The organism is Streptomyces odontomachi, from assembly GCF_024435355.1.
Classification (GTDB): Bacteria; Actinomycetota; Actinomycetes; order Streptomycetales; family Streptomycetaceae; genus Streptomyces; species Streptomyces odontomachi.
Map to the genome: position 1 here is coordinate 1 of NZ_JAMJWG010000029.1, position 57671 is coordinate 57671.

Here is a 57671-nt window from a genome sequence, read left to right on the forward strand (position 1 = left end):
ACAGGAACGCCACCTTCGCCTCGCTCGCCGCCGTCCCCCGGGTCACGGCCGCCGAGGCCTGGCCCTGGGCCAGCGCGCCGAGGCCGGCGAGCAGGTCGTCGCGGCTGCCGTCGACCGTGCTGACCGCGGCGCGGTGCGGGAAGTGGGTGCGGGTGGTGGCGAGCGCCTGCCCGAGGTCGGCAGGGACGGTGTCGGGGCGCTCGGTCACGAAGTCCCGCAGCCGTGCGGCCTGGTCCCGCAGGGCCGCCTCGGTCTTGCCGGACAGCACCCAGGGCACCGTCGGCGTGCCGGCCTGCGCGTCGGCGGCCGGGGTCTCGGTGGCGGGACCGGAGGTGCCGTGCGGGGCGGCGGCGGGTGCCGCCTCCAGGATGACGTGCGCGTTGGTGCCGCTGACCGCGAACGAGGAGACGCCGGCGCGGCGCGGATGGCCGGTCTCCGGCCAGGCCCGTGCCTCGGAGAGCAGCCGGACGGCGCCCTCGTCCCAGTCGACGAACGGCGAGGGCTCCTCGCAGTGCAGCGACTTGGGCAGCCTGCCGTGCCGCATCGCCATGATCATCTTGATCATGCCGCCGGCGCCGGCCGCCGCGATGGTGTGGCCGATGTTGGACTTGATCGAGCCGAGCCACACCGGCTCGTCCATCGGCCGGTCCTGGCCGTAGGTGGCGAGCAGCGCCTGGGCCTCGATCGGGTCACCGAGCGACGTACCGGTGCCGTGTGCCTCGATCGCGTCGACGTCGGCGGTGGTGAGCCGTGCGTCGTCGAGCGCGGCCTGGATGACGCGCTGCTGGGACGGGCCGTTGGGGGCGGTGAGGCCGTTGCTGGCGCCGTCCTGGTTGACGGCGGTGCCGCGCACCAGGGCGAGGACGCGGTGGCCGTTGCGGCGGGCGTCGGAGAGGCGCTCCAGCACGAACGTGCCGGCGCCCTCACCCCAGGCCACGCCGTCGGCCTGCGCGGAGAACGACTTGCAGCGGCCGTCGGCCGCGAGCCCGCGCAGCCGGCTGAACTCCTGGAACATGCCGGGCGTCGAGTGCACCGTGGCGCCGCCGACCACCGCCAGCGGGGTCTCCCCCGAGCGCAGCGACTTCATGGCCAGGTGCAGCGCCACCAGCGACGACGAGCAGGCCGTGTCGACGCTGACCGCGGGGCCCTCGAAGCCGAGGGTGTAGGCGATCCGGCCGGAGGCGACGGAGGAGGAGGTGCCGGTGAGCAGGTAGCCCTCGATGTCCTCCGGGCCCTCGTGGCCGAGCAGCAGGTACTCGTTGGCGGAGATGCCGACGAACACGCCGGTGGTGGAGCCGCGCAGCGCCGTCGGGTCGAAGCCGGCGTTCTCCAGCGCCTCCCACGCGGTCTCCAGCAGCATCCGCTGCTGCGGGTCCATCGCCATGGCCTCGCGCGGGTTGATCCCGAAGAAGGCGGCGTCGAACGCGTCCGCGTCGTGCACGAAGCCGCCGCGGCGGCCGTAGGTCTTGCCGCGTGCGTCCGGGTCGGCGTCGTAGACGCCCTCGATGTCCCAGCCGCGGTTGACGGGGAAGTCGGAGGTGGCGTCGCGGCCCTCGTCGAGCAGCTGCCACAGCTCCTCGGGGCTGGTGACGCCGCCCGGGTAGCGGCAGGCCATGCCGACGATCGCGATCGGCTCGTCGAACGCGGTCTTCGCGCGTGCGGCCGGCCGGCCGGTGCGGGGCGCGGCCTCGGCCGGGACGTCCTCGAGGCGGGTGACCAGGAAGCCGGCGAGGGCGTTGGCCGTGGGGTAGTCGAAGAGTGCGGTGGCCGGGAGGCGCAGGCCGGTGGCGGAGTTGAGGCTGTTGCGCAGCTCGACGGCGGTGAGCGAGTCGAAGCCGAGGCTCTGGAAGGCCTGCTCGGGGTCGATGGCGCCCGGCGTGTCATGGCCGAGTGCCTGGGTGGCGTGGGTGCGCACCAGCTCCAGCAGGATCTGCCGCCGCTCGGTCTCGCTCTTGCCGGCGAGCTGCTGCCGCAGCTGTGACGTGCCCCCGCCGGAGGACCGCCGGGCGGTCCGCCGGGCCGGTGCGGCGCCCTGAGGTGCGGTGACGACCGCGGGGACCAGCGTCGGACGGTCCCGGTGGGCGGTGAGCGCGATGTCCAGCAGCTCCAGGGCCCGTTCGGGCTCCAGCGTCTTGACCCCGCTCTTGTTGATGCGGGCCTGCCGGTCGGTGTCGAGGCCGCCCGCCATGCCGCTGCCGGTGGCCCAGGGTCCCCAGGCGAGCGAGGTCGCGGGCAGCCCGAGGGCGTGCCGGTGGTGCGCGAGCGCGTCCAGGTAGGCGTTGGCCGCCGCGTAGTTGGCCTGGCCGGCGTTGCCGAGGGTGCCGGCGACGGACGAGAACAGCACGAACGCCGTCAGGTCGAGATCGCGGGTCAGCTCGTGCAGCTGCCAGGCGGCGTCGACCTTCGGGCGCAGCACGGCGTCCAGACGATCGGCGGTCAGCGACGGCAGCGTGGTGTCGTCCAGCACGCCGGCGGCGTGGATGACGGCGGTGAGCGGATGCTCGTCGGGGATCGCGGACAGCAGGGCACGCACCTGCTCCGGGTCCGTGCTGTCGCAGGTGCTGATGGTCACCTCGGCGCCGAGCGCGGTGAGGTCACCGTGCAGTTCGGCGGCGCCGGCCGCGGCCGGCCCGCGCCGGCTGACGAGGTGCATCCGGCGCACGCCGTGCCGGGTCACGAGGTGCCGGGCGACCAGCGCGGCCAGCGCACCGGTCCCACCGGTGATCAGGACGGTGCCCTCCGGGTCGAACGGCACCCCGTCCGCGTTGCCGGCGGCGTCCGTGACCGGCGTCAGCCGCGGCACCAGCACGCCGCCCGCCCGCACGGCCGTCTGCGGCTCACCGCAGCCGAGCGCCGTCACCAGCGCGGCCGCGTCCGGGCCCGCACCGGCGCCGGCACCGAGGTCGACGAGCAGCAGCCGCCCGGGCTCCTCGGCCTGGGCGGTGCGGACCAGGCCCCAGACGGGGGCGGCGGCCAGGTCGGTGACGGTGTCGCCGGTGCCGGTCGCGACGGCGCCGGCGGTGACGAACACCAGCCGGCTCGCGGCCAGCCGCTCCTCGGCCAGGAAGGCCTGGGCGCGGGCGAGGGCGTCCTGCGTGCGGGCCCGCACCACGGCGGGGTCGGCGGCGGTGCCGTCACCGGAGGTGGAGGCGGAAGCGGTGCCGTGCGCGGTGAGGACCACGTCCGGGACCGCGGCGCCGTCCGCCACCGCGGCGGTGAGCGCCGCCAGGTCCGGGTACGCCTGCCCGGTCAGGCCGCCGACGTCCAGCGCGGCGGCGAGCGGTGCCAGGTCGTCGCCCAGCAGCGCGTACGAGGTGACGGCCGCGGTCGCTGCGGCCTCGGGCAGCGGCGCCCAGGTCAGCTCGGACAGGTCCTGCCGCTTGGGCGTCGCGGCCAGCAGCGCCTCGGGGCTGACCTGGCGTGTCGTCAGGGCGTCGACGCTCAGCACGGGAGCGCCGGTGCCGTCCGCGAGGGTCACGGTGAGCGTGTCGGCGTCCACGATGCCGATGCGTACCCGCAGCCGGCCCGCGCCCGACGCGTGCAGCGCGACCCCGGCCCACGAGAACGGCACGCCCAGCTGGAACGCCGCCCGGTCGCCCCCGGCGAGGCGCAGCTTCTCCGCGAAGAACGACTGGATCGACGCGTCCAGCGCACCCGGGTGGATGCCGAACGCCCCGGCGTCCGCGTCCTCGGGGAGGGCGACCTCGGCGTAGATGGTGTCCCCGGCCAGCCAGGCCGCCTCCAGGCCCAGGAACAGCGGTCCGTAGCCGAAGCCGATGCGGGCCAGCCGCTCCTGGAGGTCGTCGACGTCGACGGGCGTGCCTTCGGCGGGCGGCCAGGCGGTGAGCGGTTCCGGCTCCGCCGGGCTGCCGGCCGCGATCAGGCCGCTGGCGTGCCGGGTCCACTCGGTGTCCTGCGGCGCGTCCTCGCGCCGGGAGTGCACGGTGAAGGTGCGACGCGCCGCGTCGTCCTGCGCGCCGACCGTGACGCGCAGCTGGAGCGCGCCCTGCTCGGGCACGGCGAGGAACACGTGGTGCGTCAACTCGTCGATGTGGCCGCCGCCGGTCTGGTCGGCGACGTGCAGCACCAGGTCCACGTAGGCGGTGCCGGGCACGATCACCGCGCCGCCGATGGCGTGCTCGGCCAGCCACGGGTGCGACGACAGCGCGATCCGGCCGGTGAAGACGTACCCCTCGCCGTCCGGGAGCTCGATCGCGGCGTCCAGCAGCGGGTGGTCGGTGGCGGACTGCCCGAGACCGCTCGGGCTGGTGATCACGCTGGACCGGATCCAGTAGCTGCGCCGCTGGAACGGGTAGGTGGGCAGGTCGACGCGCTCGGCCCCGGCGGCGCACGGCAGCAGCGCCGCCCAGTCGGGCGTGGCGCCGTGCGCGTACGCCGTGAGCACGGCCCGGGTGAGGGTGGCCGGCTCGGCGCGGTCCCGGCGCAGCAGCGGCACCAGCGCGGCCGGCTGCCCGCCGCCCTGCGCGTCCGCCTCGCGCAGCGACTCCGTGGCGAGCGCGGTGAGCACCGGGTGCGGGCCGAGTTCGAGGTAGGTGGTGGTGCGGTGGTTCCGGTGCAGGTAGGTGATGCCGTCGTGGAACCGCACCGCCTGGCGGATGTGGTCGGTCCAGTACCGCGGCGACGTCAACTGGGCCGCGGTGGCGGCGGTTCCGGTGACGTTGGAGACGACCGGAATGCGGGGCGCGTGGTAGGTGAGGCCTTCGGCGACCTTCTGGAACTCGGCCAGGACGGTGTCCATGTGGGCGGAGTGGAAGGCGTGGCTGACGGTGAGCCGGGTGGTCTTGCGGCCCTGGTCCTTCCAGTGCGCCGCCAGTTCGAGCGCCCGGTCCTCGTCGCCGGCGACGACGATGGCGTGGGGGCCGTTGATGGTGGCGATGCAGACGCGGTCGTCGTCGGTGAGGGTGGTGCGGACTTCGTCTTCGGTGGCCTGGATGGCGATCATGGCGCCGCCGGCCGGTGCGGCCTGCATCAGCCGTCCGCGGGCGGCGACGAGCGTGCAGGCGTCCTCCAGGGAGAGCACGCCCGCCAGGTGGGCGGCCGTCAACTCGCCGATGGAGTGGCCGATCAGGTGGTCCGGGCGTACGCCCCAGTGCGCCAGGAGCCGGAACAGGGCGACCTGGAGGGCGAACAGGCCCGTCTGCGTGTACTGGGTCTGGTCGAGCAGCGCGGCGTCGTCCGTGCCCTCGGCTGCGAACATGACCTGCTTCAGGGGCCGGTCGAGATGCGTGTCGAGGTGACCGCAGACCTCGTCCAGGGCCCGGGCGAAGACGGGGAAGGCCTCGTACAGCTCGCGTCCCATCCCGGGCCGCTGGCTGCCCTGCCCGGAGAACAGGAAAGCCGTCTTGCCGTCCTCCACGACCGTGCCGGGTACGACGGCCCTGCCCTGCTCGCCGCGGGCGAGCGCGTCGAGCCCGGCGAGGAACGCGTCACGGTCGCCGCCGGCCGGGGCCACGGCGGCGCGGTGCGCGAAGTGCGTGCGGGTGGTGGCCAGCGAGTGGCCGATCTCGCCGATGCCGAGATCGGGCCGCGCGGCGACGAACTCCCGCAGCCGGGCGGCCTGCGCCTTGAGTGCCTGCTCCGACTTGGCGGAGAGCACCCAGGGCACGGTGGGCAGCGCGGTCGCGGCCGTCGTCTCCGCGCCGTCCACGGCCTGCGAGGCGCCGCTCGCGTCGGTGGCGTCGGTGGCGTCGGTGGCGTCGCCATCCGAGGCCGCGGCGGCGTCCTCCTCGCCGGGGGCCGGCGGGGCTTCGAGGATGATGTGGGCGTTGGTGCCGCTGATGCCGAACGACGACACCGCAGCGCGCCGCGGGCGGTCGACCTCCGGCCACGGCCGGGCGTCGTCGAGCAGCCGGACGGCGCCCGCCTCCCAGTCGACGTGCGGCGTCGGCTCGTCGGCGTACAGGGACTTCGGCAGCAGGCCGTGCCCCATCGCCTGCACCATCTTGATCACACCGGCGACACCGGCGGCGGCCTGGGTGTGCCCGATGTTGGACTTCACCGAGCCGAGCCACAGCGGCTGCTCGGCGGGCCGGTCCTTGCCGTAGGTGGCGAGCAGCGCCTGCGCCTCGATCGGGTCGCCGAGGGTGGTGCCGGTGCCGTGCGCCTCGACCGCGTCGACGTCCGCCGTGGTGAGCTGGGCGTTGGTGAGGGCGGCCTGGATGACGCGCTGCTGGGACGGGCCGTTGGGCGCCGTCAGACCGTTGCTGGCGCCGTCCTGGTTGATCGCCGAACCGCGCACCAGCGCCAGCACCCGGTGGCCGTTGCGCCGCGCGTCCGAGAGCCGCTCCAGCACGAACATGCCGGCGCCCTCGCCCCAGCCGGTGCCGTCAGCGGTCGCCGCGAACGGCTTGCAGCGGCCGTCCCTGGCCAGCCCGCGCTGCCGGCTGAACTCCAGGAAGATGCCGGGGCTCGGCATGATGGTGGCACCGCCGGCCAGCGCCATCGTGCACTCGTCGTTGCGCAGCGCCTGGCAGGCCAGGTGCAGCGCGACCAGCGACGACGAGCACGCCGTGTCAACGGAGACGGCGGCGCCCTCCAGGCCGAGCACGTAGGCGGGGCGGCCGGAGGCGACGCTGGCGGCCATGCCGGTGAGCACGTAGCCGTCGGCGCCGGCGCTGCCCGGGTAGCGCATGGAGACGTACTCCGAACCGCCCACACCGGCGAAGACGCTGGTGGGGGTGGAACGCAGCTGTGACGGGTCGATCCCGGCCCGCTCGAACGCCTCCCACGCGGTCTCCAGCAGCAGCCGCTGCTGCGGGTCCATGGCCAGCGCCTCGCGCGGGCTGATCCCGAAGAACTCCGCGTCGAACTGGTCCACGTCGTGGACGAAGCCGCCCTCGCGCGCATACGTCTTGCCGGGCACGTCCGGGTCGGGGTCGTAGATGTCGTCGTCCCAACCGCGGTTGGTGGGGAAGCCGCTGATGGCGTCGCGGCCCTCGGCGACCAGCTCCCACAGCTCCTCGGGCGAGGTCACCCCGCCCGGGAAGCGGCAGGCCATCCCCACGATCGCGATCGGTTCCCGCTTCTTCGCCTCGATCTTCCGCAGCTGCCGGCGGGTCTGGTGCAGGTCAGCGCTGACGCGCTTGAGGTAATCGCGGAGCTTGTCCTCGTTCGCCATCCCCGGCCGGTCCCTTCCAGGAAGATCAGGTCACGAGGCATTGAGGAAGCTTCGTGACGTAGGTGAAGCAGGTGGTCAGAGTTCGTTGTCGATGAACGCGAAGAGGTCGTCGTCCGACGCGTCGTCGATCGTGGCCGAGAGGTCCGCCTCGTCGTCGTCCGCGCTGCCGGCCGGCTGGCCCGGCGCCGCGGTCAGTTCGTGGAGGAAGGACTTCAGGCGGGCGGCCAGCTCGGTGCGGGTGTCGTCGTCCGGCGGGGTGCCGAGCGCCGCGGCCTTGAGGCCGTCCAGCTGCGCCAGCAGCGCGGCACCGCCGGCGGCCGGCCCGGACTGGGCAGGATCGGGTGCCGCCGCGGCCAGCTCCGACTTCAGGAACTCGGCGACCGCGGCCGGCGTCGGCCGGTCGAAGACCAGGGTGCTGGGCAGCCGCAGCCCGACCGCGGCGCCGAGCCGGTTGCGCAGCTCCACCGACGTGAGCGAGTCGAAGCCGAGGTCCTTGAAGGCGTGCGTGCTGCCGATCGACGACGGCGAGGCATGCCCCAGCACCGTCCCCGCCTCGGTGCGCACCAGCTGCACCAGGGCGTCGGTCTGCTCGGCCGCCGGCAGCCCGGCGAGCCGCTGCGCCCACTCGGCGGACGCCGACGCCGCGTTGCCGCCGCCCCCGGCGGGCCCGACGACCCGGCGGACCCGGCCGGCCCTGACCAGCGCGCGCAGCATCGGCGGGACGTCCCCTGCGGTGCCCCGCAGCGACGCCGTGTCCAGCTTCACCGGCACCAGGCAGGCCCGGCTGCCGGCGAGCGCCGCGTCGAACAGCGCCAGCGCCTGCTCGGTGGGGAGCGCGGCCACGCTGCCGCGCGTCACCCGCGACAGGTCGGCGCCGCTCAGGTGCCCCGTCATACCGCTGGCCTCGGCCCACAGGCCCCACGCCAGCGAGGTCGCGGGCCGGCCCTCGGCGCGCCGGCGGTGCGCGAGCGCGTCCAGGAAGGTGTTGGCGGCGGCGTAGTTGGCCTGGCCCGGGTTGCCCAGGGTGCCCGCCACCGACGAGAACAGCACGAACTCGGCGAGGTCCGCGTCCCGGGTCAGCTCGTGCAGGTGCCAGGCCGCGTCGACCTTGGGCCGCAGCACCGTGTCGAACCGCTCGGGCGTCAGCGCGCCCACCGTCGCGTCGTCGATGACGCCCGCCGCGTGCACCACCGCGGTCAGCGGGTGCTTCGCCGGCACGGCGGCCAGCAGTGTGGCCAGCGCCGTACGGTCGGCGGCGTCGCAGGCCGCGACGGTGACCTCGGCGCCCAGCGCGGTCAGCTCGCCGGTGAGCGCCGTGGCCGCCGGGCTGTCCGGGCCCGAGCGGCTGGTCAGCAGCAGGTGCCGGACGCCGTGCTCGGTCACCAGACGGCGGGCGATCAGGCCGCCGAGGGTGCCGGTGCCGCCGGTGATCAGGGCGGTGCCGTCCGGGTCGAGCGGCGCCGGCACGGTGAGCACCACCTTGCCGACGTTACGGGCCTGGCTCAGGTAGCGGAACGCCTCCGGGGCGCGGCGGACGTCCCAGGTGGTGATCGGCAGCGGCCGCAGCACCCCCTGCTCGAACAGCTCCACCAGCGTGGCCAGCATCTCCTGGATCCGGTCCGGGCCGGCGTCCTGAAGGTCGAACGCCTGGTAGGCCACGCCCGGGTGCTCGGCCGCGACGGTGCCGGGCTGGCGGATGTCGGTCTTGCCCATCTCCAGGAAGTGGCCGCCGCGCGGCAGCAGCCGCAGGCCGGCGTCCACGAACTCGTTCGCCAGCGAGTCCAGCACCACGTCCATGCCGGCACCACCGGTCACCTCGGCGAACTTCGCCTCGAAGTCCAGGGTGCGGGAGTTGGCGATGTGGTCGTCGGCGTAGCCCTGGGCACGCAGCACCGGCCACTTGCCGGAGCTCGAGGTACCGAAGACCTCCACGCCCCAGTGCCGGGCGAGCTGGGTCGCCGCCATGCCGACGCCGCCCGCCGCCGCGTGCACCAGCAGCCGCTGGTCCCGCTTCAGCCCGGCCAGGTCGGTGAGGCCGTAGAACGCGGTCAGGAACACCACGGACACCGACGCGGCCGCCGCGAAGCTCCAGCCCGCCGGCATCCGGTGCAGCAGCCGGTGGTCGGTGACCGCCACCGGGCCCATCGCCCCGGCGAACAGACCCATCACCCGGTCGCCCACCGCGACGCCGGAGACCCCGGGGCCCGTCTCCAGGACCACACCGGCGCCCTCGCCGCCCAGCGCCTCCTGACCCGGATACATGTCCAGGCCGATCATCACATCGCGGAAGTTGAGGCCGGCGGCGCGCATGCCGACCCGGACCTGTCCCGGCTCCAGCGGCGCCACCGCGTCCGGACAGGCCAGCAGCGCGAGATTGTCCAGCGCACCCTTCTCGGGCATGTCCACCCGCCAGGCGGCCGGCCGCCCGGCCACCTCCGCGGCGTCCGCCGGCACCACGAGCGCCGTGTCGGCGCCCGCCCGGACCAGCCGCGGCGCCAGCAACACCCCGTCGCGCACCGCGAGCTGCGGCTCACCCGCCGCGCCCCCGGCCGCCCCGGTGGCCACCGCCACGGCCGTCGCCAGCCGCTCCACGGAGGACTCGAGACGGTCCACGTCGACCACGCAGAACCGGTCCGGGTTCTCCAACTGCGCCACCCGCAGCAGCCCCCACACCGGGGCGCCCGCCAGGTCCCGCACATCCTCGCCACCCTGCGCCACGACCGCGCCCCGGGTCACCACGACCAGACGCGACCCGGCGCACCGCTCCTCGGCCAGCCACTCCTTGACCAGCGCCAGCATCCGGTGCGCGGCGTCGTGCGCGCCCTCGGCGGCGCTCCCCGAGCCGTCCACGCCGGCCTCCGTGCCGGCCTCCGCTACCGCGTCCCAGGGCGCGAGCACCGTGTCCGGCACCGCCTGCGCCGCGTCCGCGGTCAGCGCCTGAAGGTCCGCGTACGCGCCGACCTGCGCCCCGGCCGCCGTCAACGCCGCCACGAGCGCCGGATGGTCCCCGAGCACCGCCAGCGACCCGGCCGCGACCTCCTCGGGCGCGGCCACCTCGCTCCAGTCGACGTGGTACAGGTCCTGCTGCCCGGCGTGCGCCGCGACGGCGAGCTGCTCGGCCCGGATCGGCCGCAGCTCCAGCGAGGCGACCGAGGCCACCGGCGCACCCAGGTGGTCCGCGATGTCGATGGCCACCGACCCGTGCGCGGTGGGCGCCAGGCGCACCCGCAGCCGGGTCGCGCCGGTGGCGTGCAGCGAGACACCCGCCCAGGCGAACGGGATACGCACCCCGCCCACCCCGGCGTCGTCCAGCCCCAGCGGGTGCAGCGCGGCGTCCAGCAGCGCCGGATGCAGCGCGAACCGGGCCGCGTCACCCGCGTCCGCCCCCTCCGGCAGCGCCACCTCGGCCCACAGCGCCCCGGCACCGTCCCGCCATGCCGCGCTCAAGCCCTGGAAGACCGGCCCGTAGGCGAGCCCGTTGGCGGCCAGCTGCTCGCGTACCGCGTCGACGGCGACCGGTTCGGCGCCCGCGGGCGGCCACACGGTCAGCTCGACCGGTGAGGCCGATTCGGACTCAGTCTCGCCCGGCGCGACCACACCACTGGCGTGACTCGTCCACTCGGCGTCCTGCGGCGCGTCCTCGGGCCGGGCGTGAACGGCGACGGTGCGCCGGCCCGCGTCGTCCGCCGCGCCGACCGTGACCCGCAGCCGCACCGCGCCCTCGTCCGGCACCACCAGCGGCGCCTCCAGCATGAGGTCCACGATCCGGTCACAGCCGACCCGGTCGGCGGCGTGCAGCAGCAGGTCCACGTACCCCGTGCCCGGCAGGATCACCGTGCCGTGCACCACGTGGTCGGCCAGCCACGGGTGGGTGCGCCGCGAGACGCGCCCGGTGAACAGGTGCCCCTCGTCGTCGGGCAGTTCGATGCCGGCGGCGAGCAGCGGATGGTCGTCCGGCACCTGCCCGAGCCCGCTCGCGTCCGCGGGCGCGCCCGGCGCGTCGAGCCAGTAGGCGGTGCGCTGGAAGGCGTACGTCGGCAGCTCGGCCAACTCGACCGGGTCCAGCGGAGCCCGATCGGCACCGTCCGCAGCGTCCGCCGCGCCCAGGAACGCGTCCCAGTCCGGCACCACACCGTGCGCGTACGCCGACAGCACCGCCTTCACCAGCGTCGCCGCCTCGGGCCGGTCCCGCCGCAACGCCGGAATCAACGCCGCAGCCGCGGCCCCGGACTCCTCGTCCCGCAGCGAGTCCGCGGCGACCGCCGTCAGCACCGCGTGCGGGCCGATCTCCAGGTAGGTGCCGATCTGGTGGTGCTGGTGGAGGTGGGTGATGCCGTCGTGGAAGCGGACGGCGTTGCGGATGTGGTCGGTCCAGTACTGGGGGGAGGTGAGTTGTTCGGCGGTTGCCGTGGTTCCGGTGACGTTCGAGACGACGGGGATGCGGGGGGCGTGGTAGGTGAGGCCTTCGGCGATCTGCTGGAACTCGGCCAGGACGGTGTCCATGTGGGCGGAGTGGAAGGCGTGGCTGACGGTGAGGCGGGTGGTTTTGCGGCCCTGGGCGCGCCAGTGGTCGGCGAGTTCCAGGGCCTGGTCCTCGTCGCCGGCGATGACGACGGCCTGTGGGCCGTTGATGGTGGCGATGGTGACGCGGTCGTCGTCGGTGAGGGTGGTGCGGACTTCGTCTTCGGTGGCCTGGATGGCGATCATGGCGCCGCCGGCCGGTGCGGCCTGCATGAGCCGTCCGCGGGCGGCGACGAGCGTGCAGGCGTCTTCCAGGGAGAGCACGCCGGCCAGGTGGGCGGCGGTCAGCTCGCCGATGGAGTGGCCGATGAGGTGGTCGGGTTGTACGCCCCAGTGTTCCAGGAGCCGGTGCAGGGCGATTTGGAGGGCGAAGAGGCTGGTCTGGGTGTACTGGGTCTGGTCGAGCAGTTCGGCCTCGGGGGTTCCCTTGGCGGCGAACATCAGCTCCTTCAGGGGCCGGTCGAGGTGGGCGTCGAGGAGCGCGCAGACCTCGTCCAGGGCGCGGGCGAAGACGGGGAACGTCTCGTACAGTTCCCGTCCCATCCCGGGCCGCTGGCTGCCCTGCCCGGAGAGCAGGAACGCCGTCTTGCGCTCGTCTCCGGCCGCCTCCCCCTGGACCAGGGCCCGGTGCGGAAGGCCGTCGGCGAGGGCGTCGAGGGCGGCCAGGTAGGTCTGCCGGTCGGTGTCGGCGGGGGCCACGGCGGCGCGGCGGGCGAAGTGGGTGCGGGTGGTGGCGAGGGCCCGGCCGAGGTCGGCGACGTCGAGTTCGGGGCGGGCGGTGATGAAGTCCCGCAGCCGGGCGGCCTGGGCTTGGAGGGCCTGCTCGGTCTTGGCGGACACCACCCAGGGGGTGACGGGGGCGGGGCTGGCCACGGTGGGCGCGTGCTGCGCCGTCTCGTCGCCGGCCGTCCCGTCCGGCTGCGCGGAGGCGGAGCCGTTCTGCCCGGTCGGCTCGCCCTCGGTCGCCGCCTCGGCGGTGGGAGCGGGCGCGGCCTCCAGGATGACGTGGGCGTTGGTGCCGCTGATGCCGAACGAGGAGACGGCGGCGCGGCGCGGCCGGTCGGCCGACGGCCACTCGGTCGGCTCCGTGAGCAGCCGCACGGTGCCGCTCGCCCAGTCGACGTGCGGGGAGGCCTGCTCGGCGTGGAGCGTCTTGGGTAGCACGCCGTGCCGGATCGCCTGGACCATCTTGATGATGCCGGCGACCCCGGCGGCGGCCTGGGTGTGGCCGACGTTGGACTTGATGGAGCCGAGCCACAGGGGGCGGTCGGCGGGGCGGTCCTTGCCGTAGGTGGCGAGCAGTGCCTGGGCCTCGATGGGGTCGCCGAGGGTGGTGCCGGTGCCGTGTGCCTCGACGGCGTCGACGTCGCCGGCGGTGAGGCGGGCGTTCTCCAGGGCGGCGGTGATGACGCGTTCCTGGGAGGGGCCGTTGGGCGCGGACAGCTGGCTGCTGGCGCCGTCCTGGTTGATCGCCGAGCCGCGCACCACCGCCAGGATCGGGTGGCCGTGCCGCTGCGCGTCCGACAGGCGCTCCACCAGCAGCATGCCGACGCCCTCACCGAGCGCGGTGCCGTCGGCGTCCGCGGAGAAGGGCTTGCAGCGGCCGTCCGGGGCCAGGCCGTGCTGCCGGCTGAACTCGATCAGGCTGGTGGGCGAGGACATCACGGTCACGCCGCCGGCCAGCGCCATGTCGCACTCGCCGCTGCGCAGCGCCTGGCAGGCCAGGTGCAGCGCCACCAGCGACGACGAGCAGGCGGTGTCCACGCTGATCGCCGGACCCTCCAGACCGAGGGTGTAGGCGACCCGTCCGGAGACCACGCTGTAGGAGCTGCCGGTGGCCAGGTAGGCCTCGAAGTCCTCGGGGGAGCGGCCGGTGAACCGGGCGCCGTAGTCGCCGTACATGACGCCGGTGAACACGCCCGCCTTGGTGCCGCGCAGGGTGGCCGGCGGGATGCCGGCCCGCTCCAGGGCCTCCCAGGCGGTCTCCAGCAGCAGCCGCTGCTGCGGGTCCATGGCGAGCGCCTCGCGCGGGCTGACCCCGAAGAACTCGGCGTCGAACTCGGCGGCGTCGTGCAGGAACCCGCTCTCGCGGATGTAGATCTTGCCGGGGGTGTCCGGGTCCGGGTCGTAGACCTCGTCCCAGCCACGGCCCTCCGGCAGCGGGGAGATCGCGTCGGTGCCGTCGCTGACGAGCCGCCACAGCTCCTCCGGCGTGCCGGCCCCGCCCGGGTAGCGGCAGCTCATCGCCACGATGGCGATCGGCTCGCGACCTGCGGACTGGGCTTCCAGGAGGCGCTGGCGGGTCTGGTGCAGCTCGGCGGCGACCCGCCGGAGATAGCCGCGGAGCCGGTCAGAGTTCGTCTCGGTCGTCTCGTTCGTCGTCATCTGACGCTCGTCCTTCAAGCGGTCCGGAAGCTCGCGGAACCCCGAGCCTCTTCGCGACGGCGCCATCGGTCGAGATTCACATGTCCTGGCGTCCCATCGGGTGACGTCGCATCGCTTCCGCCCCCGTCCGTGATGCCCGAGCTTTTAGGTGGTGCCGGCCAGCCAACCGGCATACGGCCTTATCCATACTGGGAAAGACCTCTTAAGTGGCTCTAGACCGCAGCTTGCGCGGTCGGCCGGGCGGTGCCGTCCGGCGTGCCCGGGCGGCCGCCCGTTTCGCCCCGCCGCCGGTCTGACGGACCGTACGCTGCACGGACGACGCCGTTCCACGGCATGGACGACGCCGTTCCGGTGGGCGGTCGCGCCGCTTTAGAACTGCCCCGCGCCTCGCTTTAGCCGCTCTTGGTGTCCTGGGCGCCGCACCGGTACCCGCGGCTGCCGGCCGTCCGTCGGCGCCGTTTTCGTACAGCGAGCGTAGGCAATCCCTGGAGCACTGATGCGCGTACTGATGATTCCGGCTGCCGCGGCCGGACACTTCTTCCCGATGGTGCCGCTGGCCTGGGCGCTGCGGACGGCCGGTCACGAGGTGTGCATCGGAGCGCAGCCGGCCATCAGCGACGTGGTCCTGCGGACCGGCCTCAACACGGTCGTGGTGGGGGAGTCGTACGACCTGATGGGGTCGATCGCCGAAGCCGACCGGGAGGTCAGGGCGAAGCTGGGGAAGTCACCGGCGACCTTCGCCGAGCTGGCCGCCATCGACCCGGCGGTACGCAAGTGGCACGGCGAGCTGCGCACCGCCCCGCATGCGCACGCCGCCGCCGCGATGTCCGACCAGCTGGTCGAGTTCGCCCGCGCCTGGCGCCCCGACGTCGTCGTCAGCGACCCGATCACGCTGGTCGCGCCCCTGGTCGCCGAGCTGGCCGGGGCGGTGCTGATCCACCACCAGTGGGGTCCTGCGGAGCCGTCGCTGGACAAGTTCGCCGGGTACGGCGCCCCCGTCGAGCGCTGGCATCCGGTGCTGCGCGCGCTGTACGACCGCTTCGGGGTCGAGGCGCGCACCGACTACAGCCCCTTCAGCCTCGCCTCCTGCCCGCCCAGCCTCCAGACGGCCCACCCCGAGAACCGTCACACCTCCCGGTACGTGCCCCACAACGGCTCCGGCGCGCTGGCCGCGTGGACCGGCGCACGGCCCGAGCGGCCCCGGGTGTGCGTGTCCTGGTCGACCTCCAAGGCGCTGAACCGGGACGGTGCAGGACACCCGGTCACGGCGATCGCGCGAGCGCTGACGCGTCTTGACGTGGAGCTGGTCGTCACCGTCACCGCCGACGACCGTGCCGCGGTCGAGGTGCCGGACGGGGTGCGCCTGGTGTCGGAGATGCCGTTGCAGGCGGTCCTGCCGAGCTGCACGGCATCCGTCAACACCGGCGGCGCCGGGAGCATCCTGACCGTGCTCGCCGCGCACGGCCTGCCCCAGGTGGTCGTGCCGCAGGGTCCCGGGCACGCGTTCAACGCCGAACGGGTCGCGGCCGTGGGCGCCGGGATCGGCCTCGGCTTCCACCCGGACGACGTGGCGGAGCCCGCCCACCTCGACGAGCTCACCGAAGCCGTGTCCGTCGTGCTCACCGAGGAGCGTTACACGAAGGCCGCCGAGGACGTGCACCAGGAGAACCTGGCACAGCCGGCGCTCGCCGAAGCGGTGCGCCGCCTGGAAGCGCTGGCCTGAAACGGGAGCCGGTATCCGCGCACCGGCGGATCGATTTCCGTACGCGGCCGGCCTGCTCCTCAGGCCGGGGGTCCGGGGGTTGTCCCCCGGAAAGATGCAGTCGGCGGACCGGTATGAAAGCCTTCACAGGAATCACGCGGAATCTTCAGCACCGGTCTCATCCGCGAACAGCCCCTCACAATTCGACTTTGGCAGCACCTTGTTCCGGCTTCAGCCGGCGGTGCTGTGCTGTATCTACAACGGATGGGAAGACCACAGTGCCCGCAGGAGCATCCGCCGATGCCTGGAGACGCGAAAGCGGCGTGAACCCGATGTCACCACTCGCCACCTCGGTGGCCGGCCAGAACGGTGCCGACGCGGCCGCTGTCGCCTTCGACGCCTGGTGGGCGCAGCGGCACAAGGCCAACAAGTTCGAAGTGACTCCCATTCCGTTCGCAACGCTCGACGACTGGAAATTCGACCCGGCCAGCGGAAATCTCGGGCATATCAGCGGACGATTCTTCACCATCGAGGGCATCCAGGTCGCAGCGGAAAGCCCGCACGGGGTATTCGACTGGCGCCAGCCGATCATCCACCAGCCCGAGATCGGCATTCTCGGCATTCTGGCCAAACGGTTCGACGGTGTCCTGCACTTCCTGATGCAGGCCAAAATGGAACCGGGCAACATCAACACCCTCCAGGTCTCGCCCACCATCCAGGCCACCCGCAGCAACTACACCCGGGTGCACCGCGGCCGTAACACCCGCTACCTGGAGTTCTTCCGCGGCCCGCAGCGCGGCAGGGTGATCGTCGACGTCCTCCAGTCCGAGCAGGGCTCCTGGTTCTGGCGCAAGCACAACCGGAACATCGTCGTCGAGGTCGACTGCGACGTGCCCGAGCACGAGGACTTCATCTGGCTGACACCCCACCAGATCGGGCAGCTGCTGCGCGTCGACAACCTGGTGAACATGGATGCGCGCACGGTGCTGTCCTGCATCCCGGCGCTGTCGTACCTGGGCGTCGACGAGGACGCGGCCGACACCGTCGACGACCCGTTCACGGCCGCGCTGCTGCGCTCCCACCGCGCCCCGGCGCAGGATGACCACGCCACCGGACCGGCGCACGCGCTGCACACCAGGACCGAGCTGCTCAGCTGGTTCACCGAGATGAAGACCCGCCACGAGTGGCGCACCCGACTCATACCGCTGAACCAGGTCGACAGCTGGTCGTGTACCGACGACGAGATCGTCAGCAAGGACGGGCGCGGCACCTTCCGGATCATCGGAGCCCGGGTCGCCGCGGCCAACCGCGAGGTCTCCAGCTGGACCCAGCCTCTGCTCGCCCCCTGCGAGCAGGGGCTCGCGGCGTTCCTGGCGCGCCCCATCAACGGCGTGCTGCACCTGCTGGTCAAGGCCCAGCCCGAGCCCGGCCTGCTGGACACCGTGGAGCTGACGCCCACCGTCCAGATGCCGGCCGCCGAGTTCGGCGGAGCCCCGGTGCCGTTCCTCGACGAGGTCACCAAGGCCGACCCGGCACGGGTCAGGTTCGACTCGGTGCTCTCGGAGGAGGGCGGGCGCTTCCACCACGCCGAGACCCGCTACCAGATCATCGAGGCCCCGCAGGACTTCCCGGTGGAGGTGCCCGAGGCCTTCTGCTGGATGACGGTCGGCCAGCTCACCGAACTGCTGCGGCACGGCCACTACCTGAACGTCGAGGCTCGCAGCCTGCTCGCCTGCCTCCACAGTCTCCGGTGAACGGAAGAGAGAACACCATGGCCCCACAAGCGACCGGCACCCCGCTGCGCATCGGCGTACTGGGCTGCGGCGACATCGCCTGGCGGCACACCCTGCCCGCCATGGTCCGGGTGCCGGACGTCGCACCGGCCGCCGTCGCCAGCCGCGACCTCGCCAAGGCCGAACGCTTCGCCGCCGAGTACGGCGGCGTACCCGTCGAGGGCTACGAGAACCTGCTCGCACGCGCGGACGTGGACGCCGTCTACATCGCCCTGCCCGCCGGGCTGCACCACGAGTGGGCGCTGCGCGCCCTCAAGGCCGGCAAGCACGTCCTGGTGGAGAAGCCCGTGACGACCACGCTCGCGGAGGCCGAGGACCTGGTGGCCACCGCCGAGAAGTGCGGCCGTTGGCTCATGGACGGCTTCATGTTCCTGCACCACTCCCAGCACGCCGCGGTGCGCGCCCTGCTCGACGAGGGCGCGATCGGCGAGCCACGGATGTTCTCGTGCGCCTTCGGCATCCCGCCCAGGCCGGCGGGCGACGTGCGCTACCAGGCCGACCTGGGCGGCGGCGCGCTGCTCGACGTCGGCGTCTACACGGTGCGCGCCGCCCAGCTGTTCCTGGGCGACGACCTGAGCGTGGTCGGCTCCATGCTGCAACGCGACGAGGAACGCGGCATCGACCTCGGCGGCAACGCGCTGCTCTGCTCCGGCGACGGCGTCCCCGCCGAGCTCTCCTTCAGCTTCCGGTCCGGGTACCGCTCGATGTACGCGATCTGGGGCAGCAAAGGCCGCCTCAGCCTGCACCGGGCGTTCACGCCGCCCGCCACGCTGCGGCCGATGGTGCGGGTCACGCGGCAGAGCGGCACCGAGGAGATCAGCCTGGCGGCGGACGACCAGTTCGGGAACATGCTGCGCGCCTTCGCCCGAGCCGCTCGCGGCGAGACGGAGTTCGGCCCGTACCGCGACACCGTGCTGCACCACATGGGGCTGATCGACGAGATCAGGAGCCGGGCGCGGTGGGTCTGAGGCCGGCACCGGTGAAGGGGAGCCCGGGGAGCGACGCAGCACTGTCCGGTGTGAAGAAGCGCAAAGGAAACCAGCTATGAAGGTTCTGTTCGTTCCGTGGGGGCTGGCCACCCACTACTTCCACATGGTGCCGCTGGCCTGGGCCATGCGGGCAGCCGGACACGACGTGCGGATCGCCAGCCAGCCGCCCTGCGCCGACGCCGTCAAGAGCACCGGCATGCTCCATGTGACCCTCGCCGAGGACCATGACTTCAACGCGGAGTTCGTGGCCCTCGCGGAGCGGCTGCGCGGCGCCCACAAGAAGCTCGACGAGAACGAGCTGAAGCTGAAGGTGACCGACGAGGACCGGGCCGCACTGCGCAAGATCCGCTTCGTGCCGTTCGTGAACTCCGCCATCCACATGGCCGACGACCTCGTGCGGTGCGCCGAGGAGTGGCGCCCCGACCTGATCGTGGCCGACCCGATCGTGCTCGCCGCCCCGCTCGCCGCCGAGACGATCGGCGTCCCCATGGTGCACTACATGTGGGGGCCCGCACTGTCCCGCCAGATCGGCCTGCCGACCAACGGCGTCCCGGTCGACGAGTGGAGCGAGGACCTGGTCGCCCTCTACGAGCGCCACGGGGTCAAGCCACGGCCCGAGTACCAGGTCGGCACCGTCGACACCTGCACGGCCGACCTCCAGATCCCGTCGGTCACGGACCGCATCCCGATGCGCTACGTGCCCTACAACGGTCCCGGTGAGGTGCCCGGCTGGCTCGCCGAGCGGCCCAAGCGGCCCCGTGTCTGCGTCACCTGGGGCACCACCACCACCGAGATGGCCGGAGACGGCAACTTCGCGATTCCGACCATCCTCAAGGGCCTGGCGGAACTCGACGTGGAGGTCGTGCTCGCGGTCGGAGCCGCCGAGCGTGAGCGGCTGACCGACCTGCCCGACTTCGCCCGCGTCGTCACGGGCATGCCGCTGAACCTGCTGCTGCCCACCTGCGACGGGCTCATCCACCAGGGCGGCTCCGGCACCCTGCTCACGGCGGCGGCGCTCGGCGTGCCGCAGACGATCGTCGTCACCATGCCCTACCAGCAGCTGAACGCCAAGCAGCTGGCCAACGTCGGCTGCGGCATCCAGCTGTTCTCCCGGGACATCGTGGAGGACCGGATCGCCTCGGCCGTCTCCAGCATCCTCTACGACGATGCCATCCGGGCCTCGTCGCAGCGGCTGCGCGAGGAGATCGGCGCCCAGCCGACGCCGGCCGAGACGGTCGGCACACTCGAGAAACTGATCTAGGGGGGATCGTGAAGGCTCTCGTGTTGTCGGGCGGGGCGGGAACGCGACTGCGTCCGCTCAGCCACAGCACACCCAAGCAACTGGTGCCGGTCGCCGGCCGGCCCGTCCTCTTCCACGCTCTGGCCGAGCTGCGCTCCCTGGGCGTGCGGGAGGTCGGCGTCATCATCAGCGAGGGGACGCACGGCCAGCAGATCCGCATGGCGGTGGGGGACGGGTCGCAGTTCGGCCTGGAGGTCACCTACCTGCCCCAGGACGCACCGCGCGGCCTGGCGCACTGCGTCATCATCGCCCGGGAGTTCCTCGCCGACGACGACTTCGTGATGTACCTCGGCGACAACATCTTCGCCGGTGGCCTCGCCGAGCCGCTCCAGGCGTTCCGGGCCGACCAGCCGGCCGCGCAGCTCGTCGTCACCAAGGTCGGCGACCCGTCCGCGTACGGCGTCGTCGAGGTGGCCTCCGACGGCCATGTGACGGGCCTCCAGGAGAAGCCGAAGGAGCCGCGCAGCGATCTCGCCGTGACCGGCGCCTACTTCTTCACGCCCGCCATCCACGAGGCGGTGCGGGCCATCGAGCCCAGCGCACGCGGCGAGCTGGAGATCACCGACGCCATCCAGTGGCTGGTGACCGGCGGGCAGGACGTGCGGGCCCGGCAGTTCGCCGGGTACTGGGCCGACACCGGCACCCTCGAATCCGTGCTCACCTGCAACCGGGTCCTGCTCGACGACCTCACCGGGGACGTGCGCGGCAGCGTCGACGAGGCGAGCGAGCTGTCCGGACCCGTCGTCGTCGAAGAGGGCGCGCGGGTGGTCCGCTCCCGGATCACCGGGCCGGTGATCATCGGGGCGGGCACCGTCGTCGAGGACAGCCGGGTGGGCCGCTTCACCTCGATCGGCAACGGCTGCCGGCTGCACGACGCCGGAGTCGAGGACTCCATCCTGCTCGACCAGGCATCCGTGCACGGTGTCGGCACCCTGCACGGCTCCATCATCGGAAAGGCCGGGGACGTCCGCCGGCGTGAAGACGGTTCGGCGACGCACCGATTGCTCGTCGGCGACGACTCCAGAATCGATGTGCCAGCATGAAGAAGATCTTCGTCACCGGCGGTGCCGGTTTCATCGGATCGCATTTCGTCCGCAGCGTCCTGGCGGACCGCTATCCCGACCTGGCCGGCGCGCACGTCACCGTCCTGGACAAGCTGACCTACGCGGGCAACCTGGCCAACCTGCCTCTGGAGAACCCGCGGCTGTCCTTCGTGCACGGCGACATCTGCGACGCCCGCCTGATGGCGTCTCTGGTGCCCGGGCACGAGATCGTGGTGCACTTCGCCGCCGAGTCGCACGTCGACCGGTCGCTGATGAACGCCCAGCAGTTCGTCATGACCAACGTGCTGGGCACCCAGACCGTGCTGGAGGCCTGCCGGCTCGCCAAGGTCGAGCGGATCGTGCACATCTCCACCGACGAGGTCTACGGCTCCATCACCGAGGGCTCCTGGACCGAGCAGTCCCCGCTGGAGCCCAACTCGCCGTACGCCTCCTCCAAGGCGTCCTCCGACCTGATCGCCCGTTCGTACTGGCGCACCCATGGCCTGAACCTGTCGATCACCCGGTGCTCCAACAACTACGGCCCGTACCAGGACCGTGAAAAGGTCATCCCGCTCTTCATCACCAACCTGCTCGACGGCAGGGACGTACCCCTGTACGGAGACGGCCACCATGTCCGGGAATGGCTGCATGTCGACGACCACTGCCGGGCCATCCAACTGGTCCTGGCTGACGGCAAGCCAGGGGGTATATATAACATCGGCGGCGGCGTCGAGCTTGCCAACCGTGACCTGACCAAGCGGTTGCTCGAACTGTGCGGTGCCGACTGGTCCCGGGTCAGTCATGTCCCGGACAGGAAGGCGCACGACGAGCGATACTCCGTGGACACGACCAAGATCCGCGAGGAGCTGGGCTTCGCCCCACAAGTCCCCTTCCAGCAAGGGCTGGCCGACGTGGTGGCGTGGTACGACGACCACCGGACGTGGTGGGAACCCCAGCGCCGTCGTGCGGAACTGACCGGGAGCCGGTGAACCGGCCCCCCTTTCGGACAACATAAGGACTAACCAGTGGCAGCAGCGCAGGCCGCACCTGCAAGTGCACCCGCACAGGGCGCCCAGGCCAACACGCGTGTAGGTCTCCCCCCAGCGGTCATGAAACTCGTGGGTGTCATTCTGCTAGGCACGGTCCTCGTGCAGCTGGATGCCACGATGACCAACATCGCGCTGAACACCTTGAAGGACACCTTCAAGATTCAGCTGTCGACCCTCCAGTGGTTCGGCACCGGCTACATGCTGGCGATGGCCTGCGTCATCCCGGCCACCGGCTGGGTGATGGTGCGATTCGGAGCCCGGAACGTCTGGATGGGCTGTACCGCCCTGTTCCTGGTGGGCTCGGCCCTCTGCGGCATGGCGTGGTCGGCGCAGAGCCTGATCGCGTTCCGCGTGATACAGGGCCTGGCCGGCGGCATGGTCCTCCCGCTGGGCACCGCGATCCTCGCCCAGGCCGCCGGTCGGGAGAACCTCGGCCGTGTCATGAGCCTGATCGGCATCCCGGCGGCCATCGGCCCGGTGCTCGGGCCGATCCTCGGTGGCCTGATCATCGACGGTCCCGGCTGGCGCTGGATCTTCTACGTCAACGTGCCGATCTGCGTGCTCGCCATCGCCTTCGCCCGCAAGATGCCCAACCAGAAGATCCCGATCCGCAAGAAGCTCGACTGGTTCGGCATGCTGCTGCTCTCGCCCGCGTGCGGCGTGATCGTCTACGGCTTCTCCGACGCGGGCAGCAAGGCCTCCTTCACCGCCGAGCGCCCGCTGCTGATGATCGGCGTCGGCCTCCTGCTGGTCGTCGCCTTCACCGTGTACGCCCTGAAGAAGCGCAAGGGCGAGCCGATCATCGACCTGCGGCTGCTGAAGGTCCGCTCCTTCGCCGCCTCGTCGCTGGTGCTGTTCCTCGCCAGCATCGCGCTGTTCGGAGCGATGGCGGTACTGCCCATGTACTTCCAGCAGGTGCGTGGCTACGACCCGCTCAAGGCGGGTCTGCTGCTCTTCCCGCTGGGCGCCGGCATGGGCCTGTCGCTGCGCTTCACGCCCAAGCTCATCCGCCGCTTCCTGCCGCGCTCGATCATGCAGGCCGGGCTGGTGCTGACCGCCATCGGCATCGTCGTCTACACCCAGCTCACCCCGGGCACCAATCAGATCCTGCTGAGCGGGGCACTGGTCGTGAACGGCCTCGGCATCGGCGCCGTCATCGTGCCGGCGATGACGGCCGCGCTACGGGACATGCCGCCCGCTTCGATCCCCGGCGCGACCGCCGAGAACCGGGTGTTCATGCAGCTCGGCAGCTCGTTCGGGTCCGCGGTGCTGCTGGTCGTGCTGCAAACCCGCTTCAAGAAGATCCCCGACATCATGAAGGCGACGAAGGGCAAGGCCGACGTCCACGACCTGATCGCCGACGCCTTCGCGAACAGTTTCTACTGGGTCATGGGCTTCGCCGTGGCCGCGATGATCGCCAGCGTGCTGATGCCGGGCCGCAAGAGCGGCAGGCACGCCCGTCCGCGCCGCTGGTCCTGATCGCCCCCGCCGCGCCCCCCGGCGGCCCTCCGGGAGTGCCCCCGACCCCGGATGCCCCTGACCCATCGACCCAAGGAAGTAGGAACCATGTCGGCCGAAGTGCCCTCCCGTCCCCTACGCACGGTCGCCGTCATCGGTGCCACCGGCTGCGTCGGCAGAGAGGTGTGTGCGGCGTTCGCGCGCCAGGGCCACGACGTCCTGGCGATCGCCCGTCGCCATGTACCGCACATGGACGCGTACAAGTTCGCCGAGCTCGACCTGGCGGCCGTCGAACCGGCCGAGCTCGCCGAGCTGCTGACGGCGCACCAGGTCGACGTGGTCGTCAACGCGGCGGGCAGCTGGGTGTCCACCGAGGCCGAGATGGACCAGGCCCACGTGCGGCTGGTGGAGAACCTGGTGGCCGCCGGAGTCCTGCTGCCGAGGCCGCCACGGATCGTCCAGATGGGCTCGATCCACGAGTACGGCATGCTGCCGAACGGCACCTCCGTCGCCGAGACGGCCCCCTGCGAACCGGACACGCCGTACGCCCGCACCAAGCTCGCCGGCGCCCGGACGCTGCTGGACGCCACCCGCGAGGGCCGCGCCGACGGGGTCGTCCTGCGCCTGGTCAACGTCTGCGGGCCGCACACGTCGACGGCGAGCTTCCTCGGCGCGGTCACCGCGAAGCTGCGCAGCACGTCCGTCGAGAAGCCCCTGGAACTCGACATCGCCGACGCGCGACGCGACTTCGTCGACGTACGGGACGTGGCGGACGCCGCCGTGCTCGCCGCCGAGCGGCCGGTCGCCGGCGAGATCATCAACATCGGCCGCGGTCAGGCCGTCGCCATCAGCGAGCTGGTGTCCCTGCTGGTGTCAGCGGCCGGGCTGCCCGCGGACGTGATCCGCGTCCGCGGTACCGAGGTGACCACCCAGAACGGGAACAAGGTCTGGATCCAGGCGGACGTCTCCCGCGCCGCCGAACTGCTGGGTTGGCGCCCGCGGGTCGATCTCGCGGCGTCGATGCGCGGGATGTGGGAGGCGGCGGCTCAGGAGTGACGGCGTCTGCTGACGGACCAGGTCACGCGGTGACCCGCCGCGCCGACGCACGCACTCCAGCCGGTCGCCGCGCACCGCCACGGTGCGGTGAACAAGCCATCAGAAGCCCGTCGGACGGGCCCGCGCGCCGGGCGTGGCCGTGCTCGTACGACGGACAGTCGAAGGAAGGCCCCAGCCGGGATGCAGGTACGTCAGCTCGCCGTGCGCGACACATATGTGATCACCCCGAAGGTGTTCCGGGACGACCGTGGCCTGGTCGTCTCGCACTACCGGGAAGAGCCGTTCGCCACGGTGACCGGGCGGCCGTTGTTCCCCGTCGCGCACGCCAGCCACAGTGAGTCGTGCCGCGGCACCGTGCGCGGCATCCACTTCACCGCGACCCCGCCGGGCACCGCGAAGTACGTCTACTGCCCGCGCGGCAGAACCCTCGACATGGTCGTCGACCTGCGCCTCGGCTCGCCCACCTTCGGCACCTGGGACAGCGTCGTGATCGACCCCGTGGACTTCGAGGCGCTGTACCTGCCGGTGGGCGTCGGGCACGCCTGCGTGGCACTCGAGGACGACACCATCGTCACCTACATGTGGTCCGGGGACTACGTCGCCGAGCAGGAGCTGGCCATCGACATCTTCGACCCCGCGATCGGACTGCCGATCCCCGACGACATCGAGCCGCTGCTCTCCGGCCGCGACCGCGGCGCGCCGACGCTCGCCGAGGCGGAGGCGCGCGGCCTGCTGCCCCGGTACGAGGAGTGCCAGAAACTCGACGAGGCCCTCGCGTCGGCCTGGGGGCGTCCGACCGGCACCTAGGGTCCGGCGGCGGGCCCCGATACCGGAACGCCGCCGCCCGACCGGTGCGGGACCGGCCGGGCGGCGACGGAGGATGGACGGGTCGGGGGCCGGTCGCCCGGCCCCCGCAAGAACGTCAGTGCACGTTCTCCTCGCGCAGGTCGAAGCGGGCCAGGTACTCCGCGCGTGCCGCACGCCGCTCGTCCACGTCGAGACCGAGGTCCGTCAGACGGTAGTCCACCCGGCCGTGCCGGCCGCGGCGGTGCGTCGCCAGGTACTCCTCGATCGCGGCCTGCGCCTCGGCCGTGTACGGCTGCCCGACCGTCTCGTAGATGCGCCGCACCGTGCCCGTCTCGTCCGCCATGAACTCGTGGAAGCGCACGTCGATCGACTGCTCCGCCGGCACCAGTTCGCGGTCGCGCATGCAGCCGTCCAGCAGGTCCTGAAGCCGCGCGGCCCAGTACTTGCCCACCGCGTGCGGGTCGGGGGTCGCCGTGGTCATGCGCAGCGCGTAGCAGACCATGGTCGCCATCGACGCGGTCACGGCGACCGGGTCACGGTGCGTGAAGACGACGCGGGCGTCCGGGAAGACGTTCATCAGCGGGCGGATCTGCTCCAGGTGCTGCGGGCACTTCAGGATCCACCGCGTGCCGGCCTTCTCACCGCGCAGCCAGGTCATGACCTGCATGGCACGCTTAAGGTAGGCGTACGCGGGCGTGTGGTCCTGGGCGAGGTACCAGTCGCGGTACGACGGCGCCAGCACCTGGGTCTCGAAGTGCATCGAGGCGAACTCCAGCGCCAGCACGTTCAGTTCCTCGTGCGCGTACGTGGGCGTGAAGTCCAGCATCCGCTTGAAGTGCGGCATCGCCTTGTGCATCAGGTCCAGCGTGCCGGCGGCGCGGGCGAGCCGCGGCGCCGGGTCGTCCAGCGCCTCACCGGGCGGCGGCACCGGCTCGTTGGCCTCCCACAGCTGCAACTCGCGCATCGCGGGGTCGGCGGACAGCACGTTGTGCAGGTGCGTCGAACCGGTGCGGAACAGGCCGGTGATCACGATCGGCTTCTCGATCGGCACCTCGAGGATCTCCGGGTGCTGGCGCACCAGGTCCTCGATGCGCAGCCGGTTCTTCAGCAGCTCGACCATGGAGAAGTACTGCGCGGTGCGGCCGGAGTCGCTCAGCCCCGCCTCGTTCTCCAGCGCCTCGCAGAGCACGCCGAGGCCTTCCTTGAAGCTCGGGTCGCCGAACTCGCTCAGGCCGGTCTGCTCGGTGGCGGCCTCCAGCAGCGCGCTGGGCTCGAAGGGGAGGTTCGGCGCCATGGTGGCCATCGCGTCGAAGATCTCCCGAACCTCGGGTGAGAACTCCGGCTGCGCCAGATCCTCAATGTGTACGGTGTCCACCCATCACTCCGTTCTTGTCCCCCTGGGGGCGACTCACGTCCTGGCCCCGCGGGGCGACTCACGATCATCCCGGGATGGCGGCGGTCCGGTGGTTGCACTCCGAGAGGCGGTCCACGCTGCGGCGGTACGGTCGGTGCACCCCCGGCGGGCGAATGCCCGTGCGGGCCGGGCGGATTCCTCCACCATCGAATCACTACCCAGGTTCTCGCCCCGTCCTTAAGGTCCGCTAACCCGCGGCAAAAATGTCGGCGGTGATTTTTCCCGGTCGGGGCGGGATGGCCGTCCCGCCGGCCTCGTCGCGTTCATCCGGCACCGTGGTGACCTTCGGTGCCGTGGTGCTCTTCGGCACCGCCGGGCCCATCGGCGCCCGCGTGTTCCTCGGCATCGACGGCGTCAGGGGTATCAGCGGTGTCACGGGCATCGGCGTCGATGGCGTCGATGAGATCGAGGAGGCTGCTGAGGTCGCCGAACCCGGTCATCGCGGCCTGCCCCGGCCGGGTCCCGGCGGCCTCCGCGCGACGCTGTTCCAGGAAGGCGCGGGTCTCCGCGAGGTAGTCGCGCGCCATCAGGTGGTCCATCACCAGCGACCACCACGCCTCCGCATCACGGAAGGCAACCGGGTCCAACTCCTCCAACACCCGGGACAGCTCCTCGGTGCGCTCGCGGAGCGCGTCGTCACCGGGCGCGGCCTGGAGCGCCGCCTGACGCAGCCTGATCCCGTGCAGGAACGCCACGAAGCTCTCCAGGGAGCTGTTGATCTGCTCGGCCTGCGGCTCCTCGTCGAGCGAGAGCAGGCCGACGGCACCGCTGCGCAGATCGAGGAAGTACCGGCCGCCCGGCACCCCGCCGAGGATCAGGATGTCGACGTCCCCGTGTCCCGTCTCGCACACCACGAGGGAGCCGACCTGGAGTTCGTCGACGATGTCGGCGGTGAACGCCTCGTCGGCGCGCACCGGCAGCCCGACTTCGGAGAGGATGCGCGCGTCCGTGTCGGAGAGCCCCTTCGCACGGGCCTGCATCACGTCCAGCAGTATCAGGCCCTCGTCGCCGAACGCTTCGGTCATTTCTCGGTGGGTTACCACGGGACTCAACACCTCTCTGACATCCTCCCGGGTCTGAAGGCCCGGGGTTCCATCCGCCCGCGTGGTGCGGGCCCTGGTGGGTTCCTGTTTCCTCACTCACCGCCCTGGCTAGGCAGGGTCTTACACGCGCTCCGCAGGCGTTTTACCTCTCGGCATGCCCTGCCGCGAGGAGGCGCCGTCCTTCGCGCCTGATGTTGAGTTCGGCGTTCTCGTCTCGGTCGTGGACGGATCCGCAGCAGCACACCCAGCGCCGGGTGGAGAGTCCGGCCAGTCCCTTGGGTCCTTGGACGCTGCCGCAGGCGGAGCACATCTGCGTGGACGGGAAGTACCGGTCGACCTTGGCGAAGCCGCGCCCGTAGCGGGCGCACTTCGCCTCCAGCGTGCGGGCGAACATGCCCAAGCTGTGGTCGTGGAGGGACTTGGCTCGTGTGCCCTTGGCCATGCCCTTCACGTTCAGGTCCTCCAGGTAGACCGCTTGGCTCTCGCGGACGATCCGGGTGGTTTCCTGCTCGATGAAGTCGCGTCGCCGATCGGCGATTCGCGCATGAACCTTGGCCACAGCCAGCTTGGCCTTGCGCCGGTTGTTCGAGCCCTTCTGCGCGCGGGAGAGCTTGCGCTGTGCGCGGCGCAGCTTCTTCTCCTGCCGGCGGAAGAACTTCGGGGAGGCGATCTTCCGGCCGCGTAGCACCGCGTAGGAGGACAGGCCGAGGTCGATCCCGGTCTCCGTCTGGTCCAAGTCGAGTTCGGGTAGTGGCCTGTCGTCGGTCTCCACTACGAACGAGGCGAAGTAGCGGCCCGCTGGGTCCTTGATGATCGTGACCGATGACGGGTCCGAGGGCAGCGGCCGTGACCAGCGCACTTCCACGTCGCCGAGCTTGGCGATGAACAGGCGGCCGTTCTCGCGCAGTGTGAACCCGTTGCGGGTGAACCGCAGCGTCTGACGGCCGGTCTTCTTCTTCATTCTCGGCGGAGCGATCTTCGGGCCGTGGCGGACACCCCGCTTGGAGGCGAGGAAGTTCCGGTAGGCCGCATGCAGATCCTGAAGCGACTGCACCAGACACACCGACGATGCTTCCTTCAGCCACTGCCGTTGTGGGGTCTTCTTCCCGGCCGTGATCACCATCTTCTGCAAGGTGACGTCCGAGATGTAGGGCTCGGAGCTGTGGAACGCGCCCCGCCGGGCCCGAAGACCGTCGTTGTAGACCACGCGGGCGCAGCCGAAGAAGCGCGCCAGGTTCCGCTGCTGCGAAGGGGTCGGGTAGATCCGCTCGTTGTAGCGCAGTTTCATGGCCCACCTCCCCAAGCCGGTCGTGATCAAGACGCGTGAGTCGTACGCCGGACAAGTGACTAATTGTCAACTCATGTACCTGCCGCATCTGCGGACCGTTCCGGCCATCTCGGCCCTGAAGGACCGGGCTTGCGCCGTCAGCTAATTGGGTCATGGGTGGGGGACGGATGACGGGTGGTGGGTGGTGGGTGGTGAGCGAAACGGTGGTGGATGTGGAGAGTGGGGCGACGTTCCAGCCAAGTGGCGGTCGTACCACCTTAAAGAGGGTTTCGTCCTGCGCGTAGTGGTCGGTTCTGGGTTATGTGTTTCTTTGGTGCGCGCGGGTGTGCCTCAGAGGGTGATGAAGGGTGAGTGCTCAAGGAGCAGGAGCCTGTGCAGGGACGAGCGGAGGCGGGAGAGCAGGCGGCGTCGTGGGGACGCCGGTGCGGACGCGGGCATGGGCACAGGTGTGGATGCAGGTGTGGACATGATTCTCCCAGCGGTAAGGTATGGCTAGTGGCGTACCTGAGGGATGAAGGTACGATAGAAGACGTACCTTGTCGAGAGGTGAATGATGGCGTCGAGCGAATTGCTGCATCCCCCGGTTGAGGAGCTGGAGGTCGGACCGCTCCTTCTGGCGCTCGCCGACGGGAACCGCCGTCGTGTCGTGGCGGAACTCGCCGAACGGCCCGACGAAGAGCGGCTGTGCGCTTCCTTCGACCTGCCGGTGAGCAAGTCCAGCCGCACCCATCACTGGCGGGTACTGCGCGAAGCGGGCCTGGTGTACCAGCGCGACGCCGGGAACAGGCTGTACATGCGGCTGCGCAAGGACGACCTGGACCGCAGGTTCCCGGGTCTGATCCGGGCCGTCATCGCTGCGGACCAGGGTCAGGACCAGGGTCAGGACCAGGGCCAAGGCCAGGGCCAAGGCCAAGGCCAAGACCAGGGCCAGGGGTAGGGCTGCCGCCAGGAGCGGGACTCGTTCGGCTCCCGGGTCGGAATGCCGCGTTCCAAGGGATTGCCCGCGGATCGGCGTGCTGTTACGTTCGCGTACCGCGCGTCGATCGAAACGTTTCAACTGGTTCAGCTCAGCTGGCTCGCAATCCTCTACAACCTGCCTTCCGGGGTCGTACGGGCGCCCGGAGGCCCGGGAGCGTGCGTATGGCAGTCGATGGTGGGAACCGTGAGCCGCAGGACCCGAAGGCCCGGCGGTCCCCGCAGGTCCCGCGGAGCAGCGACCGGCAGGCCGTGAGCCGCCGGGCCTTCACCCGTACCGGCGTGACCGGTGTGGCGGCCATGGTGGTCTCCGGCTGGCGGATCGGCGACGTGGCCGCAGCGGCGGCGGCACGGCAGGGGTCCGCGGGCGACGACCCGGCGGGGGCGGCAGCCTCGGAAGGCCGGGGCGACGGCGGCTCGGCGCCGATCGACCGGCACGCCCTCGTCGCCCGGCACACCGTGGTCCGCACCGCGAGCAACCCGGACACCCCCCTCCAGGTCGGCAACGGCCGGCTGGCCTTCGGCGCCGACATCACGGGGCTCCAGACCTTCGTGCCGTTCGCCACGATGTCCGACTGGGGCTGGCACGAGGATCCGCTGCCGCCCGACGAACGGCTGTCCGACTACGCGGGGCAGACCTGGGACACCCACGGCCGCCCGGTGCGCTACGCCATGCCCGACCCTGATCACCCCGCGATCTCCCAGTGGTTGATCGCCAACCCCAACCGCGTCAACCTGGGCCGCGTCGGCCTCGTGCTGCTGCGCGCCGACGGCACCGAGGCCACCGAGGCGGACCTGGGGGACCGGCACCAGGAGCTGGACCTGTGGACCGGGATCCTGCACAGCCGGTTCACGCTGGACGGCGTCCCCGTCACGGTCACCACCAGCTGCGACCCGGACCGGGACGCGGTGGCGGTGCGGATCGACTCCGCGCTGGTGGCCGACGGACGGCTGGCGGTGTTCCTGGACTTCCCGTACGCCACCGGTGAGCAGAAGTTCTCAGCGCCGTACGTGGGCGTGTGGGATCGACCCGAGGCGCACACGACCCGGCTGCACACCCGGGGCCCCGGCCACGCCGACCTCACGCACACCCTGGACGGCGCCACCTACCACGTGGGACTCGCCTGGCAGGGCGCCGAGACGTGGGAACGGGACCCGGACGGCACCCGTCCGCATCGGTATGTGCTCGGCGGCCGAGCGGCGAGCGCGCCGGACGCCCCCTCCCCGGGCTCCTCAGCCGTCTCCCACCACATCGAGCTGACCTGCCTCTTCACGCCCGGCGCCGGCATGCCCGGTGCGGGTGACGAGGGAGACGGGGTACCGGCCGACGGCGAGCAGGCGCCCCCCGCCTCCGCGGTGGCCGCGTCCAGCGCCCGCGCCTGGCCGGCGTTCTGGCAGTCCGGTGGCGCCGTCGACCTGTCCGGCAGCACCGACCCGCGCTGGCGCGAACTGGAACGCAGGATCGTCGTCAGCCAGTACCTGATGGCCGTCAACGAGGCGGGCGCCACCCCGCCGCAGGAGTCGGGCCTGGTCAACAACGGGTGGTACGGCAAGTTCCACATGGAGATGTACTGGTGGCACGCCGCGCACCAGGCCCTGTGGCGCCGCTGGCCCCTGCTGGACCGCAGCACCGGCGTCTACGGCACCTTCCTGGAGTCGTCCCGGCGGCGCGCCGCCCGCCAGGGCTACCGCGGCGCACGCTGGCCGAAGATGACCGACCCGTCCGGACGCATGGCACCCGGCGAGATCAATGCCCTGCTCATCTGGCAGCAGCCGCACCCGGTCTTCCTCGCCGAACTCGACTACCGCGCCCACCCGACCCCCGAGACCCTGCACCGCTGGCGGGACGTCGTGTTCGCCACCGCGGACTTCATGGCGTCGTACGCGTACCGGGAGTCGGGGACCGGCTCCGGGGCGGAATCCGACCGTTACGTGCTGGGCCCCCCGATGCACCTGGTCTCGGAGAACAGCAAGCCCAAGGTCACGGTGAACGGCGCCTTCGAGCTGTCCTACTGGCGTTTCGGGCTGCGTGTCGCGCAGGAGTGGCGCCGGCGCCTCGGCCTGCCCGCCGACCCCGACTGGGCGGCCGTCCGTGCAGGCCTTGCCGAACTGCCCGTGCAGGACGGGGTATACGTCGCCTACGAGGGCGTCGAGGACATGTGGACCGCGTACCTCTTCGACCACCCCGCCCTCGTCGGCCTCTACGGGTGGCTGCCCGGTGACGGCGTCGACACGGCGACCGTCCGCGCCACGGCGCACAGGATCTGGGACGTCTGGGCCTGGGACTCGGCCTGGGGCTGGGACTTCCCGATGCTGGCCATGAACGCGGCCCGCATCGGCGAGCAGGATCGCGCCGTGGACTTCCTCCTGCACGACAACTTCGCCTTCGACGACGCCGGCTACCCGATCGGCGGCTCGCGGGTCCCCACCCCCTACTTCCCCGGTTCCGGCGGCCTGCTGTACGCGGTGGCGATGATGGCGGCGGGGTGGGACGACGGTACGGAAGGCGGCGGGGAGGACGACACGGACCACGCCACCGCCGCCTCCCGGGCGCCCGGGTTCCCGTCGGACGGGACGTGGCTGGTGCGGTGGGAGGGGCTCGGGCGAGCGATCTAGCGTCGTGGACGGGGTGCCGTGTCGGGGTTGCCGTGTTGGGGTGCCGGGTAAGGGTGCCGGGTCAGAAGTCGCGGCCCTCGGCGACCCGATTGAACCCTTCCTCGTCCCAGAGCGCGTTTCCCTCCTCGTCCCACACGATCCAATCGGTGTCCATCGCCTCGTCGAGGTTGACGTCGACGCCGGGCAGTGCGGTGCGTACCCGGTCCCTTGCCGGTTCGGTGAGGTAGTGGTGGTGCAGGTCGAGACGGGTGAGATGGGTCAGTGGCCGGCCCTGGAGCAGCCCTTCGGCGCCTCTGTCGGTGAGGGTGCCCAGCGCCAGGCTCAGTGACCGTAGTCGGGGCACCACGGCGGCCGTGGCGATGGCTCGGGCGACGTCATCCTGGATCAGGCTGTTCTCCACGCCGAGGTGTCGTAGTGCGGGCAGCCGTTCACCGTCGAGAATGCGCGTGAGGTGGATCTCCTCGAGGTCACCGTGTCCGGCGTCTTCGGCGCCGAGCCACAGATCGAGGTGTTCCAGGGCGGGCAGATCGCTGGCGGCCACGGCGCGGACGACGTCACCGGGCAGCCGGCACGACTCGAATCGCAGGGTCTTCAGCGTGGAGCTGCTGAATTCCCGTAGCCGGAGGCCGGCCTGGCCGCGTACGTCCAACCGTTCCAGGAGCGGGAAACCCTCGAAGACGGGGGTGATGTCCGCGTGCCACAGCTGGTCGAGCGCTTCGTCACCCAGGAAGAGCGCCTTCAGCCGGGGAAACGACGCCGCATGGGCCAGTAGGGGGCCGGCGGGGTCGGGGCCTTCGTAGCCGGTGTAGCCGACCACCAGGGTGGTGACCCGAGAGGTGTCGACGGTCTCCAGGAACCGTTCCAGAAGCCAGGTGTAGTCGGACTCACCCAGCTGGTCCGCGCTCAGGTGCCAAGCTCGGCTGTCCAGCGCTGCGGCCGGTGTTTCACCCGGCTGGAACTGCACCAACGGCCGCCCATGAAACGCCTTGGTACGCATGTACCTGAATGCTGACATCGATCTCCGCACCTCTCCACGCCACCCGTACTGCGGTTGCGATCGCCGGTCTTCATCCGATCACCGGTCCGCAGCCTAGGGTCGCCCCCGCCCCCGCCCCGGCAGCGGGCTTCCGCGCCACATCCGGATCCGGTCGCAGGCAGGTGCGCCTTGGGTGGGGGAACGGGCCCCGGTTAGTCTGCCGGGGTGGTTGATGGGGGAGACGACGACGGTCGCGATGGTGCCGAGCGGACGGACGGGACCGGCGCGGGCGGCGGTGCGCCGGCGTCCGTCGACGGCGGGCACGACGGCGGGCACGAGGCCGGCGGGAGCGACGCGCCGGCCGACCAGGCCACCGGTTGGCGTGCCCGGCTGAAGCGGCACCGGCTGCTCGCCTCCGGCGTCGCCGTGGTGGTGCTGGCCGCTGCGGTGCTCGTGCCGTTGACGGTCGCGGGTGACGACACACCCTGCTGGCAGGTGCCGGACTCGGTGCGGGCGCTGGCCGACGATCCGGCCGCCGCCACCAAGGCGCTCGACCCGGGGCCCGACCTGGAACGCATGTCCGACGTCAAACGCCTGCTCGTGCACGAGGAGGTCTGCGGCGACGGCGCCACCGTCCTGGGCCGTGTGGTGACCGCGGCGACCGATGCGTCCTCCCCGACGGCGACACACACCGAGGCGCAGGCCCGCAGCGTCTACGCGGTGGCGGACGCCTACGAGTACACCGACCCGCCGGCCGGGCTGGCGCCGACCCTTGCGCGGATGCTGGCCGAGTACGTGGTCGACGTGGTGCGGGACTACCAGTTCGCGGACGACGACGTGCCGAGGCCGGCCGTGGGCGCCGAGGAAGAGGTGCCCGCCGAGGACGGCTGGGTGTGGGTCGGCAGCTTCCTCGCGCCCGGCGAGGCGCACGTGGCCTTCGGGTACCGGGGCGAAGGAGGGGATGTCAGCCTCCAGCCGATGATCAGGTACCTCCTCACCGACCCGGCGGCGTTCGCCGTCCTGTACGGCGCCGACCGTGCCTACCTCGCCTACTACCTGGAGCGGCTGACCGACGACGGCCGCGACCCCGCGGCCCACCGGGGCAAGGACGGCAACTGGACGGATCGGGCCACCCGCGACCTGGGCAACATCGCCGAGTGCATCGGTGAACTCATGGGCAGCCGCACCCATTTCGCCCAGGAAGGCGACATCCCGGACCTCGACTCCTTCGACCGGGTGGTACGCGGCCTCACCCCGGGCGTCTACCACCCTGCTTCCCGCCAGCTGGACACGCGACCCGCATCGGGCACCATCGCCGCCCGCCCCGTCAACGGCCCGCTGCGCGGGGACCTGACGGACGGTCGCCATCAGATGTTCACCGTGTTCGACACCTGGTCCGAGCAGCGGCACCTGGCCGCACCGCGGCGCAAGGAGCTGCGGCAGCTGCTCGACACCTGGTACGTCAGGGGCGTGTGGTACGCGGCCTCGGCCAGGTCCTGACGGATCCGGCCCGGGCCGGCCGGGCCGTGGTCGGACGTCGACTGCCCGTCAGTAGGTGAAGTGGAGGTCCGAGCAGCCGTGCCGGCGCGCCCGGTCCGCCACGAACCGCTCCAGCAATCCGTGCAGGGCGGTCTTGCTCACCGGCGTCGACTCGTCCGTGTCCACGGCGAAGTTCGCGGTTTCGGTGCCGCACCGTGCGGTGGCCGTCATCGGGTGGGGGTCACCGTCGTACTCGTCGAACAGGAAACGGCCGCCCCAGTCGCCGTACCAGGCGTGGAAGCCGACGTACGTGCTGTCCTCGTCGGGGTCGTGTCCGGCTCGCCCCGGGGCCTCCACCGCGCAGTACTCGACGGGTGACGCTCCGGCCGGCTCGGCACGGACGTCCCAGTCCCGGCCCGCGGGCAGTTCGGCCCGGGTCAGCCAGGAGCAGGCGGTGCCCTTCGTCTCGGCCCAGGAGACCTGCCCCACGTCGTGCACCCCGCCCTCGTCGGGCAGGACCGCGTCCTTCGACGGGGCCTTCAGGGGCTTCGCACCACAGCCCAACCGGTCGGAAGCGGCGCCGGCGAGCGCGACCGCGACCTGGTACGGAACGCCGCGAACCAGTCCGTGAGGGCGGTACCCGAACCCTGTCTGGACCAGCATGTGGCGCGCCCTGCCGTCGTCGTCCTTGCCGAGGGCGGGGCAGGGCACCAGCAGGTTGATGTCACTGAAGTCGTCGATGAACCCGGGGAGCCCGCCGGGCAGGGCGGCCACCCGGTCGAACCCCCGGTCCTTGAAGATGCTCATGAACTTGCGGTCCTGGTCGTCGCGCCGCGTCCAGGCTCCCATGGTGAGCGCGTAGCCCGCGTTGTCCCCGTCGTCCTCGTCTTCCAAGGTGACCTCGCACCGGTACCAGCCCACCTCGTCGACCTGGTCCGACGTCTCGTCCCTGAGGCGCTTGCCGTCCGGTGTCAACGCATCGAGCGCGCCGTCGGGCAGCGCCCCGCCGCAGGCGTTCGAGGTCACCCGGAGGTGGTGGAAGTAGGGCCGGGTGAAGAGTCCGACGACCGTGAGGACGACCGCGGCCCACACCGCCGTCACCCGCGTGGTCCGCATCCAGCGCGGCGTCTCCCGCCGCTCCCAGTCCCGTCCCTGCATCCGTGCCCGCCCCCGTCGCACCCGTCACGTTCGTCGTCCGCACCGGTATCGCTCCGGAACGCCTCGATCCTGCCCCATGCCCTCGCATGCGCCTGCTCCAGGTACGTCCCGGACCTTCCGGACCTTACAAGGCCGCCTCCCGGCGCCTTCGGGACGGCATGGGCGCCCCAGCGAGACGCGCGTAGACAAATCGCAGGGAGAGGAGCAGGGTTCTCCCTTGCATGCGTTCTCCTCGCTCACCCAGCTCGGCCTCTCAACCGGACGACAGCGCAGCGCCGTTGGCGGCCTCGACCGCGCACGGTGCCCCGGAAGGAGTTCCCTACATGAGTCACAGACGAGTGCCACCTCACTGGCGGCGATGGGTCACAGGAGCCGCCATGGCGGCGGGCCTGCTGGTCGCCGGGCTGACGCCCGCCCTCGGCGCGGTGCCCGGCGGGGACCGGCCGGACGCCACGGCGACGACGACAGCAGCGAAGACGTCCGAAGCGACGGCGGATGCCGCACTCGCCGCCGACCCCTACAGCGAGGCCGCCGACTTCCCGTATCCCGGTGCGGACACCATGGTCCTGCCGAACGGGTCGAACAAGTACGTCACCTACGGGGCTTCGGACGGTGGACGGACGGTTCCGTACACGATCAGCGGCAGCGGGGACGTTCCGGCGTCGTCGGCCACGGTCACGGGAGACGCCTGGAAGGGGGTGGTCTTCCCGAGCGGCTACTGGGCGAAGACCGGGTCGGGGATCTGGACCCCCGGGGCGTGGACGATGGAGAAGGGTGGTACGCGTTACTACTACCTCTTCTACACCGCGGTGAAGGCGGGCACGGACGACAAGCACTGCGTCGGTGTGGCCAAGGCGACTCAGCCGGGCGGCCCGTTCCATCCGCAGGCGGCCGCCCTGGCGTGCCCGAGCAAGGAGACCCGCTGGGCGATCGACGCCGATGTCACCCAGAAGCCTGGTGGCGCGATCTGGATGACATGGCGGGACGGGGAGCGCACCGCAGGCGGCCAGGACTCGGCGCTGTCGGTGATGATGCTGAAGTTCGACGACAACGGGAGCGTCAGCCGGGAGACCGATCCGGTGGTCATGCTCGGCACCGAGCAGCTCAACTGGCCCGCATACCAGGACAACAGCGGCGTGATCGTGATCGAGAACCCCAGTGCGGCGTTCATCAACGGCTCCTGGTACCTGTTCTACTCCGGAAACAGCTTCACGGGCCCTTACTACGCCACCGGAATCGCCTACTGCGGTGCCACGATCGACCACCGCTGCACCCCGATGCCCGGCCCCAACAAGGCGTACTTCGCCTACTCCGGACCCTCGGACGGCAACACGATCTCGAAGCCGGACAGCTGCAACCCGACCGGTGTCCGGCCGCTGAACACCACCACGTACCCCGCCGACATGAGGGTGCGCGGGCTGCCGGGCAACAAGCGCAGCATCGGCGCCATGGATGTGTACACGGCGCGTGACGGCGAGTTCTGGGTGACGTGGAACTACCGCAGCGACTCCAACTGGTGCTCGCGCAAGAGCCGGGTGGGGCATCTGCACATCAGCGGTTCGGGAGCGAACGCGACCTTCACCGTCAGCCTCACCTGAGTCGGGCTCACCTGGGTCGGCCTCACCTGAGTCGGTCTCATCTGGCGACGGACTCGTGCCGTGCGGGACCTCGGGCGACAACGCCTAGACCTGCACGGCACGGGCCGGTTCCGGATAGGGCGTGCGGAAGGTGAACGCCTGGGGTCCGGGCCCGTGTGCGCGTACGCTCGCGACCCGCTCCATCGCCTCGGCGACACTCGGGCGGTGGCCGGCGGGGACCCACCACAGGGCCTGGTGCGCCTCGATCATGCGGTGGAACCACTCGCGGCGGCGGCTCAGTACGCGTAGATGAGCGCTCTGGTAGGTGAAGTTCCGCAGGGCTTCGACGGACTCCCAGACGGAACAGTTGATCAGAAGCATGTCGTCGTTCCCGTCGGGACGGAAACCGGTGGCGTCCTCGCCCGCATCGTCGACCATGCGCCACACGAACCCCGGGCTGCCGTCGGCGAGCGCGTTGATCTCCGGCAGCTGGGCGACGAAGTCGGCGAGCTCGGGGCTGTCCAAAGGGGCGATGATGCGGCCGATGTTGACCTGCGCAAGGTGAAAGCCAGTCATGAGCCCAGGATGGGCCGACCCGCTTCTATAGTCAACGCATTTTGTTTTTAGACCTGTTGCCGGACGTGCTCGTCGGACGTGCTCGTCGGGCGTGCTCGTCAGGCGTGCTGCTCGTCGGGCGTGCTCGTCAGGTGTCCCTGGACAGGGCCACGCAACACCCGCCGGGGCACGGGTCCATCGCCGGCGTCCACTGTTCGGGTGCCAGGCCCTGAAGCAGTGCGAGGTTCATCCCGCAGACCAGGGCGGGGAACTCGTCGGCCAGCGCGCGGAAGGGGCAGTTGTGCAGCCGTAGCGTCGCGCCGTCCCAGAAGGGCTGGTAGCCGCGGGCCCGCAGCACCTCGACCAGGTCACCGGCGGTCGCGTCCGGATGTGCCGCACCCGCGGCCTTCGCCGCGGCCTGGAGTTCCCGGTCCAGGCCGGCGTTCTCCACCACCTCGGCGAGCAGCCGTCCCACCGCGTCGTAGGACCGCGGTGGGACGGACACGGCGTGCTCACCCTCGGCGCGCCGGTACACCTTGGCCGGCCGCCCCGCCCCGGGGCCGCTGCGTCCGGACAGCCGCCGGAAGGACACGGCCAGCAGCTCGGCCTCGACCAGCTTGTCCAGGTGGAAGGCGGCCAGCGAGCGGGATATCCCGACGGCTTCCGCGGCCGCGTCGCGTCCCACCTCGCCCGGAGCGGCGGCGACGTGTCGATAGAGCCGGCGCCGCACGGGGTCGCTCAACACGCCCAGCACCGCGAATGCGGAGTCTTCAGCAGTCACGCGCCGATTCTATGAACAGCCGGAGTATGCGAAACAGCGCCACGGCGCCGCCCCCGTCAGCGCTCCGCCGGCGCCGCCTTCCGGAACACCCACCCCAGGCGTGGCTCGACCACGTACCGGAACACCCGCCTCACCGGAGGCGTGCACAGGAGGGTCACCGCCGCGGCGGCGGCCACGGTCACCGCGGTCTCGCCGACCGGGCCGTGCACCCACGGGTGGTCGTACCCGCCGCGGTACAGCGCACCCTTGACGAGGAAGCCGTGCAGCAGGTAGCCGTACATGGTGCCGGCGCCGAGCGCGGTGAACCAGGTGTGGCGGCGCGGGACCCAGGCGAAGAAGCAGGCGGCCAGGGCGAGGGAGCAGACCGAGAGCAGCAGGGTCATCACCGGCCCCGTCCACCACGGGGCGCCCAGCTCCTGGGCGCTGTCGTAGCGGTAGAACCACTCGTAGTTGATGTGCGGCGCCACCTTGTACGCGACGAGTCCGGCGGCGGCGATGACGGGCAACGACAGCAGGCGCACGGACCGGCGGTGCAGCAGATCGATGTGCTCGGGGCGCAGCCGCAGGCCGAGCACGAAGAACGGCAGGAACTGAAGGACGCGTTGGAAGTCGAAGTCGTCGCCGATGGCGGGGGACAGGGCGGCGAGGGCGGCGATGACCATCGACAGGGCCAGCGGCCAGCGGATGGTCCGCCACAGCGGTGCCGTCAGCCTCCAGACGAACAGCGCGGGCAGGAACCAGGTCAGGAACCAGGGGTCCAGCAGGCTGATCGGGTTGTCCGGGGTGTCGCCCACGTACCGTTCGAAGAGCGCGTAGGCGGTCTCGAAGATCACGTACGGCACGGCGACGCCGGTGATCAGGCGCCGCAACCGGTCGGGGCGGGCGTCGAAGCTGCGGGAGAAGTAGCCGGAGACCATGATGAAGGCCGGCATGTGGAAGGTGTAGACGAACAGGTAGAAGGCCTCGACCGTACGGCTCCCCGACTGCAACGGCTCCCATGAGTGGCCGATGGCCACGAGCACGATCGCCAGGTACTTGGCGTTGTCGAAGAACGGGTCCCGGGCGGCTGCGGACCGGGATCTTCCGCGGGGCGACGCGGACGAGGACGATTTCCGCTCCGACCGCTCCGATGGTGACCGCGGCCCCTCCCGGGCCGGTGCCTGCGGCGTCGCCGGCGCGGGGTCCTTCGTGGGCGCCGGTGGGGGAGTTCGGGCAGTGCTCGGGTGCACTCCCGTCGCTGGGGTGGAGCCGGACATCGTCTTCACCGTATTCAGGTGACCCGGTTCCGGTGAAGCATGCGCTGGTTGCTGTTGCGAAGGTCACACGCAGTCAGATGTCCGCTCCGATGCCGGAACCGCCCGTTCGGGGGAAGGGGAGGCGGCTTGCGGGCCGGTCCGGGCGGGCAGGGCTGACGGAGTCGAGCGCGCACAGCACCCTCATGCACCTTATGTACGACGATACGCAGGACGATCAGCACCGGAGAGCCAGGAAGGCCATTGCCATGCCCGAGTCAGAGTCCGACCCCGGCCAACGGGCCACGCAGCCGGTCGACGGGGCCGCCGGGCCTTTCACCACCCACGATCGCAAAGCCGCCGCCGCCACCGACCTCGGCGACGGACGCGGGAGCGGATCCGGGACCGCGCCGGTCATCCGCGGTGACGTACCGGACTCGTTCGCCCGGAGCGTGCTGGTCGAGCGGCACCCGGCCCTGATCGAAAAGGTACGTGCCGCCTTCCCCTATGGCCCTGACCAGCAGCGTGCCCTGGACGCGCTGCTGGACGAGGTCCACCGCGACGTGATGGAGCCGCTGCCGCCCGACGCCCACGACCGTGCACGGTGGGCGGCCTGGGGGTGGGAACACGTCGGCCGGTCCTGGCTGTCGGCGCCCTTCCTGTGGGCGGAGAGCTACTTCTACCGCAGGCTGCTGGACGCGGTCGGGTACTTCGCTCCGGGGCCGTGGCAGGGCGTGGACCCCTTCCGCCCCTTCAAGGTCGCCGAGCTCGACACCGCCGAGGCACGCGAGGAGCTGGCCGTCCTGGACGAGCTGGCGCTGCGGCCCGTCGACGACCAGGCCACGGCGCTGCTGCACGGCTCGCTGTGGGGCAACCGCGCCGACCTCGGCTTCCAGGTCGGCCGTGCCGCTGAGCAGGGACGCGGCGCGGACACGCCCCTCGTCGCCGACGACTCCGCGGCGCTCTGGGACCTGCTGCCGCTGCCGGCCGGCACCGGCGGCGAGACGGCGGCCACCGGCGCCTCCACCGGGGCCCGCACCGTCTGCCTGGTCGCCGACAACGCCGGACGGGAACTCCTCCCCGACCTCCTGCTCATCGACCACCTGCTGCGGCACCGCCGCGCCGGCCGGGTGCTCCTGCACGTGAAGGCGTACCCCTACTACGTCTCCGATGCCACCACGGCCGATGTGCTCGACTGCCTGCGGCGGCTGCGGCAGGGCGGCCGTGCCGCGGCCGAGGCGGGCGAGCGCCTGTGGACGGCCGCCGTCGACGGCCGGCTCACGCTACGCGCCCACCCCTTCTCCTGCGCCCCGCTGGGCTACTCCGACCTGCCCGGTGACCTGCGCGAGGAGTTCGCCGGGACGGACGTGACGCTCTTCAAGGGCGACCTGAACTACCGGCGTCTCGTCGGCGACCGCCGCTGGCCCCCGACCGTCCCCTTCGCCGAGCGAACGGCGTACTTCCCGTCCCCGGTGGCCGCCCTGCGCACCCTGAAGTCCGACGTGATCACCGGCCTCACCCCGGACCGGGAGACGTCCCTGGTCACCGCGTACGGGCAGGGGTGGCGCACGGACGGCACGCATGCGCTGGTGCAGGTACGGGGGTAGCGGCGAGGTGGCCGGTACCGGAGATCGGGTCGGCACCGGCGAGCGACCGACCGAAACACCTGCCCGCCGTCGTCACCGCCCCAGCAGCACCCGCACCGCCGCCTCCGTGCAGACCCGGGACGCCCCGAAGGTGCGGACCCAGCCGCGGAACGCGCTGAAGTCGTCGTGCGGCACGCCCATGTCGACCACCACGCACTGCGGATGGCGGCGCAGGACTTCGGCGAGCACGGGTTGCTGCCAGGGGAAGCGGTGCGGGCTGCGGACCTGGAGCACGACGTCCGCGCCACCCGCCCCGTCCGCGGCGACCCCGCCACCCGCCCCGTCCGCCCCGCCCGCCTCGTCATCCGACCCGTACTCGTCGAGGAAGAGGTCGATCTCCGCCTTGATGATGCCCTCGGCGTTGTACGTGTCCCCTGCCACCGCCAGGGCCTCCACGCTCACCCCGGCATCCCGGAGCTGCTCCTCCACACCCCAGGAGGCGCCGCCCTGCGCGGGCGAGTGGGTCGGGTCGAACCGTACGACGAGCACCTTGCGGCCGCGCAGCGCCGGGTCACCGTGGACTTCGACGACGTCCCGGGCGAGCCGGGCGCCCACCGTGTCGTCGCGGTCGGCGCCACGGGCGCGCGGTCGGGTGCCGAGCCGGGCGACGCGTGCGTGTGCCTCGCGCAGCCGGGCCACCGGCAGGACGCCGTCCGTGACGGCCCCGACGAGTGCGGACACGGCGAGGTCCACGTCGGCGCCGAACGACCATGCGCCGAGGCAGAGCGCGTCGGCGCCCGCGGCGATGGCACGTACCGCCGCCTCGGGCAGGCTCGCCACGTCGCGGATGCCGTGCATCTCCAGGGCGTCGGTAATGACCACACCGTCGAAGCCGAGTTCGTCCCGCAGCAGCCCGGTCAGCACGGCCGGGCTGATGGTCGCCGGGACCGAGTCGAGCCGGCTGAGGTGGACGTGCGAGACCATGATGCTGTCGACGCCGGCGCCGATGGCCGCGCGGAACGGTGCCAGGTAGTCGTCAACCAGCTCCTGCCGGGACAGGTCGACGCGGGGCGTGCCCAGGTGGGCGTCGGTGGAGCTGAGGCCGTGGCCGGGGAAGTGCTTGGCGCAGGCGCTCACGCCCGCCGCCTGGAGCCCCTCCACCCAGGCCGCCGCGTGCACGGCCACCCTGGCGCGGTCCGGGCCGAAGCAGCGGATGCCGTTGGGGCTGAGCGGGTTGACCGCGGTGTCCACGGCGGGCGCCAGGTTCCAGTCGATGCCGGCCGCCACCAGCGACAGGCCGATCTGGTAGGCGGCCTCGCGGGTCAACTCCGGGCGGTCGATGCGGCCGAGCGCGTGGTTGCCGGGTACCGACGTGCCGCCGTGCGGCTCGAGACGGTTGACGTCGCCGCCCTCCTCGTCGAGCGACAGCAGTACGTGGTCGCGCAGCCCGTGCAGCGCGCCGGTCAGCTCCTTGATCTGCTCGGCGGAGACGAGGTCCCTGCCGAACAGCACGAAGCCGCCGAGCCCCGCCGCGATACGTGCCCGCGCCCACTTGGGCACGGTCGGCCGCCCCAGCGCGGGAAACAGCACGCCGTGGGCCAGCCGTGCCAACTCGTCCGTCATGTTCCTGCCTTCCGTACGAACCGGCCCGACGCTGTCCGTGCGGGCAGCCACGCGACCGACCTTCCTTGCGATGGATCTCGATCCGCCCCGCGCGGCGGGCGCCGTCACCCCTTGACCGCCCCGCTCGTCATGCCGCCCACCAGCCGGCGCTGCACGAGGAGGAAGAACACCAGCACCGGCAGCGAGAAGATCGTCGACGCCGCGATCATGGCGCCGTAGTCCACGCTCTCCGCGGTCTTGAACGACACCAGCCACACCGGAAGCGTGTAGTTGTCCTGCGACTTCATGATCACGTAGGCGAAGAGGTAGTCGTCCCAGGCGTTGACGAAGGCGAAGATCGAGGTGGCGACGATGCCGGGCATCAGCAGCGGGATCAGTACCCGGACGTACATCTGGAGCCGCCCGCAGCCGTCGACCAGCGCCGCCTCCTCCAGCTCGACGGGCACTCCGGTCACGAAGCCGCGCAGCGTCCACACCGTGAACGGCAGCACGAACGTCAGGTAGGTGAGGACGAGGCCCGGTACGAAGTCGAGCGCGTTGATGGAGCGCAGCATCAGGTACACCGGGATGACCATGGCGGCCCCCGGCACCATCTGGACCAGCACGAGGACGGCCATCAGGGCGCGGCGGCCGTGGAACCGGAAGCGTGCGATGGCGATGGCGGCGAACAGCGAGATCACCAGCGACAGCACCACCGACGACAGGGTCACCGTCAGGGAGTTGCGCACGAACACCCAGAAGTGCGGCTTCGCCAGGGCCCGTGCGAAGTTGTCCAGGCTGAGCGGCCAGGGGAAGAACTGCGGCACGGCGCTGAGGATGTGACCGCGCTGCTTGAGCGAGGTCGCCAGCATCCAGTAGACGGGGAAGACCAGCACGGCGGAGACGGCCACCGCGATGGTGTTGTTGACCGTGCGCCGCCGGCGGGCGGGGGTCAGGCGGGAGCCGGTGGCCGTGCGGCGGGGGCGCCGGCCCGTGCGTGCCCGCGTGTCGTGCACGTCGGCCTCGTTCATGCCGCGTCTCCCCGCTCCGCACGCGTGGCCGTACGGCGGACGTACGCGGTCGCGAAGACCGCGAGGATGAGGACCGTCACCACGGCGACGGCCGCCCCGCTGCCGTAGTCGTTGCGGCTGAAGGCGGTGACGTAGGCGTAGACGCCGAGGGTGGTGGTGGCGCCGTCCGGGCCGCCCTGGGTCAGCACCCAGATGGGCGTGAAGGAGTTCACCGACCAGACGACTTCGAGGACGGTGAGAATCGCCAGCACCGGACGCAGGATCGGCACGGTGAGGTGCCGGAACGTCTGGAGGGTGCCCGCGCCGTCCAACCGGGCCGCCTCGTACAGCGACTCCGGTATCTGGCCGCGCGCCGCGAACAGCGTCAGGGCCACGAACGGCAGCCCCTTCCAGACCGTGAGCAGCACGATGAGACCGAGCGCCGGGACGGGGTGGGAGAACCAGTCGTACGCGGTGAGGTCGCCGAACACCCGTACCTCGGTGAGCAGCCAGTTGGCGACGCCGTACTGCGGCTGGTACATCCACTGCCACACCAGCGTCGCCGCCACCATCGGCATCGCCCACACCAGCACCAGGCAGACCGTGGTGAGCAGCCGGGCCCAGGGCGAGACGCCGATGAGCAGATGGGACAGCAGGAAGCCCAGCACCATCAGCAGCGCCACGCACAGCGCGGTGAAGACGACCGTGCGCAGCAGCACCGCACGGAAGTCGGGGTCGGTGAAGATCGCGGTGAAGTTGTCCACGCCGACGAAGTCGGCCTGCCCGGTGAACAGCGAGCGCGGGCCGAACGCCTGCGTGGCCAGCACCAGCAGCCGCACCAGCGGATAGCCCTGGACCAGCAGCAGGGCGAGCACCGCCGGGGCGATCATGGCCCAGGGCAGCAGGCGCGGCCGGGTCGCCGAGGCACGGCGGCGCCCGGCCGGCGCGGCCCGGCGGGCGGCACCGCGGGCCGGCGGGCGGTGCCGCTTGTCAGTCATTGCCATGGGAGGTCCATTGCCATGGGGGGTCCGGGGGGTATGCCACGGGAGGTCCAGAGGTACGCGGTCGTCGGCCGTTTACCGGCCGGCTACTTGTCGCCGAGCGCGTTGAGCGCCTTGGTGGCGTGCTTGTCGTAGGCGGCGGACGCCTGGGCGATGTCGGCGCCGCCCGCGATCTTCGCGAAGAACTGCTCGTTGTACCGCTCGGTCTCCAGCGTCGCCTCGCCCGGGCTGTTGGGCAGCGGCTGGCTGACCTTGCTGGCCTGGGCGGCCACGGTCAGCTGCCGGGGCACGCCGGCCGGGGTGAAGTCGGGCGAGATCGGCAGCAGGTTGAGCTGCCGGGCCACCTTCTGCTGGACGTGCTCGCTGGTGATGATCCGCAGCCAGTCCGTGGCGGCCTTCCGGTCGGGGCTGTTCGCCGCGATGCCGATGGTGGACCCGGAGACGATCACCGGCATGGTCAGCTGTGCGGTGAAGCCCGGCAGGGCGAAGAAGCCGATGTCGTCCTCGAGCTTCGGGTTCTTCTCCAGGACCGTGGCCGGCTCCCAGGCCTTGACGTACTCCATGGCGGCCTTGCCGTCGGCGAACAGCTGGTCCTGGTCGGGGCTGTCGGTGTTGACGCCGCGGGACGACCTGGTGGAGCAGGTGTTCTGGAACGTGCGCCAGGCCTTGAGCCCCGCCTGGTTCTGCGGCGCGCTCAGCCGCGCCTGCCAGGTGTCGCCCTTCCTGGTGGCGACGGTGCCGCCCTTGGCGAACATGAACGGCATACCGTTGAACCAGTACTGGCCCGGCAGGTAGAAACCGGAGAAGTCGGCCGTGTGCGCGTTGGCCTTCGCCAGCTTCCCGCAGTCCTTCTGGAGCTCGTCCATGGTCTTCGGCGGCTGCGCTATGCCCGCGTCCGCGAACATCTTCTTGTTGTACATCACGACTTTCGTGCCGCCGTACAACGGCACCGCGTAGAGCTTCCCGTCGTACGTGGACGGGATCGTCAGTCCGGGGAGCCAGCCGTCCGAGCCCTCGAAGGACTTCTTGTCGGCGGTGAGGTCGGCCAGGCCGCCCGAGTAGGTCTGGAGCGGGGTCTGGGTGTTGCCCATCTCGACGATGTCCGGCGGGTTGCCGGCGGCCAGCGCGGTGGTGATCTTGGTGGCGACGCCGTCCCACTGCTGGATCTGCACGTCGACCTTCATGCCCGGGTACTTCTTGCCGTACTTCTTCTTGAACTCGGCGGTGACGTCCTTGATGAGCGGGCTGTCACCGGGACCGCCGGTCATCATCCAGACGGTGAGCCGGTTGTCGGAGTCGGACTGCTGGCCGCTGCCGCCGCAGCCGGTCAGCGCGAGGGCCATGACGGGGAGCGCCGCGAGCGCGCACTGCCACCGTGAGCGGCGCGCTCCGCGCACCCTGGTCGAGCCGTCTGCCTTTCCCATCTCTCCCACCCTTCTCACCCTTCTCACTCTTGCGTGGTTGCCGTGTCGTTCGTGCTGGTCGTCTCGTTCGTGCTGGTCGTCGTCGGGCATGCGGCGAGCTGCCGGACGCGCGCTGCGCGGTCCACCTCGACGCCCGCCAGGTGCGCGGAACTGACACCGAGCGCGCGGTAGAGCCGGCCGAGCGAGGACGCCGTCGCGCCGACCAGTCCCGCCCAGTCGCCCAGCCCCGACTTGCGGACCGCGCTGCGCACCCCCACGTCGTCCGCGACCCGATCCGCGATCCGGCCCAGCCGCGCCGCGTCGAACGAGTCGGAGAATCCGCCCGTGAGCACCACCGTCGCCGGCTCGTAGGCGAGCGCGACGACCGTGACGAGGAACGTCAGCGCCTCGTGCACCTCGTCCAGCAGCGGGCCGTACCGCTCGGGGTCGGCGAACAGGCGCTGTGCCCGGGAGACCGCGACGCCCTTGCCGCGTGCGTACCGCACCAGGTCGGCGCCGGAGAGCAGATCGCGCAGCCGCAGATCACGGCCGGGCAGCGGCAGCCGCCCGAACTCGCCGAGCAGCCCCGTCCGGCCGGCGAGCACCTGCCCGTCGAACGAGACGGCGGAGCCGAGACCGGTGCCCAGCGCGAGCAGCACCGCGGTGCCCCGGTCCGTCAGCGACCCGTAGGTCAACTCGCCGAGCAGGGCGAGGTTGGAGTCGTTGCCCACCGCGGTGTCCACGCCCATCAGCGCGGAGAGCGTCTCGATGAACTCGGTGCCCTTGATCTGGCCGAGGTTGTGCGAGTTGACGACGGTGCCGCCGTCGCCGGTCACCACGCCGGGCAGGCCGATGGTGACCGTGTGCAGCGGGATGCCGTCGCCGTGTTCGGCGACCAGGCCGTGCACCCGGCCGGCCACCCAGCGGGCGAGCCCCGCCGCGTCCTGCTCGCGCGGTGTGGCGTCCCGGCTCCTGATCACGGCCCGGCCCAGCGCGTCCGCCACCACCACCCGGCAGTGCGTACCGCCCAGGTCGATGCCGCAGACCAGCGCGGAACGGCCGTGGAAGGCGACGGAGGTGGACTGGCGCCCGGGGCCGCCGCGCACCAGGCGCCGGCCCTCGCGCACCAGGCCTTCGGCCTTCAGGTCGTCCACGACCCGGAAGACGGTCGCCCGGCTGAGTCCGGTGTCCACGATGAGCTGCTGTCGGTCCGTCTCGGCGCCGGAGAGCAGCGCGGCGAGTACGGCGCTGCGGTTGGAGGCGCGCGGGAGCGAGGCAGACGGGGAAGCGGCCACAATTCCTCTCAGGTTGAGATTAATTGGTGAGGCCACACTTTAGTCATGCGACGGCATAAGAAACCAGCCATGCGCATTACGTTCCCGTAAAGCCGCGCGCCCGCCGTCCTGGTGGGGCGGCGGGCGCGCAAGTGCCAATGGAGGGCGGGGTGCTGGGCGAACCGGCGGTGCGGGCCGGTGTCGACCGGGCCGTCGTCGACCCGGAACCGGGCTGGTGACCGGTGGTGAACCGGGTGCGGTGCTAGAAGACCATGACGCCGTACGCGCTCAGCGGTTCCACCACCGGCTGGAAGAAGGTCTCGCCGCCCGAGGTGCAGTTGCCGCTGCCGCCGGAGGCGATACCGAGGGCCGTGTGGCCGGAAAACAGCGGACCGCCGCTGTCGCCGGACTCGGTGCACACGTTGGTGTCGGCGAGGCCGGTCACGATGCCGTCGGCGCCGTAGTTCACGGTGGCGTTGAGGCCGAGGACGGTGCCGCAGTGGTAGCCGGTGGTGCGGCCCGCGGTGCAGACCTGCTGGCCGACCCCGGGGCTGGCGGCGTCGCTGATGTCGATCAACGTGCCGTTGGGGCCCCGCACGCCGCCCTCGGCCTGGCTGGGGTCGGTGTACCGGATGAGACCGTAGTCGTTGCCCGGGAAACTGCTCGACCACACCGGACCGATGGGCCAGTCGGGGCTGGCGGACGTGCAGTGGCCGGCGGTCAGCGCGTACTTGGTGCCGCTTGCGTCCTGCACGTTGAAGCCGACCGTGCAACGCAGGCCGTCCGGCGTGGTGATGGGGTCACCGCCGGCGATCCGCTCGGCGATCCGGCCCGGCGTCCGGCGGATCTCCAGGGCCCCGCCCGTGCCCTGCACCGCGTCCTCGATCCGGGCGATCCGGTCCGCGCCGACCGTGCGGTCCGCGACCACCACCAGGGCGCCGCGCGCCGGGTCGACGTACCAGGCCGTGCCACCGACGTCCGCCTTCCGCACGGCCGCGTCGGCCGCCGCGAGCCGCCCGGCGTCTGCCCGGCCCGTGCCGGTGCCGCGGGTCGTGTCCTGGGCCGACGCCTGGGCCGACGCGGGCGTCGACGCGTGGGCCACGGCCTGCGGGGCGGTCGTCAGAGCGGCGGCCAGGAGGCCGGTCACCAGGGCGGTGGTGGGAATGCGCCGGGCGGGTCGTCTGCTCACGGTGACCTCCATGGGTCGGGTCGGGTCGGGTCGCGCCGGGTCGGGGAGCGGTGCACGGTGATCGGCGATCATGTCCGCGTCAAGTCGCCGTATGTCGTGCATCGTCACCGCTGTGCCCCGGCCCGGCAAGACGAGGTTCGGCCGGGGCGGGGCGGGGCGGGGCGGGAGGCGCGGGTGCCGCCCCCTCGAGATTCGGCCAACTGTGCAATGAGCCGCGCCACCACCGGGACCACCGAGCCGTTCCGCCTCTATGCGGGACACGGTGCCCGACGGTTCAATGGCGCGGCGCGCGGGACGAGTTGGTGGCCCGAACCCTGCGCCCTCCACCTCCCGCGCGTTCCGCACCGTCCCCGCGCAGCCGAACGAAGGAGACCGACATCAACACGCTGTGGAGACCCCTCGTCACCGCCGTGGCGACCCTTGCCCTGGTCGGCGTGGCCTGCGTGACGCACGCTGCGGAGCGCCCCGAGCGGCAGCAGTCCGTCGCCGCCGCCGGCGACTACTGGATAGCCGCGGGTGACCAGGGGGCCAGGAAGATCCTCGCCTTCGACCCCGCCGCGACCGACTGGAACAGCTCCGGCGCGGTCAAGTGGAGCTGGCAGGCCACGACCGGACACGGCTTCTCCGGCGACGAGGCCGCGGCGACGGGGCTCATCGCGGACTTCAAGCTCCGTGACCGGCCGTCCGGAGCGCAGAGCTTCGTCGTGGCGGACGGGCGCGGGCTCGCCGCCGTCGTGGACTATCCGAGCGGCACCCGCCAGTGGGCGAAGATCATCTCGGGGAACCTCCACTCGGCGGAGCTGCTGCCGGACGGCAACATCGCGCTGGCCGCCTCGGACGGCGGCTGGGTCCGGGTCTACGCCGCCTCGCAGGGCGCATCCGCCGGCAGCTACGCGCAGTTCGACCTCGTCCAGGCGCACGCCACGCTGTGGGACCCGGCGATCCGGCGGCTGTGGGTGATCGGCGACGACGCGAGGACCGGGGCGCACATCCTCACCGCGCTGGTGGTCGGCGGCACCGCGGCCAAGCCCACGCTGGAAGAGGACACCGCACGGCGCGCGACGCTGCCGACCGCGGGCGGCCACGACGTCTACTCCTACGCCCATGACGCGAACAAGCTCTGGGTGAGCACGGGCAGTGCCGCCTACCTGTACGACAAGACGACGAAGACGTTCGGCACGCCGGCCGCCGCCAACCGTGCGGCCGTCAAGTCGATCGGCAACCAGCCGTCCGGGCAGATCGTGCAGACCCGGCCGGACAGCGCCAAGACCCCGCCCGGTGCCTGCACGGACGACACCTGGTGCACCGACACCGTCGAGTTCCACTCGCCCGACGCCACCCGCACCCGTACCGGCGCCGCCTTCTACAAGGCGCGGGTGTGGACCCCGTACTACAGCGTGGTCGACCGGCCGCTGCGCGGCACCCTGTGGGACCGCACCCGCGGGGCGGACGGCACCTGGTCGGCGTCGGCGGCGGAGGTCGACGACGGCGCGACGCTCGGCTCGGCGTCGGCCGCCGCGCTGCCGGACGGATCGCTGCACGCCTTCACCGTGGTTCCGGGCAGCGGCGTCTGGGAGCGCACCCGCAGCGCGTCCGGCGGCTGGTCGTCCGCCACGCAGATCGACTCCAACGGGTCCGTCTCCAGGGTCGCCGCCGCCACCACACCGGACGGCGTCCTGCACCTGGCGTCCCTCGTCCCCGGCAGCGGCATCTGGTACAAGACCCGCAGCACCGGCGGCACCTGGTCGTCGTCGACGAAGATCGACGGTAACGGGGCGATCTCGGGGCTCTCGATGACCGCACTGCCGAACGGCACCATGCAACTCGCCGACGTCGTGCCGGACAGCGGCGTCTGGGTCAAGACCCGCAGCGCCGCCGGGACCTGGTCATCGGCCACGAAGGTCGACGACGACACCGCGGTCACCGATGTGGCACTGGCCGCGTTGCCGGACGGCACCGTGCAGCTCGCGGACGTCGTCCCCGGCGGCGGCATCTGGGCCAGGACCCGCAGCGCCGCCGGGACCTGGTCGGCGGCCGGCCATATCGACACCAATGGCTGGATCACCGCGGTCTCGCTGGCCGCGCTCCCGGACGGCACCGTGCAGCTCGCGGACGTCGTCCCCGGCAGCGGGGTCTGGGTCAAGACCCGTGGCACCGGCGGGACCTGGTCATCGGCGACGAAGGTCGACGGCAACGGCAGCGTGCTCGCCGTCTGCACCGCGGGGCTGCCCGACGGCACGCTGCACCTCGGCACCGTTCCCGACCTGTCCTGAAACCGCCGTCGCCACCACCGCCCCACCGCCCCACCGGCCGCTCCGGCCGCCCGTGCCGGTCGCGGTGCCAGGCCCTGTCGTCAAACTCCCGTCCGCCTGGCGGCGCCATGCACGCTCCCCCGCTGCCTCAGGGGCGTGGGAGGTACCCCCACTCGCCGCACCGGGCGCAAGCCCATGTACTCCCCCACTGCCTGGACGGCGTGGGAGGTGCCCCCATGCGTACGCGGACTCGCGCCCGCCGCGCCGAGAGCACGCACTGGGGGTACCGCCCACGCCCTTCAGGCAGTGGGGGAGCCATCAGGCCGCCCTTCGGGCAACGACGGGAGTCCGATGACAGGACCTAGTGCCCGCGCAGGTGCGGGCGGTGGAAGGCCATCGCCGGGCGGCGGGGCCGCTCGTAGGACGTGGAGCCGGCGTGTGCCGACTCTTCCGGGGTGCGGGGGATCTGCTCCTCGTGCCCGGTCTCCTGGAGCCGGCTAGCCATGACGTCGCGCTGCGCCGCGAGCTTCCGCGTCTCGTGCCGGGCGTGCCGCCGCCGCTGGCCGCGATGGCGCATGAGGGCGCCGCCGCCCAGCATCAGCCACAGGCCGACGCCCAAGATCGTCGCCAGTGCGAGACCGCTCGCGAAGGCCCCGAGCGTGCTCATGGAGAAGGGGTGGTTGCCGAGCAGGTTCACGGAGTAGTCCGGACCGCCGCCGGTGTTGTACGCGATCGCGAGCCCGATGAAGGCGGCCGTGGCCGCCACCAGCAAGAGCCCCAGCAGAAGCAGAAGCAATGGCATGTCTTCACCTCATCCTCGGCGTCCGTACGAGGGTCGGGTTACCCGCGGCATGGCGGGTAAATCATAATGAGAGGGATAAAAGGGATAGGGGATTCCAGGGCGGCTGTCGCGCCCCCACAACGCCCCCTTTCGTGGCATCCCGCCCGGCCGGGCCGCCTCTCACGCGCGCTTCCGTCCGCCGGCACGGTGATGAGGCTGCAAATTATTTTCTTGGGCCTTGTGGAAAGTGGGAAGTTTCCTTCACCGTGGACGTCGCGACCCGGCGAGGGCGCTCCCGTATCGGCTCCGGCCAGGGTGAATCGGCAGTTCGTGAAGGAGAGAATGTCATGAGCACGGCGAAGAACCCCTTCAGCAGGCGTGGCGCTCTGCTCGCCGGAACGGCGGCTCTGGCCGGCGGTCTGGGCATGGCGGCGCAGGCGCACGCGGCCGTGCGGACGCCGCAGGGCGCCGCCGACCCGCTGGTCAGCCTGACCCCGGCGCAGCGCGCCGGACAGCGCGTCATCTACTCGTATGCCGGGCTCACCCCGTCGACCCAGCTGATGGATGCGATCAGCGGGGGCCGTATAGCCGGGGTGATCTTCTTCGGCGAGAACATCCAGAGCGCGAGCCAGATCAAGGGCGTCATCCAGGACATGATCGACGCGAGCGCGTCCGCCCCCATCAAGGCGCCGCTGCTGTTCATGACCGACCAGGAAGGCGGCCAGGTACGCCGCCTGCCGGGCGAGCCGGTGCTGTCGGCGAAGGACGTAGGCTCCTCCAGCGACCCGAAGGGCGAGGCGACGGACACCGGCACCGGCGCGGGCGACAACCTCCTGAGCGCCGGCATGAACGTCAACCTGGCACCGGTGCTCGACGTGTACCGCACGGCAGGTGACTTCGAGGACCAGTTCGAGCGGTCGTACAGCAAGGACGCGTCCGTGGTCAGCACCTGCGGCTCGGCCTTCATCAAGGCCCAGCAGGCCACCGGCGTGGCGGCCACCGCCAAGCACTTCCCCGGCCTCGGCCCGGCCTCGTCGAGCCAGAACACGGACCTGCGGGCCGTCACCCTCACCACGTCCGCCAGCACCCTGCGCAGCGTCGACGAGGCGCCGTACACGTCGGCCATCTCCGCCGGGGTGAAGCTGGTCATGCTCTCCTGGGCCATCTACCCCGCCCTGGACTCCAAGCTGCCCGCCGGCCTGTCGCCGACCGTCGTCGGCGAGCTCCGCAACCGGCTCGGCTTCAAGGGCGTGACGATCACCGACGCGCTGGAGGCCGGGGCGCTCCAGTCCTTCGGCGGCGTGGGGGAGCGTGCGGTGGCGGCCGCCAAGGCCGGCATGGACCTGATCCTGTGCTCCGGACGCGACTCCGACCAGGGCCACGACGCCGTCGCAGCGCTGCGCGACGCCCTGGCGGACGGCTCCCTCGACGGGACCGCCTTCGACGCCGGGGCGACGCGCGTCAACGCCCTGCGCAGCAGCCTGGCCTGACGCCCGCACGGCCCCGTTCACGCGCCGGCCGCACCACACACGAGCCCCATCAGCCCTACCGGTCCCACCGGCCGCACGACCCGCGCCGTACGGTGGGCGACCCGATCGCCCACCGTACGGCGCGGCTTTTCGTAACTCTCACCGATGAAGGTCTCTATGCGGATTCCTGCGTACACCACGGTGGCGGCGCTGCTGGCCGCCTCGCTCGCGTTCCCGGCGAGCGCCACCGTCGGACCCCTCGTGTCCCAGGCGGGCAGCAGCGCCGACCAGGCGGCGGTGCACGGCGACGCGCGGTTCGACCAGCCGTACACCGGCTTCGCCCCGGCGAGCACGGTGCTGCACCCCGGCACACCCGGCCAGGCCGGGCTCGACCCGGGCCCGATCGAGGCGTTCCAGCGCTCGATCACCACCTGGGAGGACCCGGCGAGCGGCGCCGACTACCTCTTCCCCGGCGCCACCAGCCTGATGGTGCACAACGGAACCGTGGTGGAGCGCGCCGCCGACGGCTACGCCGTGAAGTACGCGGACGCCACGACCGAGCTGCCCGACGACCAGAAGGTGCCGGCCCGCACCGACACGATCTACGACCTGGCCTCGCTGTCGAAGCTGTTCACCTCGCTGGTGGCCGTGCAGGAGCTGGAAGCGGGCCGCCTCGACCTCGACACGCCCGTCGCGCACTACCTGCCCGATTTCGCCGCCAACGGCAAGGGTGACATCACCATCGAGCAACTGCTCACCCACACCTCGGGCTTCGACGCCGACCCGGTGCCGTCGCTGTGGAAGGGCTACCCCGACATCCCGTCCCGCCGGAAGGCGATCCTCGACACCAAGCCGATCAACCCGCCCGGCACCACCTACCTGTACTCGGACCTGAACATGCTCAGCATGCAGCTGGTCCTGGAGCAGGTGACCGGCAAGCCGCTGGACCAGCTGGTCGGCGAACGCATCACCGGACCGCTGCACATGACCGACACCGGCTACAACCCGCCGGCCGCCAAGCTGCCCAGGATCGCCGCCACCGAGTTCGAGGCGACCCCGCCGCGCGGCATGGTGCGCGGCTCGGTGCACGACGAGAACTCCTGGGCCCTGAACGGGGTCGCGGGCCACGCCGGGGTCTTCTCGACCGTCGACGACCTCGCCGTGCTCGCCCAGACCATTCTGAACGGGGGCGTGTACAAGGGCCATCGCATCCTCAGCGAGCACGGCGTGCGGCTGCTGGAGCAGAACTTCAACCAGGCCTTCCCGGACGACTCGCACGGCCTGGGCTTCGAGCTGGACCAGATCTGGTACATGGGCGGCCTGTCCGGGCCGCAGACGCTCGGCCACACCGGTTTCACCGGCACCTCGCTGGTGATCGACCCCGCGTCCCGGTCGTTCGCGGTCCTGCTGACCAACCGGGTCCACCCGACCCGGAACACACCGTCCACCAACCCGGCTCGGCGTGGCATCGCGCAGGCGCTCGCCACCGCGATGAAGGTCGACGCCCCCGGCGGCGGCCGGTCCTGGTACGCGGGGCAGGGCGGCGCCACCACCAGCACCCTGACCACCGGCAAGCTGGCCGCGTCGGGACCGGCCGCGGTGGACTTCAGCACCTTCGTCAACACCGAGTCCACCGACCTGCTCTCCCTCCAGGCCAGCACGGACGGCGGCACCACCTGGAGCCCCGTCACCCTGCGGGTGACCGGCAAGGGGGCGCCCTCCGGCGAGGTGACGGCGCTGTCCGGGCAGTCGGTGCGCGCCTGGTGGCGGGTGCACGCCGAGGTGCCGCAGGCGTCCGACGGCCTGCAACTGCGCTGGAAGTACACCACCGACCCGAGCTACGAGGGCCGTGGCGTGAACCTCACCGGCCTGAAGGTCAGTGACGGCTCGCACGTCCTGCTGGACAGCAACCGACCGGACGCGGCCCTGACCGCGGACGGCTGGCAGCAACTGCCGGGGCGGTAACCAGCCAGGCCCGTGCGCCCCACGGCACGCGGCACCGCGACCCCGGTGGCCGTCCAGGACCACCGGGTTCGCGGTCAGTCCAGGACCACCTGGTTCGCGCTCAGTTGACGGCCGGTCGGGACGCTGCCGCCGCCCTGGAAGGGCATGGGTCAGGAGGAGGAGCGGACCTGTAGGGGCGTCACAGGCGCGAGCCAGAGGCCCATGAGCGCGTCGATGAGGCCCGTGGCGCACTCGTCCCAGCTGGAGCGCGGGGTGGGGGCGGCGTCGGCCAGGGCCCGTTCCCGATCGGCCATCACATGCACCAGCAGATGGCGTGCCATGTCGCCGCGCTCCCGCCGCACGGGGGGCGGGAGCACGGGGCGGCAGCGGTTGATGCCGTCGAGGGTGTGCTCCAGCGCCGGGTCGGTCATCTCCTCGATCACGATCCAGCGCAGTACGGGGTCGGCCATCACCTGGGCGACGCAGCGCGCGTACCAGGTGGGGTTGCCCAGCTCGGCCAGGTGCTCGGTGTGGGGGCGTACCAGGCAGGCCACCCAGTCCCGCATCTCCTCGGAGCCGCCGATCTCCTTGAGCATCCGCTGCCGCAGCTCGTCCATCGGCGCCCGGTGCCTGCGGATGATGGCGCGCAGCAGCTCGTTCTTGGTGCCGAAGTGGTAGGTGACGGCGGTGTTGTTGCCCTGTCCGGCGGCCTCGCTGATCTGGCGGTTGGAGACGGCGACCACGCCGTGCTCGGCGAACAGCCGCTCGGCGGCGGTGATGATCGCCGCCCGTGTCCCACTGGCCCGCTCGGTGCGGGCGGTCCGACCGGCCATGGTCAGCACCCTACCGGCAGCACGATCGCCGTTTCACCGTCAGTTCGCCCAACTCGCGGTCGGCGGCGCCCGAACGGCCCGCCACGGCGCCACCGAAAGGCGGCACCGTGGCGGTCACGTCGATTCTTACGCGTGAGGCGCCGTCAGGTGTTGTTGGCGAGGTTCTGCAACCCGCTCATCGGGCCGTTGAAGACGTCCTGGTCACCGGGGAAGGTGCCGGAGTCGGCGAACTGCCAGAAGGTGTAGAACCCCCAGCCGGCCGGCAGGGTGCCGGGGGCCGAGGCGTAGCGGGCGATGAACAACGGGTTGTTGGCGCCGTAGTCGCCGGAGTTGCCGGTGCACTGGGTCCACCAGTCGGTGGTGGTGTAGATGGTGACCCAGCGGCCGGTCTTGGCGTGCATCTCGTTGACGAAGTCCGTGACCCAGGTGCGCATCGCGGCCTGGCTGAGGCCCCAGCAGGTGGAGGACGAGCCGTACTCGATGTCCAGCATCGGCGGCAACGTCTTGCCGTCCGCCGACCAGCCGCCGCCGTGCGCGGCGAAGAAGTCGGCCTGCGCGGTACCGCTCGAGGAGTTCGGGTTCGCGAAGTGGTAGGCGCCGCGGATGAAGCCCGCGTTGTACGAACCCGTGTAGTTCGCCGAGAAGTTGGGGTCCTGGTACGTGGTGCCCTCGGTCGCCTTCATGTACACGAAGCGGGCGCCGGCACCGTAGGCGCCGGCCCAGTCGATGGCGCCCTGGTAGTGGCTGACGTCCATGCCCGGGACGGTCTCGGCGAGGCTGGCGGAGCCCGGGGCGGGCGGTGCGCCCTCGCCCTCGTGGGCGGCGACGGTCGAGCCCATCCAGTGCAGTTCGGGGTTGTCGCTGGTGGCGGACGCGGGCGCCTGCGGGGCCGCGGTCGCGGTGCTGGGCACCGTGACGGTGAGCCCCAGCAGACCGAGCACCGCACCGGCGGCGGCGAGCAGGGTGCGGCGGCCGAGGGGCGAGCGGCGGCG

General features: G+C 71.8%; 36 protein-coding genes (1 of these 36 running past the window's edge). 17 read left to right on the forward strand and 19 right to left on the reverse strand.

Annotation, left to right across the window (positions count from 1 at the left end; all coding sequences use genetic code 11):
* Positions 1 to 7138, reverse strand: a 7138-nt coding sequence (locus NQO67_RS44035; RefSeq protein WP_305126778.1) for a type I polyketide synthase, incomplete at its 3' end; no start/stop codon positions are given.
* Between the two features lie 75 nt (positions 7139 to 7213).
* Positions 7214 to 14044 carry a type I polyketide synthase gene (locus NQO67_RS44040; RefSeq protein ID WP_305126779.1) on the reverse strand — a complete coding sequence of 2277 codons (6831 nt, stop codon included), beginning with the start codon at positions 14042 to 14044 and terminating at the stop codon, positions 7214 to 7216.
* 496 nt (positions 14045 to 14540) lie between these two features.
* Between NQO67_RS44040 and NQO67_RS38145 the strand changes: the two genes are divergently transcribed.
* The 9 genes from NQO67_RS38145 to NQO67_RS38185 all read left to right on the forward strand — a co-directional run bounded on the left by NQO67_RS38145 (position 14541) and on the right by NQO67_RS38185 (position 25241).
* Positions 14541 to 15767, forward strand: a complete 1227-nt coding sequence (locus tag NQO67_RS38145) for a nucleotide disphospho-sugar-binding domain-containing protein (RefSeq protein WP_255955075.1) — start codon at positions 14541 to 14543, stop codon at positions 15765 to 15767.
* 311 nt (positions 15768 to 16078) lie between these two features.
* The gene (locus tag NQO67_RS38150) at positions 16079 to 17500 is read left to right on the forward strand and encodes an NDP-hexose 2,3-dehydratase family protein (protein ID WP_255955076.1); all 1422 of its coding nucleotides are present in this window, start codon (positions 16079 to 16081) and stop codon (positions 17498 to 17500) included.
* 17 nt (positions 17501 to 17517) lie between these two features.
* Complete coding sequence (locus NQO67_RS38155; protein ID WP_255955077.1) at positions 17518 to 18507, forward strand: Gfo/Idh/MocA family protein; 990 nt, start codon at positions 17518 to 17520, stop codon at positions 18505 to 18507.
* A 76-nt stretch (positions 18508 to 18583) separates the two neighbouring features.
* Positions 18584 to 19789 (forward strand): nucleotide disphospho-sugar-binding domain-containing protein, encoded by a 1206-nt coding sequence (locus NQO67_RS38160; RefSeq protein ID WP_255955078.1) that lies wholly within the window; start codon positions 18584 to 18586, stop codon positions 19787 to 19789.
* 8 nt (positions 19790 to 19797) lie between these two features.
* Positions 19798 to 20871, forward strand: coding sequence for a glucose-1-phosphate thymidylyltransferase (locus NQO67_RS38165; protein ID WP_255955079.1), 1074 nt, complete (start codon positions 19798 to 19800; stop codon positions 20869 to 20871).
* Positions 20868 to 21860 (forward strand): dTDP-glucose 4,6-dehydratase, encoded by a 993-nt coding sequence (rfbB, locus tag NQO67_RS38170; protein WP_255955080.1) that lies wholly within the window; start codon positions 20868 to 20870, stop codon positions 21858 to 21860. The genes NQO67_RS38165 and rfbB overlap by 4 nt, the downstream gene beginning before the upstream one ends.
* A gap of 120 nt (positions 21861 to 21980) precedes the next feature.
* Positions 21981 to 23399 (forward strand): MDR family MFS transporter, encoded by a 1419-nt coding sequence (locus tag NQO67_RS38175; RefSeq protein ID WP_255955081.1) that lies wholly within the window; start codon positions 21981 to 21983, stop codon positions 23397 to 23399.
* A gap of 87 nt (positions 23400 to 23486) precedes the next feature.
* Positions 23487 to 24434 (forward strand): NAD-dependent epimerase/dehydratase family protein, encoded by a 948-nt coding sequence (locus NQO67_RS38180; RefSeq protein WP_255955082.1) that lies wholly within the window; start codon positions 23487 to 23489, stop codon positions 24432 to 24434.
* A gap of 180 nt (positions 24435 to 24614) precedes the next feature.
* Positions 24615 to 25241 carry a dTDP-4-dehydrorhamnose 3,5-epimerase family protein gene (locus NQO67_RS38185; protein ID WP_255955083.1) on the forward strand — a complete coding sequence of 209 codons (627 nt, stop codon included), beginning with the start codon at positions 24615 to 24617 and terminating at the stop codon, positions 25239 to 25241.
* Between the two features lie 115 nt (positions 25242 to 25356).
* Here the strand turns inward: NQO67_RS38185 and NQO67_RS38190 are convergent, their stop codons facing one another.
* From NQO67_RS38190 to NQO67_RS38200, 3 genes are all read right to left on the reverse strand, one after another.
* Positions 25357 to 26616 carry a sulfotransferase family protein gene (locus tag NQO67_RS38190; protein ID WP_255955084.1) on the reverse strand — a complete coding sequence of 420 codons (1260 nt, stop codon included), beginning with the start codon at positions 26614 to 26616 and terminating at the stop codon, positions 25357 to 25359.
* 302 nt (positions 26617 to 26918) lie between these two features.
* Entirely contained in the window at positions 26919 to 27794 is an 876-nt protein-coding gene (locus tag NQO67_RS38195) for an SUKH-4 family immunity protein (protein WP_308295737.1), read from the reverse strand.
* 46 nt (positions 27795 to 27840) lie between these two features.
* The gene (locus tag NQO67_RS38200; protein WP_255955086.1) at positions 27841 to 28986 is read right to left on the reverse strand and encodes an RNA-guided endonuclease InsQ/TnpB family protein; all 1146 of its coding nucleotides are present in this window, start codon (positions 28984 to 28986) and stop codon (positions 27841 to 27843) included.
* A gap of 553 nt (positions 28987 to 29539) precedes the next feature.
* Between NQO67_RS38200 and NQO67_RS38205 the strand changes: the two genes are divergently transcribed.
* Positions 29540 to 29923, forward strand: a complete 384-nt coding sequence (locus NQO67_RS38205) for an ArsR/SmtB family transcription factor (protein ID WP_255955087.1) — start codon at positions 29540 to 29542, stop codon at positions 29921 to 29923.
* 203 nt (positions 29924 to 30126) lie between these two features.
* Complete coding sequence (locus NQO67_RS38210; RefSeq protein ID WP_255955088.1) at positions 30127 to 32577, forward strand: hypothetical protein; 2451 nt, start codon at positions 30127 to 30129, stop codon at positions 32575 to 32577.
* A gap of 61 nt (positions 32578 to 32638) precedes the next feature.
* Here the strand turns inward: NQO67_RS38210 and NQO67_RS38215 are convergent, their stop codons facing one another.
* A complete protein-coding gene (locus tag NQO67_RS38215) occupies positions 32639 to 33592 on the reverse strand; it encodes a leucine-rich repeat domain-containing protein (protein WP_255955090.1) in 954 nt (317 codons plus the stop codon).
* A 186-nt stretch (positions 33593 to 33778) separates the two neighbouring features.
* Between NQO67_RS38215 and NQO67_RS38220 the strand changes: the two genes are divergently transcribed.
* Complete coding sequence (locus tag NQO67_RS38220; RefSeq protein ID WP_255955091.1) at positions 33779 to 35053, forward strand: hypothetical protein; 1275 nt, start codon at positions 33779 to 33781, stop codon at positions 35051 to 35053.
* A gap of 48 nt (positions 35054 to 35101) precedes the next feature.
* Here the strand turns inward: NQO67_RS38220 and NQO67_RS38225 are convergent, their stop codons facing one another.
* Positions 35102 to 36190, reverse strand: a complete 1089-nt coding sequence (locus NQO67_RS38225; RefSeq protein WP_255955092.1) for a hypothetical protein — start codon at positions 36188 to 36190, stop codon at positions 35102 to 35104.
* Positions 36191 to 36513: 323 nt separating this feature from the next.
* Between NQO67_RS38225 and NQO67_RS38230 the strand changes: the two genes are divergently transcribed.
* Positions 36514 to 37788, forward strand: a complete 1275-nt coding sequence (locus NQO67_RS38230; protein ID WP_255955093.1) for a family 43 glycosylhydrolase — start codon at positions 36514 to 36516, stop codon at positions 37786 to 37788.
* Positions 37789 to 37872: 84 nt separating this feature from the next.
* Here NQO67_RS38230 and NQO67_RS38235 read toward each other — a convergent pair whose 3' ends face one another.
* From NQO67_RS38235 to NQO67_RS38245, 3 genes are all read right to left on the reverse strand, one after another.
* Positions 37873 to 38343: a DUF3291 domain-containing protein gene (locus NQO67_RS38235; protein WP_255955094.1), complete on the reverse strand. Its 471-nt coding sequence runs from the start codon at positions 38341 to 38343 to the stop codon at positions 37873 to 37875.
* Between the two features lie 127 nt (positions 38344 to 38470).
* Positions 38471 to 39103 carry a helix-turn-helix transcriptional regulator gene (locus tag NQO67_RS38240; protein ID WP_255955095.1) on the reverse strand — a complete coding sequence of 211 codons (633 nt, stop codon included), beginning with the start codon at positions 39101 to 39103 and terminating at the stop codon, positions 38471 to 38473.
* 56 nt (positions 39104 to 39159) lie between these two features.
* Entirely contained in the window at positions 39160 to 40359 is a 1200-nt protein-coding gene (locus NQO67_RS38245) for an acyltransferase family protein (protein WP_255955096.1), read from the reverse strand.
* Between the two features lie 245 nt (positions 40360 to 40604).
* Between NQO67_RS38245 and NQO67_RS38250 the strand changes: the two genes are divergently transcribed.
* Positions 40605 to 41942, forward strand: a complete 1338-nt coding sequence (locus NQO67_RS38250; RefSeq protein ID WP_255955097.1) for a damage-control phosphatase ARMT1 family protein — start codon at positions 40605 to 40607, stop codon at positions 41940 to 41942.
* A gap of 72 nt (positions 41943 to 42014) precedes the next feature.
* On the opposite strand, the gene NQO67_RS38255 is transcribed toward NQO67_RS38250, so the two are convergent.
* From NQO67_RS38255 to NQO67_RS38280, 6 genes are all read right to left on the reverse strand, one after another.
* Entirely contained in the window at positions 42015 to 43544 is a 1530-nt protein-coding gene (locus tag NQO67_RS38255) for a glycoside hydrolase family 3 N-terminal domain-containing protein (protein ID WP_255955098.1), read from the reverse strand.
* Positions 43545 to 43648: 104 nt separating this feature from the next.
* Positions 43649 to 44554: a carbohydrate ABC transporter permease gene (locus tag NQO67_RS38260; protein WP_255955099.1), complete on the reverse strand. Its 906-nt coding sequence runs from the start codon at positions 44552 to 44554 to the stop codon at positions 43649 to 43651.
* Positions 44551 to 45537: a carbohydrate ABC transporter permease gene (locus tag NQO67_RS38265; protein ID WP_255955100.1), complete on the reverse strand. Its 987-nt coding sequence runs from the start codon at positions 45535 to 45537 to the stop codon at positions 44551 to 44553. The genes NQO67_RS38260 and NQO67_RS38265 overlap by 4 nt, the downstream gene beginning before the upstream one ends.
* Before the next feature lie 83 nt (positions 45538 to 45620).
* Positions 45621 to 46958, reverse strand: a complete 1338-nt coding sequence (locus NQO67_RS38270) for an extracellular solute-binding protein (RefSeq protein ID WP_255955101.1) — start codon at positions 46956 to 46958, stop codon at positions 45621 to 45623.
* A gap of 23 nt (positions 46959 to 46981) precedes the next feature.
* Positions 46982 to 48232, reverse strand: a complete 1251-nt coding sequence (locus tag NQO67_RS38275) for an ROK family transcriptional regulator (RefSeq protein WP_255955102.1) — start codon at positions 48230 to 48232, stop codon at positions 46982 to 46984.
* 241 nt (positions 48233 to 48473) lie between these two features.
* A complete protein-coding gene (locus NQO67_RS38280) occupies positions 48474 to 49400 on the reverse strand; it encodes a S1 family peptidase (protein WP_255955103.1) in 927 nt (308 codons plus the stop codon).
* Between the two features lie 410 nt (positions 49401 to 49810).
* Here NQO67_RS38280 and NQO67_RS38285 point away from each other — a divergent pair, with 410 nt between their 5' ends.
* Entirely contained in the window at positions 49811 to 51673 is a 1863-nt protein-coding gene (locus NQO67_RS38285; protein WP_255955104.1) for a DUF6528 family protein, read from the forward strand.
* A gap of 340 nt (positions 51674 to 52013) precedes the next feature.
* Here NQO67_RS38285 and NQO67_RS38290 read toward each other — a convergent pair whose 3' ends face one another.
* Positions 52014 to 52454 (reverse strand): hypothetical protein, encoded by a 441-nt coding sequence (locus NQO67_RS38290; RefSeq protein ID WP_255955105.1) that lies wholly within the window; start codon positions 52452 to 52454, stop codon positions 52014 to 52016.
* Between the two features lie 326 nt (positions 52455 to 52780).
* Between NQO67_RS38290 and NQO67_RS38295 the strand changes: the two genes are divergently transcribed.
* Complete coding sequence (locus tag NQO67_RS38295; protein ID WP_255955106.1) at positions 52781 to 53923, forward strand: glycoside hydrolase family 3 N-terminal domain-containing protein; 1143 nt, start codon at positions 52781 to 52783, stop codon at positions 53921 to 53923.
* Between the two features lie 156 nt (positions 53924 to 54079).
* The gene (locus tag NQO67_RS38300; protein WP_255955107.1) at positions 54080 to 55867 is read left to right on the forward strand and encodes a serine hydrolase domain-containing protein; all 1788 of its coding nucleotides are present in this window, start codon (positions 54080 to 54082) and stop codon (positions 55865 to 55867) included.
* A 149-nt stretch (positions 55868 to 56016) separates the two neighbouring features.
* Here NQO67_RS38300 and NQO67_RS38305 read toward each other — a convergent pair whose 3' ends face one another.
* Both NQO67_RS38305 and NQO67_RS38310 read right to left on the reverse strand, forming a co-directional pair.
* Complete coding sequence (locus NQO67_RS38305; RefSeq protein ID WP_255955108.1) at positions 56017 to 56679, reverse strand: TetR/AcrR family transcriptional regulator; 663 nt, start codon at positions 56677 to 56679, stop codon at positions 56017 to 56019.
* A 143-nt stretch (positions 56680 to 56822) separates the two neighbouring features.
* Positions 56823 to 57671: the 3' portion of a lysozyme gene (locus NQO67_RS38310; protein ID WP_255955109.1), read on the reverse strand. Its footprint extends 24 nt past the window's final position; only the last 849 of its 873 coding nucleotides appear in the window; its start codon lies beyond the right edge, outside the window — the gene reads right to left on this strand; it ends in the stop codon at positions 56823 to 56825.

Bases quoted from the DNA above. Each gene is read 5' to 3' on its own strand.
- NQO67_RS44040 (WP_305126779.1), bottom strand. From the start codon at position 14,044: ATGACGACGAACGAGACGACCGAGACGAACTCTGACCGGCTCCGCGGC.
- NQO67_RS38145 (WP_255955075.1), top strand. From the start codon at position 14,541: ATGCGCGTACTGATGATTCCGGCTGCCGCGGCCGGACACTTCTTCCCG.
- NQO67_RS38150 (WP_255955076.1), top strand. From the start codon at position 16,079: ATGTCACCACTCGCCACCTCGGTGGCCGGCCAGAACGGTGCCGACGCG.
- NQO67_RS38155 (WP_255955077.1), top strand. From the start codon at position 17,518: ATGGCCCCACAAGCGACCGGCACCCCGCTGCGCATCGGCGTACTGGGC.
- NQO67_RS38160 (WP_255955078.1), top strand. From the start codon at position 18,584: ATGAAGGTTCTGTTCGTTCCGTGGGGGCTGGCCACCCACTACTTCCAC.
- rfbB (WP_255955080.1), top strand. From the start codon at position 20,868: ATGAAGAAGATCTTCGTCACCGGCGGTGCCGGTTTCATCGGATCGCAT.
- NQO67_RS38175 (WP_255955081.1), top strand. From the start codon at position 21,981: ATGAAACTCGTGGGTGTCATTCTGCTAGGCACGGTCCTCGTGCAGCTG.
- NQO67_RS38180 (WP_255955082.1), top strand. From the start codon at position 23,487: ATGTCGGCCGAAGTGCCCTCCCGTCCCCTACGCACGGTCGCCGTCATC.
- NQO67_RS38185 (WP_255955083.1), top strand. From the start codon at position 24,615: ATGCAGGTACGTCAGCTCGCCGTGCGCGACACATATGTGATCACCCCG.
- NQO67_RS38200 (WP_255955086.1), bottom strand. From the start codon at position 28,986: ATGAAACTGCGCTACAACGAGCGGATCTACCCGACCCCTTCGCAGCAG.
- NQO67_RS38205 (WP_255955087.1), top strand. From the start codon at position 29,540: ATGGCGTCGAGCGAATTGCTGCATCCCCCGGTTGAGGAGCTGGAGGTC.
- NQO67_RS38210 (WP_255955088.1), top strand. From the start codon at position 30,127: ATGGCAGTCGATGGTGGGAACCGTGAGCCGCAGGACCCGAAGGCCCGG.
- NQO67_RS38215 (WP_255955090.1), bottom strand. From the start codon at position 33,592: ATGTCAGCATTCAGGTACATGCGTACCAAGGCGTTTCATGGGCGGCCG.
- NQO67_RS38225 (WP_255955092.1), bottom strand. From the start codon at position 36,190: ATGCAGGGACGGGACTGGGAGCGGCGGGAGACGCCGCGCTGGATGCGG.
- NQO67_RS38230 (WP_255955093.1), top strand. From the start codon at position 36,514: ATGAGTCACAGACGAGTGCCACCTCACTGGCGGCGATGGGTCACAGGA.
- NQO67_RS38235 (WP_255955094.1), bottom strand. From the start codon at position 38,343: ATGACTGGCTTTCACCTTGCGCAGGTCAACATCGGCCGCATCATCGCC.
- NQO67_RS38245 (WP_255955096.1), bottom strand. From the start codon at position 40,359: ATGTCCGGCTCCACCCCAGCGACGGGAGTGCACCCGAGCACTGCCCGA.
- NQO67_RS38250 (WP_255955097.1), top strand. From the start codon at position 40,605: ATGCCCGAGTCAGAGTCCGACCCCGGCCAACGGGCCACGCAGCCGGTC.
- NQO67_RS38255 (WP_255955098.1), bottom strand. From the start codon at position 43,544: ATGACGGACGAGTTGGCACGGCTGGCCCACGGCGTGCTGTTTCCCGCG.
- NQO67_RS38260 (WP_255955099.1), bottom strand. From the start codon at position 44,554: ATGAACGAGGCCGACGTGCACGACACGCGGGCACGCACGGGCCGGCGC.
- NQO67_RS38265 (WP_255955100.1), bottom strand. From the start codon at position 45,537: ATGGCAATGACTGACAAGCGGCACCGCCCGCCGGCCCGCGGTGCCGCC.
- NQO67_RS38270 (WP_255955101.1), bottom strand. From the start codon at position 46,958: ATGGGAAAGGCAGACGGCTCGACCAGGGTGCGCGGAGCGCGCCGCTCA.
- NQO67_RS38290 (WP_255955105.1), bottom strand. From the start codon at position 52,454: ATGCCATTGCTTCTGCTTCTGCTGGGGCTCTTGCTGGTGGCGGCCACG.
- NQO67_RS38295 (WP_255955106.1), top strand. From the start codon at position 52,781: ATGAGCACGGCGAAGAACCCCTTCAGCAGGCGTGGCGCTCTGCTCGCC.
- NQO67_RS38300 (WP_255955107.1), top strand. From the start codon at position 54,080: ATGCGGATTCCTGCGTACACCACGGTGGCGGCGCTGCTGGCCGCCTCG.
- NQO67_RS38305 (WP_255955108.1), bottom strand. From the start codon at position 56,679: ATGGCCGGTCGGACCGCCCGCACCGAGCGGGCCAGTGGGACACGGGCG.